Source organism: Paenibacillus sp. FSL H3-0302, assembly GCF_037982245.1.
GTDB classification, from domain to species: domain Bacteria; phylum Bacillota; class Bacilli; order Paenibacillales; family Paenibacillaceae; genus Paenibacillus_AQ; species Paenibacillus_AQ odorifer.
On sequence record NZ_CP150284.1, the window covers coordinates 3,748,642 to 3,806,312 of the forward strand.

A 57,671-nucleotide genomic window follows, 5' to 3' on the forward strand; every position below is an offset into this window, starting at 1 on the left:
CTTAATTAAGTCCTTTATATGGATGAAGCCTAAAATATGATCCTTATCACCGTCACAGACGGGATAACGTGTCCTCATGCCATCATAGGCAATCTCAAGGTTCTCCTCAGCAGAAACATGATTATTCAGACAGATCATCTCTGTCCGCGGAATCATAATCTCCCGAGCCATGGTATCCACAAATTCAAAAATATTGTCAACTAACGCCATTTCAGTATTATCTATAAAGCCGCTTTTGTTACTTTCCTGCATGATAATACGAATTTCTTCTTCCGTATGCGCCGTTCCCAGCTCTGAAGCCGGGGCTAATCGGAAAATTTGCAGTAAACCACGCGCCAGCCCATTAACGATCCATATCACTGGATACATGATTTTGTAAAATACATTCATCGGTCCTGCTGTTAGTAAAAGGACAGATTCAGCCTTGTTAACAGCAATGGTCTTAGGTGCAAGCTCACCTAATACGATATGCAAGATAGTAATGAACATAAGAGCAATAACCAAAGATACAACATTAACAGCAGTTTCTCCTAAACCTATGCTTCCTAATAAAGGCCCGATAAGATTAGCTATAGCTGGTTGACCCAGCCACCCTAATGCAAGCGAAGCCAATGTAATGCCGAGCTGACAGGCTGAGAGGTAGCCATCCAGGTTGCTGACAATGCTTTTTGCATTAAAAGCTTTTTTACTACCTTCTTCAATCAGGGTATCAATTCTACCACTTCGTACTTTCACCATTGCATATTCGACTGAAACAAAAAATCCGTTTAACAATACCAACAAAATAATAAGACCAACATGTAATATACCGGGTAAAGGGTCGCTCAATTTATACTCCTATCCACCATTTTCCGTACATGGATGGATAGGCCCACCTCCTTCGTTTTTTCAGAGTATTGGCAAAATGCTTGCCGTTTGTTCCTTTCAGTATCAATTTCCCAATGGTTTCATCTCCAGTCTAGAATCACGTTTTTGAATATATACTTTATTATATTAATATATTGGGGCAAACCGCAAGCATGCGTGTCCTTTCGAAAAAAAATGGGCGATGATTATCAAGATTATTCCATAAATTCATCACAAATAAAAAGAACTCCTAACCTTTTGGCGTTGGAGTTCTTCTCATCGAAGATGGATTAAATTTAGCGACAATTTCTCATCGTTGGAGGATTGCCAATTACACCTGGGTATTGGTAAGTAAGGGGCTCATCGAAGGTAGCATAATCAAAATAAATCATAAGTAAGACGGTGCGTTGGCCGGTCGCAGGGTCACTGATAATAATGTGGTCACGGCCTGCCGCTTCCAGCACACCCTTGTAAACTTTGGCATTCCAGTCTTTATTGTTCTCATAAGTAAAATAAAACGTACCTACTTTTCCTAAATTCAGGCGGAAAATATTCTCAATGTAGGATTGTTCGAACGTTTGTGGTGGATTCTGAACTACTACTCCCCCTGGAGTCATTGGACTGCCACTGCTTACTTGGGGTGGCATGCTGCCCATGCCTTGCATTCCAGATGACATCGGCATTCCGGAAGACATTGGCATACCTGAAGAAGAGACACTACCGATGGTATAAGTTACGGGGCGGTAAGGTTGAACGATCATTTACTGAAACCTCCTAAATGTTTATCAGAGCATAAGCTCCTTTGGACACTAATGAAACTTACATTTGGACACAATTGAAATCACACTAACTTTCTGTGAGAATTACTCATTTTATTGAGTAATTCTCTTTGCACAGTTACCATCCTAATTGCCGATAAATACAGTCGGGCAATCTTCTCCGGTCGGAGTAAAGAAGCAATGGGCTTTAAAGCGGCCTGTGTTTTGTTGGTTATACCAGGTTGCAGGACAATCACCTGCGGGTCTGAAGAACCACAAAGCATTGGTAGCTGGCCAGGTTCTTTCACCAGCAATTACACGTTTGGCTAGACGGATATCTGCTTCTCTGGCTCGCTGGTAGAAGTATCCCTTCTGCGGCGCTTCGAAACCTCCAGGACTTTGATAGACCATATCATTCACATTTCGAATGTTATTAAAGTCCAAGCAATTGCCAAGAATCCGGTTGACGCCAACATTGCCGACCATGAGCATGCCGAGATCTCCATCTTCCTCAGCTTCCGCTCTCATCAACCGCGCCAGCACCTTCACATCTTCCGAGTTCGTTTTGATGACGGCCACGCTGTCTCCTCCTTGGGGTCACTTCTTGTAGCAACCTCGTTCTTAACTGCATGCTGTATAGTATGTGCATTCGCCTAAGAGGTGACAGTTCCCGCCTATTTTTTAGAGTAGGGATCTTTCCTTTTAACCACTCAGCAAATCCCCATTATCTACACTCTAAGCTGCGTATGTCCAATTACATTTGCGCTACAGCGTCGGTGTCGGGGTCGGTGGCAGCATCAGAGTCGACGTCGATGTTAGCGTCGAATCGGTGTCGATGTTAGCAACAATTATCAACGTCAGCATCGATGTTCTTGTTAACGACAGCTTTAGCATCAGAGTCGACGTCGGTGGTAGCGTCGAACGGTGCTGGAATCGGGCTCGGTGTTAGCAACAATGTCCACGTTAGATCAATTTCCTTGTTAGCAACTGCGTCAACGTCAGCACCCGCTCAGAAGGCGCTATCGGACACAGCTGACCTTATTCGCGATATTAATCCACTTTTCGGATTCTAACGGACCCGAAAGCCCCTATTGGCCCGCAAAGCACCGATTATAAGCCTCTTTCTAATGAATAGCTGCATTGGAGTCCGAAACTAGGCTCAAAAGACTGTGAATTTGCAAATAACGTCATCTGGGTCCGCAAGGTGAGAGGGTAATGAAGATCTGACACTTAATAGATGATCGCACCTACAGTGAGCTTTGAGAGCTACGGTATCAGTGAGCTTTGAGAGCTACAGAATCAATGAGCTTGAATGGTACATAACTAAAACGAAAACAGCGATCCCCATGAGCATGAGGATCGCTGTTTTGATTTAATACAAATGACTACTCCGCAGTTGAGTATTGTGGCTGTCGTTGGAATCCATGATATCTGGTTCCTTGATAAGTAAGCATTCCTCTATCGCCTTCTGCACTCAAGCCATATTCATGGCCATCTACTTTAAATTCCATGCGACTACCGCCCTCCAGCTCGTACGTTAAATAGTAAGTTGTACTAGTACGAGTTGAGCCATTCTCTTCCTGAAGCTGCTGCTGTCGTACTTCAGTCCGTTTGCTAACGATATGCGCAGGGATTGTTAGTATGGGGGAGCCATTGTTCCTGCCCCATTGAAGCAAGCCCCTGCCTGCTGATATAGCAAGAATACCAATCATAACAACGATAAAGATCGGCATCACCGTTCCGGCAAAATCAAACATCCATGAAAGATCCGGGCCCATTCCCATGACAGTTTCCCCCTTCTTCCTCTTGTAATTCAGCCTAATTGCTGCGTTCTGAGTACTTCTGTACATGTATATGCCTCATCTAGTCCAGAAAGCATTAAATAAGTGAGACTAGATGCAAAAAAGACCACTTCGTTTTCTTAGAAATCAAGAATTCGAGTGGTCTCTATACAGAGTTTTCAGTTATTAAATTAAGCATGAACTAGGTCTAGCAATTTCTTAGTTTCGTCCGTCTGATCGTCTAACATTCCATTCTCAGCCCAGCAAGCTCTGCATTGTTCTTCAGTTTCACAAAGATGAGCGTCATCACAGTTGTAGCAAAGTTGCAAAAGGTTTCTTGTCATATAATCTGTTTCGAATGTTTTCATTGTAATCTCTCCTATTCGATGTCTGAGTTTGTGAAAATTTGAACTTGTTTTCTATGTGTTAAATATATCACAGGATTCTTTAAATGTCATGTGATTTTTTTCACATTTATAAAGAAAATTTTAAATAAGTTTTTTCCTTATATTCAATCATTCACAAACAACAATAAACCCCCACTCTGCTAACAACAAAAGAACCTACCATCAGGCAGGTTCTTATTCCTTATTACATTACACGCCAGCTGATACCACCATTCGTAGTCTGTAACAGTATCGAGCGCTTGTCCTCTTTTTTCTCAATCAAAAGCCACCCCACCTCAGTGGAAAAAAACTGCAGCTTTACAATCTCCGGATATTCCAAAAGCTTAGATCGCAGTACACTGCTCTCTTTAAGCGGTAACCAGGTCGCTCCTTGATCAATCGTATGGTAAAGGGTGTCGCCGAGTATGGTCCAACCGATCTGTGAATTCAAAAAAGTCGGAGCAATTAGACGATTAACACCAGCTTGTGCGTTCAATCCAAAGGAAGCGAATTTCCAATTAGCACCGCCGTTAGCTGTAAAATATCCATGGTAAGTGATCGTTTTTTCTTTATCCTTTTGACAGCCAACAGACATCCAACCAGTAGACTTAGTAGCATCGAAGAACTCCGGTTTGCCAGTAATTACTCGGTCACAATCTTCTAAACGTTCGTTAACTAGAAAAGCTGGCCCGAGGCTCCAGCTCTTACCGCCATCTTTTGTCATAAAGATTTTGGGAAGAGCACCTGTCTGTAGTGTCACAAATCCATGTGTACTATTGCGAAAAATCATTCCAGTGGTGACCCCGGCAAACGGTATCGAATCATTTGGGAAATTCGGATTGTATTGCTCATTCTGCATCACTTCTTCCCAAGTGGCCCCACCGTCTGTCGTTGAAAAAAGTGCCTTGTTCTCTTTATTGGAAGAAGCGTTCCATGAGGTCATCAGCCAACCCTTTCTGGGTGAGTTGAAATATACAGAGGATACTGTATTCACATCTCCTAAAGATGAGATTTTCCAGCTTTGGCCACCATCTGTGGTTCGCAGCACAATCGTTTCTGTCGAGCCAAAAGCACTTCTTATAATCCAACCATGAGATGGATCCGTGAAGAAAATCCCCTTCCCATACACAGGATTGGAGAGGAACTGCACATTTGGTGCTGGTGAAATATTAGCCCAAGTTGCTCCGTTATCCCGGGTCAAGTACAACCGGAGTTCGTTTTTGGTAACCCCCCAGGCCAGACCCTCACTTTCACTAAGCAGCTGAAAATCTGTAAGACGAGTCTGAATTTGATATTTCGGAGCGCTATCATTGTCAATATGATTGGCGTCTGGAGTAATCAGGGTTATCGTCTGACCTTCTTCAGGTGCCTCTGTCGGCTGGGGCTGCTGAGTAGGTTCCGGGGGAGGAGATGAACAAGCCGTGACCACCCACGCTAACAAAATCAGCATCAATATTAATCTTATTCCCTTCAATCCAGCAATCTTAGATGCCAATAACCTCTCTCCTCTCGGATGGATTGAATCTTATTTATGATTCAAATTACTATTACGATAGCCATATAGTGCATAGATTAGAAGTCCAACAACTGTCCAAATTAGAAAACCAATCCAAGTCTCACTTCCTAGATTATACATCAAAATACCACAAGTTGCCGCACTTAACAGCGGAATGAAAGGTACCCAAGGAACTCTGAACCCTCTTTTTAAATCCGGATGAATATATCTAAGCGCGATTACCCCTAAAGACACTACAAAAAAGGCAAACAATGTTCCTATGCTTGTCAGATTTGCCAACCGGTCCAGTGGGATGAAACCCGTTAACACAGCTATTAAGATACCTACCATCCATGTGCTTCGTACAGGTACCTGTGTTTTAGCATTAATCTTAGATAAACTTATGGGCAGCAGGCCATCACGTGAGATGGCAAATAACAGCCGAGTTTGACCGAATAACATCACGAGCAGTACCGTAGTCATTCCCGCAATGGCTCCAACAGAGATCAGACCGGCAATCATATCCTGATTTACAAAGCGAAGCGCATAAGATACAGGATCACTAACATTGAGATCAGTATATGGAACAATACCCGTTAATACGAGTGAGACAAGAACGTACAAGACAGTACAGATAGCAAGGGATGAAATAATTCCAATCGGCAAATCGCGTTGGGGTCTTTTCACCTCTTCAGCAGCGGTTGCTAGCGCATCAAAACCTATGTAGGCAAAAAACACTGTGGCCGCGCCATTGATCACGCCATGGTACCCAAAAGGGAGAAACGGAGTCCAGTTCTCTGGCTTCACATAGAAAAATCCTGTTACGATAAATAGAAGCACCACTGCTATTTTGATAAAAACCATGATTGCGTTAAAGCGTGCCGTTTCTTTGGTTCCCCGAGTCAGTAAATAGGAAATTAACAAAATGATGATTACTGCAGGCAGATTTATTATTGTACCCGCTTGTGCATTATAAGCCCCCGATAGTGCGGTTGGAAGATGTATCCCAAAGCCCTCTAATAACCCCTGAAAATACCCTGACCAACCGCTGCTTACAGCCGCTGCGGCAACTCCGTATTCCAAGACAAGATCCCAGCCTAAGATCCAAGCTAATAGTTCTCCAAAGGCTACATAACTATAAGCATAAGCACTCCCGGAAACAGGAATGGTCGAAGCAAATTCCGAATAACATAATGCCGAGAGCACACAGGCAAACGCCGCTAGTAAAAAAGAAATTATAAGACCAGGACCTGCATGTTCTGCTGCGGCAACTCCTGTCATTACAAAAATACCTGTGCCGATAATGGCTCCTACCCCAAGCATTGTTAGATCCAGGGCACCCAACGTCTTGTTTAACTGCGTCCCCTCAGAACTTGTGGGTATGTGTAGAGCCTTTTTACGAAATAAATCCATCCTTACATTCTCTCCTGTCTAGTCTTGCTAAGATAATGAAATAAAAATCACATTTTAGTATGGCCTTAATTAGGGTAATGCATTAAATAAGATCAGCTTGAAAACACTACCGTTAACGATTATGATGGACAAGATTGAAACCAAAAATTTGAAATATTAAGGAGATGGAGACATGGCCCCCCCAAAACCCAATCGGGTCGTAGTTATCGGTACTGGAGCAGTTGGTACAACTACAGCCTATACATTATTGTTACGTAGACGTATGCCCGAACTCGTACTTATTGACGTTAATCATCAGAAAGCACTTGGCGAAGCACTGGATATGAATCACGGCATGCCTTTTGTCGGTGGTGTGAAGTTATGGGCTGGTACTTATGAAGACTGCCGTGAAGCAGATATCATTATAGTCACTGCCGGTGCATCACAAAAACCGGGAGAAACCCGGATAGATCTGCTTCGTAAAAATATTTCGATTTTTAAAGATATCATTGAAAAAATTACAAAGTATAACCAACATGCCATTCTACTTATTGCAACTAACCCTGTAGATATTCTGTCTTACGCGACTTTGAAAATAAGTGGGTTTGACCGCAGACGTGTAATTGGTTCTGGTACGGTACTTGATAGTGCTCGTTTTCGTTATTTGATCGGTCTTCACAAAGAAATCGATCCTCGCAGTATTCACGGACAGATCATCGGTGAACATGGAGATTCAGAGCTTCCGGTTTGGAGTCTTGCGAATGTAGCTGGGATTGATCTTGGTTTTGACGAAGCAGAACGCGAAGAAATCTTCCAAGATACCAAGAATGCAGCCTATGAAATTATTGATGCCAAAGGCTCAACCTCTTATGCAATAGCTCTTGCACTGGACCGAATTGTAGTCTCCATTCTTCATAATGAAGGCGCCGTGTTGAATGTTTCTACTTTATTAAACAACTATAACGGGGTTTCGGATGTCTATCTCGGTGCACCTTGCGTAGTAGACCGCTCGGGTGTTCGACAGGTACTGGACCTCCCACTCAATGAAACCGAACAGGCTTTATTCCAGAAATCCGCTGAGAAGCTAAAAGCAGAAATAGCTAAGCTAGAATTGTAAGCCAATATGGCTGGAAACAGCCCTTTTTGACTACAAAAGACACAAGAAACCGTCCTTTTTATATGTGGAGCGTTGCCTCCACTATGAAAAGGACGGTTTTTAATATAACACGAATTAACTTAGCCTGCCAATGACAAAAAGATCCTTTAGCAGGCCAGGCTCACCTGAATTTCCGGATCTTTTTTATCAATTTATTTAGTGATAGGTTGCTTGTAATATTCTTTGAGAACTTGTTCGGCTTTTTTGCCATAAATATCAAAACCACGGTCAATGGAAGCCTCTTCCAAGGCATATAATTTCGTGCTCCAGTCCCACCAGAAGTAACCGGCAAACCAAGGTTCATTCCAGAATGCTTCCAGCGCTGACCGATAGAAGTTGGCTTGTTCATCTTCTGAATACGGTAAGTCTGTGTATGTAAAGTCCCATGGCATGGTGGCACATCCATGCGCACTTCGGCATCCAATCTCGATGAATACGAGAGGCTTGCCAAATCGCTCAGAAAGTGACTTAAGCCGCGGTTTCTGCCGCTCCCAACCTGCCAGCATATTCTCATAAGAATCTCCCGGCACGGAAGCTACCGGATAATAAGCGCTGGTTCCGATAAAATCCACCTCATCCAGCCACTCGATTCCTTCTTCTTTGCCATGATTAGCATTATAAATGATCGGCCCTGTATAAAGATTGGTGACCTCTTGAATCAATTGTCTCCATTCCGCAGTTCTAGACTCTGTGCCTACCATTTCGCAGCCGATACAGAACATCTCACATTCAAGCTCTTCCGCCAACTCTGCATAGTGTTTAATGAAATTTGTATAAGAACGGAACCATGCTGCCCAATAAATCTCTCCCTCTTCCGGAAATCCAATCCTAGCTCTCCAAATGCCATCCCTCGAATTCACAACCGGTTTAAGACAAACTTTAAGACCAAGCTGTTTTGCCAGTTGTACCGCATGTGCGAGATCACGATCTGTCACCGTGTAACCGTAATCATAATGAATTTCTGTTGAATGCACTGTGTCTTGCCATGTCCAAAAAGATAAGGCGATCCATTCACTTCCTGTCTCCGCCAGCTTTCTCATCGAATCTTCTGCATATTCTGTGCGGTATTCGCCTCGTTTTGATCCCCAGCCATAAGTCATTCCTTTTAGAAATACATCCTTCACGATTAGGACCTCCTATAAAAAACTCTTAATAACTGTTAGAATAAATCAATACCGTTATAATAACAAGTTATTTTTTGTTATCAATTTTCTAAGGAGGTTTCTTTCTTTTCTATCACAGCTGGATTTGCAATTTAGACATAGCCTCTTCCTTCTCACGACTGGTAATATGTGTGTATACGGTTGTAGTCTGGATCGAGGAGTGACCAAGCAGTTCCTGTACAGTGCGCAGATCTGCCCCTTTTCTCAGCAGCATGGTTGCAAAGGAATGTCGGAGCTTATGACTTGAATACGGACGTCGCTGTGCTGCTGGCACATCCCTTTGGAAACGATCAAAGGTATCTGCTGCAATTTGCTGAATGCCGCGGATCGACAACCTGCGTCCTTTTTGTGAAATGAACATCGCTTCCTCTTTACTGCGCCAAGGATTTAACCTTTCTGCTAACGCAGAGTCGAGAAAAGGCACTACATCCTCGGGAACCGGCACATTACGCCATTTACGCCCCTTCCCAAACACACGGAGGGAATGTCTTTCTACATTATAATCACTCAAATTCAGCGTGTGGACTTCCCCCACCCGAAGCCCCATATAGGACATCAACAAAAAAACTGCTAAATTGCGCTTTTTGTATTTACCATCTATAGAAGATAAAAACCGACCCAGATCACTTTCATCTAAGTAGACCGGCTCACGATTGATCTCCGTTTTGGATTTCTTAATCCCGGCTGCCGGGTTGTTCTGAAGTAATTCCAGCTCGATCAATGCCTTGAAAAAACAGTTAATCGCAGCATGCTTCCGGTTACGGGTCGCATCACTCACTCCACGTTCGCGGACAGAGGTCAAAAAAGAAATGACATGCAGCTTCTTCACCGTCTCAAGCTTTTTACCATTCAGGCTGTCTAAAAATTGTTTCACATCTACTAAATAGGATTTTTGCGTATAGGGAGTGTACCCGGCATCCTTCATCCAGATGAGAAAGGCCTCCAGCCCTTCTTCGTAGTCTTCACACCACTCATTCATGCCTTAGAGCCTCCTTGTTAACGTTGATCTATATTAGACTTCTCCATTGCTCAGCATGTTTTTGTATCGCAAGTAAGAACTCCGTCAGTACGGGCGATTTCCATTTCTTATGATGATAGGCGATCTGCGTCGCCACACGCTGTGATTCATCATTCCAATTCAACCTGGCAAGTTTTCCTTCGGAGAGTTCATTTTTTACAGTAATTAATGGAAGAAAGGCAATGCCAAGATCAGCCATCACACATTGCTTTATCGCCTCGATGCTCCAAAACTCTAACGTGGGGTCAGGAAATACACCGTAACTGTTCAAATGCCGTTCAAATAAAGTCCGGTAGGAACAGCCCGTTTCAGTATGAAGTATGGTCACTCCTTTTAAATGAAGGGGTTCTACCTCAGCAAGGTTTAATAAGGGATGATCTGGCGCTGCGATCAGCGTCATCGGCTCATGTACTAATGTTTCTATATTTAAATCTTTATCTTCCGTCTCAGGTTGCAACAAGAACGCTAAATCCAGTTCACCCGAACGGACAAAATCTGATAGTTCCCAGCAAGCTCCAGGCTTCAGAAGAATTTGAACCTTCGGATATTTAGCGCGAAACTCCTTAATAATACCTGGTAAGCGAAAAGCAGCTAGAGATTCAGGAGCCCCAATCCGTAAAGAACCCGTAAGCTCACTATCCGAGCGTAACGCGTCCTCTGCTAAAGTGTGCATTCTGGATATTTCCTGAGCGAACGGGAGCAACCGACGCCCTGCGTCGGTTAGGATAATCTTTTTACTGATCCGATCAAATAATGGCTGACCAATTTCAGACTCTAGTGCTTGGATTTGTGCAGTAATACTGGACTGTGCATAATCAAGCTTCTGTGCTGCTCTAGTAAAACTGCCCGTCTCCACTACCACTAAAAAGGTAAAAAGATGACGTGACTCCATGAATTTCCCCCTAAATGAAAATGAACCATCGGAATATCGAATGGATACTATTCAAAAATTCTGTTTTTCCAATGGATCTATTATCTGCTACTCTAGAACAAAAGACAAGGAAAGCAGGATAAAAAAACATGAAGGAATCCGGTTCAAACACTTTACAAAAAAACATTGGCATGCCTCAGGCTATTGCCCTTTACATCGGGGCTGTGTTGGGTTCTGGGGTCTTAATTGTTCCTGGTTTAGCTGCAGAAATGGCGGGTCCCGCTTCATTACTGGCGTGGGGATTTATGTCGTTGCTGATTTTGCCGATGGCCTTATCAATGGGTCTGCTCTCTGCTAAATTCCCTAACGCTGGAGGCGTGTCCCATTTTGTAACGCTTGCTTTTGGTCCAAAAGCTGGCTCACTGGTAGGTTGGTTCTTTCTGATGTCCGTTCCGATTGGCGCACCTGTTGCTGCACTGACTGGAGCTGGTTATATGACCGCCGCTATGGGCTGGGACGAATCTGCAAGAATTACTATTGCCGCTATTATGTTGGTCATTGGCCTGATTACGAACTGGATTGGTATGCAGGTAGCTGGAAAGGTACAAATAGCGGTAGTTATAGCGATTGTTGCTGTGCTGGTCTTCTCCTTTGCTACTGCACTGCCCCGTATGGAAGTCGAACACTTCACTCCCTTTATCCCACATGGATGGATGAGCATTGGCCAGGCTGCTGCAATCTTATTCTGGTGTTTTATTGGCTGGGAGGCTGTCTCACACCTATCTGAGGAGTTCAAGGACCCACAGCGTGCCGCCGTTAAAGGAGTAACTATCGCCGCTATTATAGTAGGGATTCTATATTTTCTCTCCGCACTAGCAACTGTTGGTACACAAAGCTACCTCAAAGGTGGATCAAGCACTTCACTCGTCTGGATTATTAGTCAGCCTCTTGGGCGCTGGGGAGGATTTATTGCCGGACTTACCGGTCTGTTCATCTGTACAGCCACAATTATTGCCTATGCAGGAGCTGCCTCACGTGTGGCTTATGCTTTATCCCGCCAAGGCTCTGCGCCGAAATGGATGGGTAAAATATCCAAACAGTATCATACCCCTATCGGTGGCATAGCTTTTCTTCTGCTCTGTTTTGTATCGGTGATGACGCTATATGGCAGCGGGTCCCTCTCCATCACCACTCTGATCCAGTTTCCGAATGCTACTTTTATCCTGACTTATATCGGAGGTTGTGCTGCAGGAATACGTCTGCTCAAAGGAAGTCGCTTAGGTGTGACGATAAGTTGGATTTCCTTTTTAGCAACAGCTGCTGTGTTTCCTTTTACGGGCTGGGCAATAGGCTATCCGCTACTCATTACTTTGGTATTCGTTTGGATTATCCGTAATAAGCGTAAACAGAGGATGCGTGTCACTGAAGAGATTGGTCCTAAAATGCATGAGGAACAACAAAAGGTGTTGTAAGGCTCTAACTGCGTTTGAACCTCTCCCTAAGGAATAGTTGTACTGGTGTCCGAAACCGTGCTCAATAGGCGATAAATGTGCAAATAGCGTCAAATCTCTAACTACTTCTAAACTGGCATTCGTTTCAGCAGCTGCTTAGATGGTTATGGAATGAAGAGGGTATACTAGACTATGACCAGTCAAAGGAGACGATAAATCATGCCAAACAAAACTAAGATCATTCTTGAGCCAGCTGCTCAAAAATTTGCTGATGATAATGCGAAACCTCCCTTTCTACCTGACCTTGGGCCAGAAAAGGGCCGTGAAACGGTAGATAGCGTACAATCCAGTGAGATATATAAACCTGAAGTTGATATTGAAGATCTAATGGTGCCAGGTGGACCTAACGGTGATGTTTCCATAAGAATCGTTCGTCCCCCAAGCTCCTCATCAGCGTCGCTGCCTGTTATCCTGTACATTCATGGCGCAGGCTGGGTGTTTGGGAATGCTCATACCCATGATCGCCTGATCCGTGAACTAGCTGTCGGAGCGGAGGCCGCAATTGTTTTCCCTAATTACAGCCTCTCTCCAGAAGCTAAATATCCTACAGCTATTGAAGAAATCTATGCAGTACTCCAGTGGACAGCTGAAAAAGGAAGCGAGCACGGATTAGATACTAGCAAGCTTTCTATAGCCGGAGACAGTGTTGGTGGGAATATGGCCGCTGCTATTACTCTAATGGCTAAAGAACGGAGTGGGCCGAAGATAGCGAAACAACTATTATTCTATCCGGTAACGGATGCCTCGTTTGATACTGAATCCTATCATGAGTTCGCCAAAGGCTATTTCTTGCAGCGGGACGGCATGAAATGGTTCTGGGATCAATATACTACTGACCCTGAGGAACGTAATCAAATCACGGCCTCCCCTCTTCGGGCTAGCCTAGAACAACTACGGGATTTACCAGATGCACTGGTCATTACTGGTGAAGCAGATGTGCTACGGGATGAGGGTGAAGCTTATGCCGCCAAATTGCGGGAAGCTGGCGTGAATGTTACGGCTGTCCGCTTTCAAGGCATCATTCATGATTTTGTCATGCTGAATCCTTTAGCCGAGACTCATGCTAAAAAAGGAGCTATCAAGTTAGCGACAACATGGCTTCGTGAAGGTTTCTAAACAAATCAACTATTGACATATTCCTTTACTAGGCGAATTGGTTACCACAAGAATTCTTGTGCGAAACTGATTCGCTTTTTATTGTTAACATAATATTTATTATGTTAACAAGTGTATTTTTACAATTGAGAAACAAATATCCATTCTCTGCGTCAATATATTATAAATGATGTATAAGGAGCTAAAATCGTGAAATATGTACCGTTTATCCTAAAGACCGTTATATCTTCCTCCTTGCTCGTATCTGGAGCTGGTATATACTTGTCTAGTGCTCAAGCAGCAGTAACAACTCCTGCCTCCTCTTCAACAACCGTCGACTCTATCACCACAATTAAACCCTTATGGCACGACAAGGCAGATGGTCAAGGAATTTATAGCCAACAGGCTCCTATTGCAAATAAATTATTCTATTATTCATCAGGCGGGACACTAAAGGCCGCCGATCTCACCACAGGCAAAGTTAAATGGTCCTACAAAAACGGAACAAATCCTGAGATTATAACGAATAACTCGGTTTTCTTTATCACTTATGAGGGTTATCTTGTAAAAGTTAATGCTCAAACGGGGAAATTGCTTTGGAAGGTTAAGGCTGCCAAAGATCCGATCGAGATCGGTGCTTTCGCGGAGTTAGTTAACGGAGTGATATACTTCCGGAACGAGCATGGTGGAATTGCAGCTTATCATCCGGTTACTGGTAAAAAGATCTGGGAGAATAAAGACATCCCTATGTATGTAGGAAGTATCGACGGTCTTTATAACGGGGTATTGGTAGTATCCAGTACCGTTGATAATAGACGCACACAGTTTTTCGGTCTCGATCCGGCTACAGGCAAGAAGTTATGGAGAATTCAGGGATTTTATAGCTTTGTTGCTTACCGGGATGGTGAATTATTACTCCGCGAACAAGCCAATGCTGCAAATGATGCCTCTAATGTGCCTCTTAAAGGCTATCAGTTGACCCTGGTACATGTTGATGTTAAAACTGGAAAAGCGAAGACCAATAAGAACTATAAACCGCTCGAAGATGTCAGTAGACTCGGTAATTATTTCACATCACTTCAAGGCTCGTATCTATATACAGTCGATGGAGGTTTAGACCAATGGGGTGGTCATCCACTATACCGCTTTACCTTAGGTCAAGAAACAACGAGTGAACCCAAAAGTTATCAGGAGTACGGAAATTGGGTGGCTGGACCAGTAAATAACATGGCTTTTTTCCAAAAGGGTGCACAGATCACTGGCGTTCAAATGAACGATAATCGCATTATAAGCTTCAACGGACCGGACAGTCCAGCGCTTAGTGTTCAATTGATCGGTAAGGGGATTTACACTGGCTATGAGAATGGCTACTTCTATATCATAAATGCAGAAACAGGCAAAGCGCTTGGCAAAGTAAAGACCGGAGCACAACAATACGGCACACTATTTAGTGCGAATGGTATTCTCTACATCCAGACGGAGCATGATATATTCGCGATTTCCCTGCCAAAAGAATTAAAATAGTTGTTGTTACTCCTCATCTTTTGCAGCCACTTCTCGTTTAAACTCACTGGTTCGACTCTCCAGATGAACTGACCCGCTGTTTCCAATCTGGAAGGTCGTGCCAGACCCAATCGACAGAATTTTTATATATTGTATATTAATCATTGATTCTGCGGAATCCTTTAATATCACAAATTCATCCGCTTCATTCCCTTGCTTAGTCCATACAGGGATAGGGATGTCTATGAGTGTAGTATCTTTCGGGTGATTATTAATCTCCCTTATGTTAAAAAGATAATTCTCCTTGCTTCCCAGGAATTTAGATTGAACCCGGTCTACAGATCCACAAATAAAAATAGAACTGTCGGACAGATTGTTGATATAAACATCTTGTATGCGTGAGGTGTGCATAGGTTAACTGCCTTTTTTGACTTGATCTGGCGCGCTCTGAGTATATTCTATTACGCTGTCAAACGCCGAGGAGCAATGAATGGATTGAGTATCCCCTACTAAAAATACTGATGAACCCGAGATCGAAACGACTTTCACTGCATTGACACTAATATCTCTATTGATCACCGTTATCTTCATTCGTCTCCCGCCTTCCGGTTATATTTATTTCCAAATGCCGCTCTACTGCCATAACGATATCTCGTTTGATTTGCTCTACAATAGAAGCGCATTCCTCATCAGTGTATCCACGCCCTTCTTCTGTGGCAGGGAGTTGGTTTACATACTCGTTAATCCGTCCATCCATTTGATTCAGCAGATCCTGAGTCACCATTTGGATATATTGCTCATCAATGCTTAAATTCTTCTCTTTTTCTAAACGTGAAAATTGCGAGGGAACCTCTTCTTGCACATACTTCAAAATCTGTGGGCGAATCTGATCCGATAAGGCAGTTGTACCATCCTCCCGCTCCCCTATAGGTTTACCGTTGATCATCGCTTCATCCAGATTGTTTCCCTCATTCGGTGTAATGCCTATATTTAAAGTGCCTTCCAGCTTTTCGATTTTTAATTGTTCAAAATGATAATTGATAGGTCCTATACTTGCAGATTTATTGTTCTTTATGCTGTCTACATCGCCTTGCAAATCGCGAAGCTGCTTCTCTAACTGTTGAATCTTCTCCGCTTGCAATCTTAGTGTATTAAAAACCTGCTGAGCGTAATACGGATGCATACAACCCCCTCCTATGGTTTATTGTATGCGGGGACAAAGAGCCTAATTCAGATGTGCATATAGTTCCGCCGCTGGCGGTAAGGATACAAGGGGTGAAGCCATTTTTTCCGCTGGAGTCGTTGGAGCCGATGATGGAGCTCCAGAGGTCTCATAATTATGAGACAAAGTATTAATTCGTCCCGATGTACCAATCTGAAGTACCGAGGAATTAGAGATAGTGCCGATTTTTAGATTATAGATCGATATGCATTGATATACCGTAATGTTCATTTAAACCCCACCCTTAAGGAGGTGATACTTGATCCACCACATCTGAATCCATCGTATTTGTACTGCTGGCCGCATTATTCGTTATATTCGTACCTATAGAGTCACCTATGGAGAAGGAGTTGGCACCGGCATAAATTTTAGAGTTGCTGCTCAGGATAACGGATGCCGTATTTCCTACTAAGACTGTGGAGCTGGGGCCTACGCTATTGATTTTAATATTGCCGATGATTGAAACCACCAAACCACTCCTCCTTTCGGAATGATAAGCTATTCTATGTAGATATTCGCCCAGATGTCACTGAATAAGTCAAACGCCCATACAATGGATAAAAACCGTAGGAGGCGCAGAGCTATGAGTCCCAATAAGACGAACCCTTTAGATTGGATGAATGAAGATCCCTTTTTTAAGAAAAAGTTATCCTTGAAAGCTCTTGAAGAGCAGTGGAAGTTGGATCCTAACCAAATTGACGGGTATGTCGAAAAAGTAATCCGTGAAGCAACTGCAGCGACCTCCTCTTCATTTATGAACGAAACCACAAGTTTAAGTTTTGAGCATATCGACACTCATAATCACCTGATTACCAAAATTCGTATTCCAAACGGAATTCACCCCGAAAGTATATGGGCACAAATCAATCGCACACAAATTAAATTAACAGGTTTAGGAAAAGATCATAGCGAGATTATTCAGTTGCCAGTTCCCGTCATTCCAGATCAGAGCAGAGGCACTTATAAACAAGGTTCCCTGCAATTCAGAATGCCTAAAATGTCAGCGGGAAGATTCAAAGACATCGACATCCGTTATTTATAAAATATTCCTTTAAAATCCACCTGTTTTACTCGTCCAAGTGCCCCATTCCCCCTAAAAAAACGCCTTAAAATCAAAACAGCGTATAATTTAAGTTATACGCTGTTTTTTGAGGGTGTTTTTTGCCCCTTTTTCATCCGATTTTCTATTCTTTTCGCTCTTCGAACTTTAAGTTCCTCTTGGTCATAAGATGGAGTATTAAGAGTAAAGGTGGGGGCAAATCATGTCTAAAAACAAACGCGGCAAAGCACTTTGGCGCATTCCATCCCGGGCCAGAGGAACATGTCCGATCTGTGGAAGCACACGTATTAAGCTGTTGTACTTCGGGAAAGGCATTTCAGGTGAAAAGCTTAACGTATGTAAAAAATGTGATGGGAAGCAAAAGGTATGAAAGCATTTAGCAGATAATTCACAGAACGGGTTACCAAATAAAGTGCGACCTTAACCTCGAACCTAAGCTCGACAAAAAAGCTATCGCACTTTGCTTGGTAATCCTTCACTTTCAAAAACTTTTATAGTTCAATCCGATATCGTCTTTCCTCATTCGTTAGAATGAATCCGACAGATTCATATAGCCGTAATGCAGAATCATTTTCCGTAAGCACCATCAGAGATGCCTCTTCCAGTCCGTGGGTTCTAAAATAGCTTAATGCTTGAAAAAGCATGTACTTAGCAATTCCGGATCTTCTCCATGGCTCAAGTACAAATACATTTTCGATGTAGCCACCCTTCTCTTCCTGCCAGACCATTAAGCTACCCGCAACCTTCTCCCCTTCTCGAACAACAAGTGATGTCCAGAGCGGATTTTGTTTAAATTCAGCTAACCGTTCTTTCCCTAGCGGAGTTTCCGGCCAAATCTCAGCTTCTAATTCCAAATAATGCTCGTCTTCTTCAGGCGTCTCCATATTCCAGGTTGCGAACTCAAGTTCCTTAGCCAGAGTGGGTTCAGACAAGCCATCACTTAGATTGTGCTTCATCTTAAATAAGCTATTATAATGAGAGAAGCCCTTCACTTTTTCGAAAAATTGAGTATTCAAGACTTCTGCCGAATCGTTCCCTACACATAGAGTGGTTTTGTAATCCTTTGATAACGTTTCTTTTAATTCGAGTGCTCTTAATAAGAGTGACTGATAAACTTTTTCTAATAAATCATAATCGCCTTCACGTTCTGGTATTGTTTTTAAGTTCAGGTAGATCGAATGTCTGCTATCCTTGGAACGGCCAGGTGGCACAATATTGATGATGCTCACTTGACCTTTGGCCACCATTTTACCGTCCTCGAAAGCGCAATATACATTTTCCCAATTTTCCTCTGTGCCAACCCACCAAAAAACAACATTCCCCTTTGAAGATACTGTGTTATAAAGTTCACCAAGTAATGGCATGTCACCTTGTTCAAAATGACGGATAGTAGTCAATACAAAACCCCTTTTCAAATCATTAATATGGAATATATTTATAATAACATGCAAGTCCACGCTTGATTTGGTAATGAATTTTTATAACTAACTTCTCCTTGTTGTAACATTTTTTAAGTAACCCCTGTCTTACTTATATAGGGGGACTGAAGGATGAGAAAACGATTTTTTATAGGGATTACGATATTTCTGATTACTTGTGGAGTTGCTCTTGGTGTTGGGACGATATCAAATCTTCTGAGTCCGTTTAAAAGCTTCTCAGTCATCGTAGATAATCAATCCGATGTTGATATTAGCTCTATCGAAGTAGGATTAATTCGTGCGGATTCAAAGAAATTGTATACAAGTCCAATAAAAGCAGGACAAAAGAAAAAATTCAAACCAAAATTGAGTTTAAATGGTGAAGGTGCTATATATCTTCGATATACCAACTCTAACGGACAGTCTAAAGAACAAACCGTGTGCGGTTATACCGAATATTTATCAGGTCATTCCAAAGTCACGATTACTAATGAACGCACAACCGTTGTTCAGCAATGTAATTAAATCCATTCACATCTGACCTTCAATTCTGCTTCACTCTGATGAGAGATATGTCTTCTAATAGGATAAAAAGCCGCCATTAAGGCGACTTGCTAATCAAATAAGATTTAGTTTTTTAATTTGGAAGATGGGTCGGATCCAATCCTAGAGGGAATACTTCCTCAAAGTTATCTTGCTTTTCATATAAGCTATACCAAGTCTCTGCAATAACATCAGGATCACCAGCTGTTCCTGCTTGTATCATTGTCCCTATGGAAAGATGGCCGACAAATACTCCTTTATCTATTAACTCATTGTGTAACGCAGTAGCATAATTTCGTATACCAGACATAACAATGCCGCCATTTCCTACAAAAGGCAAAGGGAACATAGCAGAAATACCAGTGGTAAAAAGAATGGCTCCTGATCCTCTATGGATCATATTGGGTAATACTTCATTAACCGAAAGAACGGCGGGCAGCAAGTAACTGTTTATTTGTTCCAACACACTTTGAGGTGTAGTTTCCAGCACATGAGTGAATTTATCCCACCCTGCATACGGACTGAACTCTAGTACATCGATTGAACCAAACTCTTTTATTATCGCTTGAAAGACTTGTTTTAGAGCTGCTAAATCTGTCACATCCGCTACAAAAGATTGTGCTTCAATATTAAGTTTCTTAAGTTCACTAATGATCATTGATAATTTCTCGGGATTGCGTGAAATGACAGCCACCCTAAATCCATTAACTCCGAATTTTTTAGCTAGAGACAATCCTAACCCAGGCCCTGCACCCACGATAACAATATTTCTCATTTTTGATGAACTCCTTTTCTATGATATATTAAAGTAACAGCTGTTGCTTTAATTGCTAATATACAGCTACTAATTTAATGTATCAATCAACAATCAACCTGCAAATGTTGCTATAGCAACAAAATTGCTAAATTGTTGGGTAGGAGTGAAGTAATGGCTACTAAAGTAAACAATATTCGGCTGACACAGACTAAACAGTCTTTAATTGACTCCTTTTTACGGTTAGTTTCCCTGAAGGATTTTGAGAAAATAACAATCGTCGATATAACAAAGGGAGCTAAAGTTAATCGAGCCACGTTCTATGCGCACTTTAATGATAAATATGAATTATTGGATTATATTATGGGTGATTCGGCATCCGCTGCTATTGTAAAACATACTGAAGGTGAAATTAAATTCGATCAAGAAGGCATCACTCAACTCGTATTATCGGTATTCGATTTCTATCAGCAACCAAACATACAATGCCGCAGCAGTTATATAGGGATGGTTGTCCCTCAATTGAAAGAGAAGATTATAAATGAGCTGAAGGTTCACTTATCTAACGCTTTAGGAGATATCTACCCAGATCACGGGAAAAGCTTTTATGTACCGATCATCGCACAAATGATCCATGAAGGTGTCTATCAATGGGTAACAGGGAATAATACTATAAATCAACAAGAAGTCGCCGAGAGAATTTCATCATTAGTCTTACGTGGGCTGCAATCGTAATTTAAAATCAGAAGATTCCTCAGACCTTTCCGCTGCCTGAACACTAAGGGGCCGAGTACGTCATTTTACAGACGAACTCGGCCCCTTGTGATACAGAATATTATCTGACCGTGCAACACATCAATCGATTACACATTCCCCGAAAGATTTAATTGCCATGACACACCAAATTGATCCGCTACCCAGCCAAATTTCGAACTGAATGGATATTCGCCTAGTGGCATGAGCACCTGTCCACCCTGGGATAATGCTGCATAGACGCGGTCAATTTCGGCTTCACTTTCACAATTCACATATAAGGATACCGCTGGAGTAAAGGTGAATCCATGCTTCACGTAGCTATCTATACACATAAAGACTTGTCCATGTAATGAAAAAGTAGCCTGCATGACACTCCCTTCAGGGCCTGCTTCATTTGTCCCATAACGTTTAATACTGATGATTTCGGAGTGATCAAATAAAGAAGTATAAAAATTCATAGCTTCTTCAGCCTTTCCTTCGAACATTAGAAATGTCATTATCTTTTGATTCAGTTCCTTCATAATCGTCCAGCTCCTTAAAGTAATTTTATACAGATCATCTCATATCATTAACGCTTTCATATACTTTCAAACGGGCATATACGGTTTCGAGAATGGGATACACAACTTGACCAGATACAGCCATCGCCAAAAGTGCACCATGCAGATGCTCAGCTTCCACTGGCAGATGTTTTAGCATATCCCTATGCATAGAGGAAGTAAATTCGGGTAGCACCGAATCCATCTTTTGCATCGTAGCAGTCACCATATCTGCTCCAACAGGCATTCCTGCACTTTGCGCTATACTCACGATCTCATTCAGAAGCTGTTCATAAATAGTACGCGCTGTAGATGAGGCTAAAATGGGTCCAACCGAGCTATCCATTAAAGTTGTAATCCCGCTTAAACTAGCTACGAATATATATTTCTGCCACACTTCGCGCTGAATATCAGAGCTTAGTATCACAGTGAAACCTGCTTTATCCAAATGACTGAGAAGTTTCTGCGTTCGTTCTGACTCCCCACCCGCCCATTCACCAAACACAATACTATGAAAAGAACTACTTTGTATGATAGCTCCATTAGAACCTAACGTTGTCTCGATATAACAAAGACCACCCAGTACCTTTTCTGCTCCAAAATGCTGCTGCAAAATACCAAAATGTTTATACCCATTAAGGAGCGGGAGAATCATAGTCTGTTCACCGACGAAAGGGGTAAGATCCATCATCACCTGAGGCAAATGATAGGCCTTCACTGCAATAATAATACAGTCAAAAGGCTCTGCCTTCTCCCCATATGTAATCGTCCGAACGGGAGTCTGAAAGTCACCATGCACACTTTTTATTGCCAGACCCTCATCTTCTAACTGCTTTTGTTTAGTAGAACGGACTAGAAAAGTTACATCTTCCCCTTTTTGAACCAGACGCCCTCCAAAATAACCACCAATAGCTCCTGCACCCACGAATAGAAAACGCATGTAAGTCTCCCCTTTTTTCACCTTATTTTTAACAAATAAAAAGACCGCTTAGCTTATCCGCTAAACAGGTCCGAATGGCAAAAAAAGAGTCAAGTATCGACCGTTCTTTTGTCTCGGTCCATACGGATCTGAGCAAAATCCAACGAGTTCACCTCCATGGCTACAAATAAATTACTATTCATAAATCTGATCCATCTAGAGCGCCATTCGATTCTATCGATACAGCCTCCCTGGAAAGTATAACAAAAGAAAACCTTAAAGCCTAGTTTTAATCCATAACTTAGAGATGTCCAGAAACCCGAAGGAACCGGTGTGCAGACCAAACAGGCTTTGATTTAGCTGAGCTTTTTTATTCATATGACAGCCATGCAGCACCCAATAATTGTCTCGTAGAATTCCCTCCGCTTGATTCAGCAGTTTCACCCGTTCATCCTTTGGAGATTCTGTGAAAGGACCTAATACCTTCGAAAACAATGAAATCTGGTCCTCTCTAAGCAAAGAAAATAAATAATTAGATTTATTATTAAAGTAGTTAATCATTCCCCATTGCCAATCATCTTCTAAAACCTCTTCAGCAAGCTGGATCTCGGCTGTTGTCTGTATATAATCTGCCTTAAATTCATTGAAAAAATATAACTCAATTTGCAAACCTACGGAGGCAGCGCGTGTTTGGAGCCATAACGCTTCTTCTCGTTCTTCTTTTTTATCCTTAGTTGCTAAAGTAATGACTTCTCCCTGATACCCGTTTTCCGCTAAAAGCGCTCGGGCATGTTCCAAAGTTGGATCTAGAAGCTCTCTCTTACTGCTCTCCCATGGCAAAAAGCTATCTGCTGGGGTGATACGATTGCCACCCAATTCTTTTATTAAAGCCGTTCGACTGTAAAGGATACGGATCACTTGGCGAAACCATAGCTGCTGATGAATTCCCTCTCTATGAAAATTAAACAGAATATATCTGCAGCCTAAGGCTGGGTAATCTATACTGTGATTGCTGATGATATCAGGTAAAAGTTCCCCATGTTCAGGATCTGGCAGCTGGTATTGGCGTTCATTAGAAGCCTCTTTTGGCAAATACCAAATCTCAACACGATCCAGGAGCGGCCGAATTCCAAAATAAAAATCAAAAGCTGCGAGCACCAAAACATCCTCATTCAGATCCAATAAACGGTAGGGACCTGTACCGCTTACTTCACTAGTGATGTCTATATCATAAGGAAGAATGGACATGTGAATACAACTGAACAGATGCAGAAAAAAGAGATTTGGACGTGACAACACAAACCGGATTCGATGATCTCCTTCAACCTCTACTCGTTCGATATCCTTATAAAGGCTAACCGCTGGGCTGTTCAAGTCGATAAGCCGTTGCAGCGTCTCTTTTACATCTCTCGAGGTCATGATTCTTCCGTGATGAAAGCGTACCCCCTTGCGGAGGTAAAAAATATAACTTGTATGCTCCTCATTAGCTTCCCACATATGGGCCAAACCAGGAAGAAAGGTATCGGTCGTTGCGTCATAAGTAACTAGTGTGCTATAGATTTGACCCAGCAAATAGGATTCAAAAGCGGTGTATACATAAGCAGGGTCCAGCACTTCCATATGCCGGTTACGGGTAATCCGCAGGACGTCCAGCCCTGAGGTTGACTCTGCTTCACTACGGAAACCCATCTGTTTATTTAACATCGTTAATAATCGTTCCTTTAAGGGTCCGGTCACCTGATCGCTGCTCATCAATTCGATAGCTTCTTTTATCTTCCCTTTACTGACTAACTCCTGAAAGCTATCCTCGAATACCTCATCAATACTTTTTAAAAAAGTAAGTTGAGAGATATGCCCCCTGCCTCTCCCCGGCTGCCATTGAATATATTCCTGCTCTTCCAGTTTCCGCAGCACGAATTTAACATTACGTGGAGTGCAAATCAGGATCGAAGCCAATAAATCTATCGTCACAGGAACAGGTTCATTCACTTTGAACGAACTAGTAACGCCTGCTGCTAAACATAAAAAATGATTACTTATCTGGTCCAAATGGTTCACTCCTTTAAAGGTGAAATGGTCAATGTAATTCTTACACTTTTCCTTCCCCCTTTTATCATTATAATTATACATAAATCAACAAGGAATATGCAGCAACAATATTAGAGCAATAAGACTAGGAGATCGTAATCATTATGAATCAGCATCTAAGGCACATTCACCCACTAGCCTGGACAATTATCATCGGCACCATGTTCGGACGTCTGGTGACCTCGATGAGCATCCCGTTCTTATCCATCTATCTAACCCAAGTTCTCGGAGCTTCCCCGACACAAACAGGGATTACGGTCGCGGTTAGCTCGCTGGCAGGCGTATTGGCCAGTTTTTATGGCGGTTATATTTCTGATATTGTTGGTCGTAAAATCGTCATGTTAATCTCGGTATTTGGCTGGGCAGCCGTCTTCTTCGGGTTCTCAGTGGCTCAACATCTATGGGTATTTTTCCTGGTGAACACCTTGAACGGCTTATGTCGATCTGTATTCGAGCCTACTTCACGGGCACTTTTGTCCGATATTACACCACCCGAGAGTAAGCTGCTTGTCTTTAATCTTAGATATGCAGCAATTAATCTTGGTGTAGTATTTGGTCCAATCATTGGGCTACAGCTTGGCTCTGCGGAATCAACTTTTCCTTTTCTAATCGCAGGAATCGTATATGTTGCATATGGAATTGTATTATTCATGCAATTTAAGGCACATCGTTCAAGCATGCCCGCCCGTACACAAGCTCAAGCACCACGTTTACTCGAAGCTTTGACAATCACCGGTAAAGACCGTGTGTTCCTACCTGTACTCCTGGGTACCATCTTTTGTGTATTAGGATACGGTCACTTCGGCTCAACAATGGCTCAATATTTAGCGATGAATACGCATTTCACCAATGGTGGGCAATTATTCTCCTATATGTTGTCACTGAATGCTATAACCGTGTTAGTAGTGCAGTATCCCATTGTACGAACGGCAAGTAAATTCCCGCCGATTGTCCCTTTAATCCTTGGGAATATCTGCGTTGCACTTAGTCTTCTCTTAGTGGGGCTTGCAGGTGGTGTGGCTCTATTAATGATCAGTGTAGTTCTGTTCACTATAGGGGAAGTCTTACTCTTTACGATGATGGATATGTTGATCGATCGGATTGCCAAACCTGAAATGAAAGGGACGTACTTTGGTACGATTGGCTTTAATAATTTAGGGAGTGTTATGGCACCTATCTTCGGCGGGGTGTTGTTAGACCATTATGGCGCTCAGAATGGCCTTGCGATCTTCGTACCGTTGGCTTTAACAACAGCTTTTGGTCTTCCTTTTCTTCTCGTAGCGCACAAAAGACTTGTTGCCAGAGAGAAATTAACACTTGGTGTTGAAACTAGAGCAATAAAAGGATAACTTATCTAATTAAATATGTCATTTACTGGATCACACTCACCTTAGTTAACATAATCATTATTATGTTAACTAACTATATGAATTAATTCATTTATCAGAAAATCGGGACCGTATCTTTGCAGAATATGCAATAGCTACGGTCTCTTTTACATAGAAAAAACGGTTAATCATATATTCCCTGCAGAAAACTCAACTGACCTTTCACATATTGCCTTAGCTCTAAGGGCTCAATGATTTCGGAATGTCCTATTATGCTCCAGATATTAGCACATGCACTTTCATAACCAAACATATTCACCTTTAAAATGAATGCATCCCCTTCTTCCCTCATTTCCATGACCTCTAGCTGAGATAAAGAAGACCTTGTTCTCTTATCGGCTCTAATCACAACAGGATAGACCTCTTCCTCTTTACAAGCTTGCTTAAAAACCTGTCCCTGCCGCTTCCAGTGCTCTTCTAATGAAAAATCCATAGGTATAGAGTACTCTTCTTCCAAAAGCTGCGTAGAGGCAATTCGCTCACATTTAAATGTGCGGATGTGCTTAGCTTCTTCACAGTAGGCTATAAGATACCATTCCTCTTTTTTCACCACAAGACCATAGGGCTGTAATTTCCTGCATGATATTTCTCCGCTAACCTTTTGGTACGCAATCTGTAGTTTCTGAGATCGCCAAACGGCTGTCCGAATAGATTCCAGACAGGGAATTTCTATTCGTTCTGTCCACCAAGGTGTGTCATCGAAATAAAAGCGTTTTTGCGCTTTCTGAATGTCAGGTTGGTAGGATGCGGGCAATGTTTTTTCTAATTTCAACAGCGTCGTTTTCAGCTTAAGACCCGATTCAGAATGGCCCCCAGAATAGATGCCCATACCTGTTAAATATAGATTGATTACATCTTCACCATGTAACTGCTTCAGGTTAACTGTGTATCCCTCCATTAAGGAGATGCCACCATTGGGCCCCGACATAGACAACAAAGGAATTCCAGCTTCAGCTAGCACATCAATATCTCTATAGATTGAACGTACAGAGGTCTCCAAGGCTTGAGCTAGTTCATTGGCCTTCATTTTCCCTCTCGATTCCACTAATAATAAAATAGCAATCAAACGATGCAAGCGCATGAGAACCTCCGAGCTTTTCTTTTTTATCTAGTATACTTCAAAATTCTTGCCATGATGTTGTCAACAATAACAGGTTATGATTAGTTCATTACATAAAGGGAGCTGAAACATATGAAAATTGCCGTATTAGGAACAGGGTTCGGAGCTTATCATGCAGAATTATTGACGAAAAATGAGCGTGTAGACAAAGTTATTGTTTATGGTAGAAATGAAGCTAAGCTGCAAAATTTAAAACAAACGTTAGGCGTTGAGATTACCACAAATATAGAGGATATCATGCTTGATACCACGATTGATGTGATCGATATCTGTCTGCCCGTGACTTTACATAGACAGTATGCCGTTGAGGCGCTTAAGCATGGAAAACATGTATTCTGTGAAACCCCCGTATGCTTTACCATTGAAGATGCCCTTGCGATGAAGGAAGCAGAACAATTGTATGGCAGACGAATTCTCGTGAACCAATTTATTAAATTTGATCCTGCGTACAAATATTTATACGAAACCACTTCTAATGAGAAATATGGAAAGCTTTTAGCCTTCACCTTAAAAAGAGAAACGTCTCCTCTCTGGGGGGATCTCGGACTTCATTCTATCTCCACAAATCTGATGATTCACGAACTTGATTTTGTAACGTGGCTGCTTGGATCGTTAGAAGAATACTTTGTGTGGGGAACCGATGGTGGACGAAGTGAACAAGCTTTAGTGCGTACCCATTTTCAGAAAACGAATGTCTCCGCAGAGATCGTTGTATCCTCACAAATGCCAACTGGTTATCCTTTTTCCGTAGGGTATGAGGCTTATTTTGAACAAGGAAAGCTAGTCTATCAAGAAAGTGACGACATGAACGGCACGGTTGAAGGATCATTAATTGAATATACCTCTGCAGGTAAACAGCAACTTTTGTTAGAACAAGCTAATCCTTTTGAAAAGAGTATTACGCATGCTCTCCAATGCTTAGAGGAGGGTTCTACATCAATAATCGAGTTAGACTATGCCTTACAAGCTATGGAATTAGCAATAAAAATAGAAAAAAAGCTTGTTTAAACATAAGGGTTGGTGTAGATATCCTTTTTCATGGTTTTTGTTTGTATGGGCGTAGAATTTGTAGAATTAGTGGATAGTAGCTAGGGAGAGGAATAGGTTTTGAGTTTTCTATTGTGAATTTTTCATATGTTGAAATTGTAGAATAAAGTAGTAAATTTAGTCCTTTTTGGTGCGCTATGCTTAGTTCTTGTTCATAAAAAGCTGTTATTTCACAGCATTTTGGAGGGATTTCATCCTTGGGATTAAGGTCGTTCAATTAGAGGATAAGTTAGCTGAACAGGCTGCCTATGATCTCGGCAGCCTGTTGTCATTGTGCTATCGTGCCCCATTAGCGTAATCTCGAGATTTATTAAATCTAACGATTAGTTTCGGAAAACTGAATAGATTGGATTGTATCAGTTAGCGGGTCAAATTGGATCGATACAAAAACTCCAAACTCGTTACCTGCTTTGCTTCTAATCCATAGTTTGAATTTCTCTTCAGACTTTTTAGGTGTTAGTTCAGTACGACCAATGTGCTTATAATCAATTATGACTGCATTGTATCGTTTTTGTGTTTCCTCTACTGCAATTTTGCCCCATTTTGCGTATTCAGGCGCAGCCTCTACTGTAACAGTGGAAAAAATAAGTATCGCCAAAAATGATATCAGTATTTTTTTCATAATAACCGCCCATCTGGAGAAGTTTTCAGTAATATCTCCCACTTTATCCAAATGTATTCTTAGACAACTTAACGCCAGCGTGCAGTCTACAACTTTATTTTTCAATTTATCAAGATCTAGATTTAGGAAAGTCAGATATAATAAAGGGTTCCACATATTAGTCATGACTAATATGTGGAACCCTTTATGCTTAACTATCGTACTCCGTTAGGATTTCTGTGAAACGAATATTTTAAATCGCATTGTTACTCATACGGCATCTTGTCCTTACCCATATATAACACACTGTTATATATGGGGTAATAGATGTAAAGTCGTTGGGTGTTCCATTCTTGTATATTTACCTGACACTCCCATATCTTTTATTGTATTGAATTCATCAACTCATAGTAATATTTAGAATCACTAGTCTTATAAAGGCTATACCAAGCGTCTAATGTTTTTGGAGAAAACACATCCAAAGCTTTCAAGATGTGTGCAGAAAATTCCAACGGAGCTATTCCAGATGCGGTGATCAGTTTTCCATCAGTTACAGCAGACTCCATTTTATAATGCTTTTCTCCTGTATAAGTGGGACAGATCATTTTAAGGTATTCCAGATCATTGCTTGTATGCCCACGTGAATTCAGCAATCCTGTCTGGGCAAGTCCCATTGTAGCACCACAAATCGCTGCAACCCATATACCTTCCCTTAAACACCTTTCAGCGATTTTTAAGAGGGGGTGGTGAATGGTTTCTGTCCATGTATCTCCACCGGGTAAAATCAATAGATCGGATCTTTCAATACTGCAATCATCCAATTTGATGTCAGGCAATATTTTCAATCCGCCCATTGTAGTTACTGGAGTCTTATCAATTCCCACGGTAACTATTTTTGATGGGGCCAGCCCCTTTTTATAATATCTTCCCGAGTTCAGTTCGGCAGTTAAGTAACCTATTTCCCAGTCTGCCATTGTGTCAAACACATAAAGATATACCGTATTATTCATTTGCAAGTTCTCCCTATTTTACAATTCATCAAGTGATACCAACCATCGGTAATCAATGATTATCATCATTATAAAATGACTTCACTGACATCCGCTGTCAGTGAAGTTTTTAAAGTTGATAATATTCCATTAACTCCGACACAACACCAACAAGTTTTTCCTTCAATTTCTGTGGTTCGATTACTTGAATGGATTTCCCGTAGGATAAGAGAAAATTAGGAACATAGGTATGAATTGATTTTTCCTCAAGTAAAAAGATTGCTTGATTTGATGTACGCTCTTTCAGATGATGCCCCAAAAACCAATGCAGGCATAAGTCATCCAACGCCTCTGACCTACCTTCGATAATTAAAGCAATTAACCCGTCCTTGCCGACTAAATCAGGTAATAGATTTCGCAAAAAAAATTCCCGAGCCAAAAAATCTTCGGAACGTTTAAATATGTTTTGAGTCCGCTTGATTTGTAAAATCCGTTCTACCCGAAAGCTGCGGATCTCATTTCTCAGGTGGCAAAATGCAACAATATACCATTTATTGTTCCAGTACACCATTCCATAGGGATCTATCACCCTAGTCTTGGGTTGATCATCACGGCGTGTGTGATAATCAATTTCTACAGAGAATTCGTTTGCTACAGCTTGCTCCAATTCCGCCAATACTGGCTGAATAGAAGGGTCTCCCCTACGGTTTATAACTTCAAATCCGGCTAAATGACGGCTGAGAACACTTTCCTGTTCCTGATTCGAATACATTTTCAATTTGGATGTCGCATTACCTAAAGCCTCACTCAAAGGGTATCCGGCTTCTTCTGCAAAAAGAGCAGCATGAAGAAGTGCTTTTTTTTCTTCAATATCAAATAGCAGAGGTGCTCTGATAAAATTATTCAGTAAGCTATACCCGCCATTATGACCAGTGTCGGATATTATAGGCACTCCACTGGCACTTAGCGCATCAATATACCGATAGACTGTCCTTATATTTATTTCTAACTTTTCGGATATTTGTTTTGCGGTCATTTTAACACCCGAATTCAGCATCCATAGGATTGCCAGCATATTATCGTTTTTTGGCATCACATATACCTCATCTTTTATTAGGATCGCTCAAAATTATTTGCTTTGCGAATCGCCTGCATCCCTTTATTCATCAATCTTGCAGCCTTTCAATCCTAACGTAGCATTCAATGTGTGTCGACTCCCGTAACTTAACAACAATCTGCAATTTTTAACATTGCTGCTCTTAGCTCAACTCAACATTCTACTTTACCACAACTTGTGATACAGTTCACCGCGCTGTTTGTAACGGTAAGTTTTTGGACCATCCTTTGCAGAATGCTCTTTCTTTGATCCGCTAGGTTCCAATTACCCTAACCGCCGTTCAGGGGACTAAAGAATATACACAGCATATACATCACCTGGAAGAATGGATATTTCCAGTTTCAATAAACTTGAGTGATGCGTATAGCCTTTACCAAGTAGACAGTTAATAACGCCTTTACACAAAAACAAACTTACCATGCGTCTGCTCATGAGCAGTAACGCACGGTAAGTTCCATCAATAATAACTCTTTATTTGGTAATATGTTGTATTTTTATGAAAATATCTTCCTTCTTCATTTATTTATGCCGTCATCAGTATTTAAGCTCAATATCCTTCCACATGGTATTCCCATCCTTGTCGAAGCCTGTCATCTCGGTAGCGCTCATCAATTCGCCTGTTTTGACATCAAAGAAAGCGCTCATTCTCAAACTGTCATTCTCACGATTAGGAGAATTCGGCGAGATACCCATAACTCTTAGCAGCAGACGTGTTTTGGAGGAGTTAGGATCAGTATTATACCCGCTGATAGTAAAATGATACCCCTTGATCCAGTCATCTGCTATAGCAGGATTTCCTGGTTTCATCCCCAGTCTCTCAACAGCTTGTTTAACTGCATCGGAAGAATCAATTTGAATATCAGATATCGCATACTGTCCTTTTACAAGTAAATTCTTATCGTGCTTTTTTACATCAGTCTTAATGGCCATTCCATTATCGATCTTGATATAAATAAAAACATTCCCTTTCTTGCTGCCAAATTCGAGATTCCAAGCATCTCTTGTTCCATCCGAACCATCGGTTCGTTCCTGGGAAACAGAAGTGTCATCCGTGCTTGTTATGTTAATAAGTAATGGCTCTTCTTCCGTCAGCTTCTTCGCCTCTGAGTACCCAAGGCGCAGTGCCTCCATCGCGGTTACGCTCTTCTTTTCATTGGTTCCCTTATTCGTTATTGTGGCAGCTGGTTTCTCTGTCTCGTTAATCATCTCACGGGTTGTTGTGGCGGCCTGTTCCTCTGATTTGTTAGAAGAGCCGTCGAAAAGAACATTTTTCATTCTGAAGAATAGAACGACCATCATCACAATCAATGTAATTGAGGCTATGCTAACATATTTTCTCTTACGCAAGGCTGCTTCTCCTTAGTTAATGAGTATAAGAAACTTTGGTTACGCCATAATTAACTGCTGAAGTAGTTTCCGTACTGTCCACACAATGACGATTAAATTTTCCAATTTTTAACACACCAAAATCATACAATAATGTTTCCTTAAATGCAATTCTTGTCGCATATTTTAAAATAACGGCTATTATTTACATTAACTCGAAACGAAATTGATCCTAGCTCACTGGTTTCAAAGGTTAAACTTGCCCCTATTTATGATACGGTTCACCGAGTCTGATCTTAAACTAAGCTGCCCGTAAGTGAATAAGTTAACATTCATTCCCTCGAATCCTTTGATAGACATCCGCATAGGAAAACTTAAGTTGTTCTCGCAACTTTTTATTTTCTTTTTCGAGCTTCTTCATCTTTCGTTTTAACGACGCAATGATGGTGTCCTTGTTGTTTTCATCGAACGCCAACAAATAATTGCATTTCTCCGCCTCATGCGTTACACTCTTTACATTGACAAATTTGCAGGTCTATAAAAAGGAGGTTAACGCGCCCATGTGCCCCCGTACCAAAGAACAAAATGAGCTCATACGCATGCAGCGCAGGGAACAAATCCTGGACTTCGCCGCGCGCACCTACTTCCTTACGGGCGGAAGCTTTGATATTCGCGATGTCGCCCGCGAGGCTGGTCTCGGTTATGGCACGGTATACCATTATTACCCCAACCGGCATTTACTAATAGAAGATGTGCTGAGCTGCGGCTTCGAGCAATGTGAGCAAGCCCTGACTCAATGGGCGAACATCAGCCGGGACACCCCTGACGACAGGCAGTTGTTAACGTATTGCAAGACGTTACTCCGGTTGTGGCAGTCAGATGCCCGCGCATATCTCGTCTACAAAATGGCGGCGGAGCATTATACAGGCTTGCCAGAAAAAGATCGACATCCTGCCAAAAGACGATTCACGGAAAGACTGTATGTTCCACTCCAATCGATCATCCAGCGCGAAGACGACAGCGTCGACCTTATGCTTGCCGTGTTGGTCGGCTGCTGCGGGCTGCACTACTATGCGAACACTTCCGAGTTGGACATCGATCGAATTGCCCAGCTCGCAATGCAAGCCATTACAAAGGAGTCCTAATACAAACATGGTTATCTTAAAAAGCAAGTATGAAATCGAAGCCATCCGCAAGGCATGCCAGGTTGTGGCCGAATGCCATCGCACAATTGCCCCGCTCATCAAACCGGGCATCACAACGAACGAGATTGAGCGCATATTCGAGGATATTATTTTGAAGCATGGCGCCAAACCATACACGAAGGGCTACAATGGCTATCAATATGCGACTTGTGCCTCCGTCAACGACGTAATTGCACATGGCTTCCCTACAAATAAGCCACTTGAGGAAGGCGATATCGTGACGATCGACACGGTAGCGGAGCTCGACGGCTGGCTCGGCGATTCAGCCTGGAGCTATGCGGTCGGGAAGATCTCACCGACGGCTGAGAAGCTGATGCGCGTCACGAAGGAGTGCCTTGACCTCGGCATCGCGCAGGCACAGCCCGGCAATCGTCTCGGAGACGTGACGAGCGCAATCCAGCGGCATGCCGAATCGAACAACTTCGGTGTCGTGCGCGACCTTCTCGCTCATGGCATCGGTCGTGACCTTCACGAGGAGCCGACCTATATGCATGTCGGCAAGCCCGGCAAAGGCCCCCGCATCAAGGAAGGCATGGTATTCACGATCGAGCCCATGATCACTGAAGGCACCTACAACATGACAATTGATCAGGACGGCTGGACCGCCCGGACGCTGGACCGCAAGCTCGCCGCCCAATACGAGCATACGATCGCCATCACCGCTGAAGGACCACAAATCCTGACCGCGCAATAGAACAATTAGAAGCCGACCAACGAGAGGGTCGACTTCTTTTTTATTTATTGAGCAGAACTTCTTTCTTCATCCGATACATGCGTTCATCCCGTTCTTTTATAGAGCTCAGCCGAAACAGGTTCGCCGACAGCGTATCGAGGTTACTCGCCTGGACGCGATCACATATTCATCTCCGTCAAACCATGACAAGATCGGAAAACTCCGACTAACTCCATTAATTCCTTATTTTCCCATCATGTACCATTCGCTTAATTCAATCTCATTATGTTTCTCATTTGTCTTTTGAAGTGTTTGAATAATTGAACCTTTTCAAATAATCACTTATTATACTCTGATCCTGATGCCACCATAACATGGAAAAATCAATTTTTTTTGCAAATCCTAGCTTTTTCGCTAACTGTATCGATCGTTCATTGCCAGCGTCACAACTATAATTCGGCAATAGATTGTGGTTCAAACAATGTTCTATAAATGCCGTACCCGTAAGTGTTGCTAACCCTTTATTCTGGTATTCATCCACGGTTACAATATCGATATCCGCATACCCTCGACCTACAAAATAAGAATTACAAACACTTGCAAATTGATCATCCTTCACTAGGCAGTATCCAAACCCTCTATCTATAAAGTTTTGTGCCGAACTCCATAGCGAGTCATAAGAAGCGTCCATTTCATTTTTGTATTTATCGAACAGAATGTCATCCATACGTTTCATTACAAATTGTTCTGGCGATGAGTTAAGGGTTTTTAGATGTTGGAATTGGGATAGCTCGAACGTAAAAGAAGAACGGTACAATAGTACAGTCTTTCCCGCTAGCCTATCGCCAATTTGAAAAAGCAAATCCGGCGTTGAAACATAAAGATCGTAGTAAATTGAATGATTTTGATCATTTAGCAAAAATTCAACCACATCGTTCATGAAGCTTTCATTGTCGCCACTGCCAGTCAAAAGATACTGTCCATATAAATTGATAATTAGACCGCAAGTAGGATTTTCTCTGCGATCAACAAACACCTTTCCAGACTGATTACGCTCAATTACGGAATATGCAAACACAGGTTCATACGCTAGATTTTTCAGCAGTGGCAGAATGTGAGCGTACTCTCCTTTAGATAACTCTATCATTTCATCTCTCCCTTCTATTTAGTTCCTCTACTTTTCACAAAACCTGATGCCTTATTACAACACAAAATATAGGAATAAATAGGATAAATAAAATAACCACTCTAATTTCATTTTCACCTAAGATTATTGCTGGTTTATCCCACCCTTTAGTTAAGCAAAAAAAATGGCTGCAGAAGCAACCACTATCAATTCCCGTTAGTTAAATGTATTCATTGAATTATCCATCCTTTTCAATTAATACAATTGCGTCACCTTAGATTTTTTCTATCGCAATACATTACGTTTCTCCTAACATTTCCTACAAACACTAATGATAGATGAAGATGACGGAGAAAACGGCGTTTTATCCCAGTCAGCATATTGATGTTCGACGCGAAAGCCGTGACGAGTTAATAAAGAATGTAGCGTATTCGGATCCGTGAACCGACAAGCAATTCGGGAAGTCGTTCGCTTATACCCCCAATCACGCATCGTGACCCAATGCATGATATGCTGGCCAGCATCGTAACATTGGGTACCTGATACCTTGACGTTATTTCCATCCTTATCAATAAATGATCCCCATTCTGTCTCCTCTTGATCGGATAAATCCGTTCCCTCCGGATTTCGGGTCTCAAATGCAAAGATTCCATGAGGTTGTAAATGTTTGTGAACGGTCGTGAGCAAATCGCTTTGATCTTGATCACTTAAAAATGCCTGAAAAGCATTACCAGTCAAATAAATCATCGAAAATCGCTTGTCCGATTCGAAGGTACGGGCATCACCTTCCATAAAAGTAACAGTCAGCCCTTTCGCCTTCAACCGCGCATACGCAATCATCGCTGAAGAGATATCTACACCGGTCATTGTTATACCGGCTTTCGAGAGGGGGATCGTTGTTAAGCCTGTACCACAAGCAAGTTCTAACACTTCCCCAGGACTCGATCTGGCAAGCTCAAGATAGAACTGATATTTGTCCATTTCACCGTCAAATTCAAGATCGTAATTTACCGGATCTTGAAATTCTTCAAGATTGCTATGTTCAATCAACACCATTCCCCCTTTCATTCCTTGTTAGAATATAATCGAAATAAATGCTAATCGACAGCCATCGCGCTTAACAGTATTATTTTACTATTTTTTTGATAACACGTTTGGTGATAAACGGTTATAATCAATTTTCATCAAACATACCAGTCCTAGTTAGTTCAACCCTGAACGTTCCATTTCATATTTTATAAAATATACTTTCACCATTGAGGAAGGGGCGACAATACTCAGCGCATAATTTGGGCATTCTTTCACGCATCCAGTCATGAACATGTACATTCTCTATCTGGAAGACGTAATACCCAATAATAGCGACCAACATTAAACCTTCCAACTGCTGTAGATCTTTCGCTTTATTTTCACACTCTCTGTAATACCCCTTTAGGAAAGTATCTCTTCGATCGGTTGGTAGCATCATAGCTCCCATGGCTACATCAAGTAAAGCATAACCTTTTCCGAAAAAGCCAAAATCGATGAAGTGCACCTTTCCTTCGGTTGTGATGATGATATTACCCATACACAAATCCCCATGAATAAGGTCCGGGCCAGCCTCCCCGCCATGGTCATCTAACCGGAAGTTGATCAATTGCAGCGTTTGTTCAATGACATTAGCATCAGAAGGCGTAAATAAATTCTTTTTCACACCCGAATGAATCACACGGATCATCCGTTCATTATAAGCTTTGCCTTGACTCGGGCGAATCTCCATACCTGAATGTTCGTACTGCCGAAAAAAAGTATGCAGTTCTGCTATTTGAGATCCCAGTTCTTTTACCAGTTCAAGATTGTTAACATCATTCATATTCATGTCTCTTCCATCCAACCAGGTGAGGACGGAGCAGTTTAGCAGTTCACCTTCGTATTCAATGATCGTAATAAGTTCACCCTCATTGTTTCTTACGGGAGTCTGTATTTCGTTGGTGCTCCAGCTTCCCAGCTTCTCAAGCATTTGCAATTCTCCAAGAATGCCGCTGTATGTATGTTGCAGACCTTTCATGTCCTCTATAAAAGGTTCATGAATGCGGAGTAAATATGATTTTCCCGTTCTGTCATTAACACGATAGGTTCTGTTCTCGTTATGCCTTAAGAAAATAATCTCAGGCTGTTGGATATCGTACCTGCCTAGTAAGTCCAAAAGCTTCTCGTTCGTCATAAGGGACTCCTTTAAAATAGAAGGATTCATTGATTCAATCTTCGTCTGAGTCATAAAAATTGAAATCTACTACATTCTAAAAATCATTCAATTCACCAATTGTACTTCTACAACATTTTCGAAATATCCTGCCTATAGCTTGACGAAGCTACCGGAATGATTTTTCTCGGCAGCTTCGTTGTGAAAGGATATTCAGCGCTCAGTTTCAATAGTCCAACCAAACTCTTTTATTTCTTAGTGATAGGCACCCATATTTCACTTTTAAAATTTGGCGATGTGATATCTTTGTGCTCATTCCATAGAATTTCAGGCCCTTTAATTAGCTCATATCCCGATGACGGAGCCCATTCCGAATATATTCGCCCCCAGATCTCTTGTAGCGCACTCGGAAAAGAGCCGACGACTGTGAATACAGCCCACATAGAGGCCGCCACTTCCAGCTGATCCAAGCCATTCCATGCGTCTTTCGTAGTGGCAACGCCAATATAATGATCGAACTCTCCTTTTTCCTCCATACGTCCTTCAGAGAAATTTGTAGAGGCGCTTATAAATCCTGAGGGCTCAACATCAGAAAATCTCTTCATCTCATCAATCATTTCCGGCGTCAACCCTTCATACATCGATGCAATCTCCGGATTAACCCCTTGGAAAATGATTGGAACCCGTTTTTTTATACCCACGATGCGAAAAGATTCTTTTTTTTCAATACGATAATTCATTTCATTTCCTCCTTTGATAGTCAGCTGAAACGACATCCGAGGGAACGCCTTAAGGGAATGTCCATGGACCCGAGCTTCCGAAGGACTAACCCCATGTATGCTATGGAAAGCCCTAGAAAAGGAATCCGGCGAATTATAACCATACTTCAGAGCAGCATCGATAATTTTGATATTACTTTGTGAAAGCTCGAGTGCTGCCAAAGTTAGACGTCGACGCCGGATGTATTCCGACAGAGTAATGCCTGCTAGGAAGGAGAACATACGAGTAAAATGATATTCCGAACAGCAGGCTATTTTCACAACCTCCTGATAATCAATGGGATTTGTTAGGTTCTCCTCAATATAGTTTATTGCTTTGTTCAGTTGTACCAGCGTATCCATGACGTTGCCTCCCCTCGTTAATTATAAGGTTATCAGAGATGGTTTTTATCTTCCCGACTTTATCTGCACGATTCTGTAGGGTTTTTTCATGTTTCGATGAACAGAGACTCAATACGAGGAAGTTACTCTCTTCTCACAAGAAGGACTACTTTTTTTTGAATGTCAAAATCATAGTAAACATAATAATAATTATGTTTACTATGATCCGAAGTGTGTTCAGAAGCTCGCTCGTCCACTCACTTTCACAACCTTTTTATAGCAAGAGCAAAACGCTCGATCGTCTCTTTTGATAACCCATTTACGTTCTTATTTTTTCCTTTTACCATCCGCAGTACAAACCGGTCTAGCAAAGTTAGCTTCTCTTCATAGATCTCATCTCCAAAAACTTCTTTCGTCACCGATTGGTCATATAACACTTCTGGAAACGCAGATTTCAATTCTTGTGAGGCCTGTTCACCTGTTGCTCCTGCACAAACAAACAATCCTACTCGTTTTTTCCCTAGTTCATTTTGATATTTTGTTGTAAAATCAGTCATTTGTTTTTGGATTTTTCCATAATAAATAGATCCTCCCAAGATGACCGTATCATATCGTTCTAGTGTCAGCTCTTTAACATGCATCAAATTAACTACTTCGGTTTCTTCGCCCAGTTGAGATTTTAATAAATAAGCCGCTTTTTCCGCACACCCATATTTCGAGGTATACATAATTATTGTCTTCATTCTAATCACTCCCTGCCGCTTGCTGGTCACTTATTATCTTAAGGGTTCACGTACATGCTTTAACAAAATAACCATACAAGCAGCAATAGCTACAGTCATCGTCGGAAAAATTACACACTCGGCTATAGACACAGCCACACCGCTATAGATCATTGCCACCAGCATTGCCGTAATTGCTAGCAGTAATGTAACTCCTTTAAAAACAACGACAGTTGCCAGTAGGTACCCAAAAGGTTGTCTACGAATGACCATAATCCCCGTTACAATTGCTAATGGGACTAAGATCGCAAGATCCAAAACTTGAATTACCAATGTACTATAGTGCTCTAGTCCTTGTGGCGGTGTTCCCCCCAGTAGTGAATTCAGTATTTTCCCTAACCAGAGCAATAAAATCATAAAAGCAATAACCATTAGGGAAAAGCCGATTCCTTTAGAAGGTAAACTGTTTTTAAAGTAAGTATGTATGGATTCTTTATCAAAGGAAAATAAGGCTAGGATGAATGCGAAAAAACTTAAAGAAAACAACAGCACATAAACTAAAAACAATGAATTGTACATCGTCAGAAAGCTGTAGGATGCGTAAGTATATAAAAAGTACCCCAGAGTACCCGTAAGGAGCATCCTCCCCTTTATCGAGCCTTTAATTGTCATGATGAGTGAACTGAGCAGTAAAGGTATGGCAAGAAATAATGTAACTCCATCCTGTGCTTTAGCTTGTGCCGCCGCAGAGACAGAATCATGGCTGTACACTCCTGACCCCTGAAGCTTTACATCCTCGCCCCATATTGACGTGAAAGTATATTTTGTTCCATCACTTATCCCATCTGAAAACAACCCAACTGCTGTTGCAAACACTGCAATAACCGAAATCAACACCGACAGCACTACGACTTTCCTTATATGTTTTATAACACCCTCCCCCTCCTCCATGAAAATATTTAGATTTCACCTGGAGGCAATAGCAACCATTGAATCCAAATGACATGAAATCAGAGCTTCGACCTGATCATTAGGCAGATCCTTTTCGACAAGCAACCGCATAATTAAACCGAACGCTGCACTCCATATCACCTGAGCTGTGAGTTCTACGAAAGCTTCTTCACGGTTTTTTTGTGCTTCAAATCTGAGCAGGCCCTGGCAGAGCATCCCAATCGCTTTACGTTCCTGTGCAGCTCCTCTAAATAGAACAGCCGTGTAACTAAGAACAGCCGGTGCATCGTTTAGCATGACATTCCGGTATTCTACACCCATAGAAAGAGACATCCTGATGAACTTCTCCAATGTTCGTTTTAAAAGTGTATCTGGAGGTAATTCCTGCTGTACCTCTTGTTGCACAGACTGAAGCTCAGAAAGCATATCCGTATATTTTTGTTGCAAATAGTTCTCGATAATCTCTTCTTTGCCTTTAAAATAATGATAAATAATTCCCGGTGAATATTCGATTTTCTCAGCGATTTTTCGGATAGACAGCTTCTCTATTCCCTCTTCGGCAATCAATAAAGCTGCATTTTGCAGGATTAGATTTCTCATTTCTTCACGCTCACGTACTTTTCGTTGTTCTTTAGTCATAAATTTGTCTCCTCATGTGTTGAACACCGTTTAATCTTTGAACACTGTTTAATATATGTTTTGGATTAGTATTATGTCAATATCCTTAGTCACATGTATTCCCCTCCTCCAATCTACATATCTGGACATAAAAAATCCGCCAGTCTATATAGACTGACGGAACCTTGAATTTGTGAAGTTAAAGGACTACAGACAGAGGGTTTTAGTAATGATAACCAACAGGATAAACAGAACCAGAATAGCTCCTGTGGAAGTGAAACCACCGTATCCTCCTGCAAATTCGCCCATTGTTGACTCCTCCTTTGTAATTGAGTACATCATAAGATATGCAATATTGCCCTCACTGACTGGGTATTTTGAACACAAAAAATAAACCAACGACCTTTTTTATGGTGAATGGTTTAATAGGTTGACATAATAAATGTTATGTTAACTATAATAGAGAGCATAAGATGCTCCCTACATCACAATTCGTATATGTTCTTAATAGCTAGCCAGTTTTATAAAAAATCACAATTTCCTGACCTTCCGTCTTGACGCTCTCTTTGTCATTCTCTACTGTCTAGCGCTCACTCGCTTAGCCCCTTTTTCAATCCATTTGCCGTTAGTAGCAAGCTCCTTAGCTAAAAGAAACCAGCAATATAACGGTTTTTATTTCTTAATCCTATTAATAGTTAATGTGTTGAAGTATTGGCTGGGGTTGCCTTGCTGTGGATTAAAGCGCTCTTGAAACTCTCCATGGGTATAGTCCCCGATCACTTTATGCCAGAAATCACGAGCAGGTGTATTCGCACGGACTTGTGAAACCTTCCATTCGCCAGGGTACATATCAAAAAGCTTATGCGCAGCCCATGTACCTACACCACTTCGGCGGTATTTTTGCATCACAAAAAACTCAGTCATATAAAACTGGCCTTCAGGATTACGCAGTAATCTGTCCACTAAAGCAAAACCAGCAATATGCCCGTCCACCTTAAACAAATATGCGAATTTATTATTTCCGCTACTCCAATAAGCTTCTAGTCCCGGATAGGCCGGAAATACCCCGTCTTGATTGACATCAAATTCTAAATAACGGGTGAAATCATATAGGTAGAACTGCATTAATCTGCTTATAGTATGCTTACGTTCTTTGGGAACCAGCTCAATTTCAAGTTTCATTATGTGCACCTCTGACATTTATGTTTACTTCACATCATAAAGCTTAGCGGCATCAGGAGCAAGGCTCGGACCTAGTTTCTCCTTCATTCGAAGTCCAATCTGGGACAAAACATGTTAAGATAGAAGGAAGAGATTTTATGCAATCTATGGAAAAAGGTGAATCACATGAGCGTTCAAAAGAACGATGACCGTAAAAAACTTGATCAAAAGCTACCCCTCATGCCCTGGTTCGTTCAGCAGTTTATTGATTATAAACGCCCTGATCTCTCCCCTTCCACACTGCTGGAGTATATCCGGGATTATGAATCTTTTTTCGGCTGGTTGCGTGCAGAGGGCTTATCTCAAGCCGGCTCAAATACCGAGATCACACTTCTAGAATTGGAAACCCTACATATGGACAGTATTGTCGGATATCGGTTGCATCTAACTACTCGCGCCGAGGGAACGAACACTCGAGTTACTGTATCCCGTAAGTTATCTGCATTACGCTCCTTATTTCATTATTTAAGTCAAATCGCCGAGGATGAGAACTTTTATCCATTGCTTAAACGCAACATTATGGCTAAGGTTGAGGTCAAACGAACACATAAGCCAAAGGATACTGCCGCTAAGTTAAAGGGTAAGATTTTGGAAGATGAGGAATTACTGGAGTTTGTGGGGTACATTTATGAAGGTTATGGACGGGATGTGGAAGGTAACAAACAGGCTTATTATTCGTTTCAATTAAATCATGAGCGCGACGCCTGTATTGCCAGCTTAATTCTGAACTCTGGCCTGCGTGTGTCTGAGGTAGTCAATCTAAACGTAGACGATTTGGATGTTAACAACAAGCTGCTATATGTCACCCGCAAAGGGAATAATGACGAAACGTTCAAGACACCTGTCTATTTTCGAGAGCAAGCTAAAGATGATCTAGCTCTTTATCTTAGTCTGCGCCAATCTCGCTACAAAACACCCAAGAGAGAAAAAGCCTTGTTTATCTCTCTCCCTAACGGGCGTCAAGAAGGCAAACGTATGACCAAACGTGCGATTCAAGAAATGATTATTAAGTACGCTAAACGCTTTGGTAAACCGTATCTTACGGTTCATAAGCTGCGTCATTCTTTTGCAACAGATTATTATCTGCAAAATGATATTTATAAAACGAAGGAACAGCTCGGGCACGCATCCACCGAAACAACTGAGATCTACGCTCATCTAACGGATAAAACGATGTCCGAGGCGATCGAGCGGCGTACCGATAATTAATCATCACCAAGGGGAGCTTATACTTCGGATGAGTAGCCGCTCTTCGCTAGTGCAGAGTTGTTATCGGTCTCAGCGGACCTTAAATGCAGGATTATCTCACATTTGGGTGGCTAACGGACCCCCAAGGTCGCTATTGGCCTGAAATACGTAAATATGAGCTCCATTCTATGAAATAGCGACGCTGAGGTCCGAAACCCCGCTTAAAAGGTGATAAATAAACAAATAAGATCATCTGAGTCCTTAAGCATCCGCGGGGGATTAATCTCGGCAGTGGTGTAGGCTAATAACTCCAACCAGCAGAGCAGCGACTCTTCCGATAGGAGAATTGCTATGATAGTGTTGCCTACCCGGGCATTTCATTCTCGCTTTTTTTCAAATTTGAGTACAACCGGCGGGCACCCCTAACCCTTTTATTGTTGCACTAAAAACCCACTTACGGTACGCAAGTGGGTTTTCTTATTCTAGTTTCTGGGGTAAAATCTCCCTTTAAACCGGTTGTAAGCGACTATTGGGTTAGCGCGAAAACTGTTTTTTGTTTATCTATTGTGAATTTTTCATATGTTGAAATGTTGGAAATAATAACGTTGTCTAAGCAATTATATGGCGATTTCTGTGCGTGCGTGGATATCAAATACCTTTTAATCCTCGATGGCCAGAGTACCCTCCACATCTAGCCCCGAATCTCTCCTGGCAGCTTGATCACTGTTACCTTATCTCCGGCAGATAGCCCCTTTTCTTCTGGGGGTACAACTATCAAACAGTCGCTATCCTTGATCGTGACCGTTACGGAAGATTCATCAATGAGTGCCGGATAAGCAAACAGGCTGCCGTCTTTAATTTCTAACCGAGCTCGCACAAATCTAGTAAAATTATTCACTCTTTTATAATCTGTGCCGAGTGTAGCGCTCCATTCCGGTAAAAAAGGCTTAGAAGCACTTTGCATCAGTGAAATCACAGGCCGTGCAAACAGTTGAAACCCAACGAAACAAGCCCCCGGATTTCCTGATAAAGCTAACAGCAGCTTCCCCCCTCTAACCGCAGCAGTAGTTACGCTTCCCGGACGCATCGTCACTTTGTTGAACAACATATTACCACTTTGTTCGCGAACCAAGTCGCCCATGATATCATAATCCCCCACAGAAACGCCACCCGTTGTAATCACAAAATCATAAGTTTCCAGCGCCATCTGTACTTTACTTCTAGCCAGCTCCAGATCATCCACAATAGCGCCTAACATTACTGGAACACCCCCTGTTTCTTTGACTAGAGCTTCTAGCATAGGGGAGTTACTATTGCGGATTTTGCCAGGCTCCAGCGGCTCATGCACTTCCAGCAGCTCTGTTCCTGTGGCAAAGATGGCTACCTTGGGACGACGATAGACTTTCACGGTATGTAATCCAAACGCTGCAAGAACAGCTATATCCCCCGCAGAGATTAACCTTCCTGTAGGCAATACAAGATCACCTTGGCTTAATTCGAAACCTTGAGGTGTGATATTGCTGTTTGCTTCTAGTTTTTTTCGAATTCCAACGTAAGTCTTTCCTTCCTCTTCACGTCTCTCCGTGACCTCCAGCATCACCACAGCATCTGCACCAACCGGTACTTGTGCACCCGTCATAATTCTTGCGGCTGTTCCCGGAGTTATATCTACCGCAGGCACTGCGCCACACGGAATATTATCCATAATTTCTAACCATACCACTTGTCCATTAACACAGTTACGGGTATCCCCCGCGATAATCGCATATCCATCCATACTAGATCGATTAAACGCAGGAAATGGGTGTGGAGCGATCACTTTTTCAGCCAAATAACGTCCACAACACTCATCCAGCGATACGTCTTCTGATTCTAGCGGATTGGCATATTTGATTATTTTGGCCTGAGCTTCTTTTACTTGCAGCGCTTCACGCTGAAATCTATTATCCTTCATAAAGACCTCCGTTCTGAAACTTCGATGTTTGCAGTAATAGGTATTATTTTAACATGAGACCTCTTGAAGTAAAATTATAAACACAAAAGGCCACCATCCATGTTTATGGGCAGCAGCCTTTTCTACAATATTTTTTCCGGTATAGTGATCCGTTACTTCTCTACTAGTCTAGGATGCTCTAATTACCTTTACATCCCCAGGGATTATTTTCTCCCCTTCATAAAGCATAAACCGTCCATGTTGCCACTCTACACGCAGTAGACGTGAATCATCTGATTGATATTGCCACACATGCTGCTCTCCACCGTTCATAAATGGAGTCTGACCTGCAACAGCAACAAAACCTTCATATTCTTCCTCCAGGAAAAATGTATAGCCATCGAGCTCAAGCGTTGCTGGAACCTCAGCAGGATTATCTAACCGCCCATCGATTGGTCTGTACAATCCATATTGCAGCTGTTCCCGCTCTTCTATATGAAGATAAGCTATCTGGCTTCCATCTCTAAGGGTCAGAACAACAGCATTACGGCCCCGATTATGTGTCCGGCCAGTAACTTCATAGGTGACAAGCGATACTTCACAAATGTCTCCGGGAGACAAATTAAGCATACTTTTTTGAACTTCCTGAGGCGCTGGCTTAGAGAAAAGGTTACCTATACGTTTCCACATACTCAACTTGATCGTTCCTCCTACATAAAGGCAGTAATAATTAAAGCACCCGTAATTTGCAGTGAACCTGATAGCAGGCCATATCCGATTTTACCAAGCTGTGTACCATGATCCAGATCCAGCTTCCCCCAATTTGCTAGTAGAAGTCGAACCGTTCTTTCTAAAATTAACAAAAGCAAAAATGATACCAACGAAATCAGCAACGCATCTAGCAAACTATTGGAAGCCGCTATCGATGAAGATAAAATGAAGGCCTGAGCTAAAAGCTTCATTACAAACCGTGTAGTCACCGCCATATTTCCAGCCTTTAACTCTTCTATATCGTTATAACGAGTAAAAAGTGAATCTATATACATCAGTACAAACAGCAACACAGCGCCGCTCACCGTCCACACGACCATGGACACCAGAATATGGAGATCCATTCTATAGCCCCCGCTTAATCATTTTGCATGCCTTTCATAAGCATAGATAAAGCGAAGAAGAAACGAATTTCTGTCTCCCCTTCGCCTGTGAACACCAGCCGTGAACCGGCTAAAGATCAAATGTTATTGCTTCTCGTATTGTTTCATCAGAGCCGCCAGTTCATCTTCAACCGCTTGATCTTTGTTCAGCTTCTCGAATTCATCATCCAGAGATTTATTGCCTGAACTCATCTCATTGCTGGCTTCAGCCTGAGCTTCTGCTTGCAGCATTTTATCTTCCATACGTTTGAGTCCTGCAGACGCTGAATCGGAACTAAATCCGCTCATTGCCTTGTTGATCTCGGTTTGAGCTTTGGCAGCATTATAACGTGCAACCAATGTCTCACGTTTGTTCTTCATTTGGGTAAGCTGTTTGCGCATCTCTTCAAGCTTGCCACGAAGGTTATCCGCAGAGGCTTTGTTCTGATCAAAGCTGGCTTTGTATTCTACCAGTTTAGCTTCAGCAGCATTTTTCTCTTCCAGAGCGCGGCGAGCAAGGTCAACATTACCCGCTTGAGCTGCTGCATGAGCCTGTTGGGTACGTTTGTTAACAAGCGCTTCTTGTTCTTCATACAGCTGTTTGAATTTCTTCTCAATGGCGATTTGCGCCGCTACAGCTTTTTCTGCATCTTCTAAATCTTCGGTCATATCACGAATGTATTGATCTGTCATTTTAATCGGGTCTTCTGCTTTGTCAATAATCGCGTTCACATTAGACATGGTTAAATCGCGCAATCTTTTAAATATAGACATGGTTTCATTCCTCCAAAAGATAATTTAATTCCTCACATGCTATCTTTTACGTAGAATTGCCACTACCGTTTCATATTTGTTGCGCTAAATATTGATTTACTTTTAAATTCACAATTTCCACGACTTCCATAATACCTTCTTTCGTGAGATTGTCGTAATGAATCCCCATCACTACTGTGACCGTCTTGTTCAGCGCTTCAGCTACTCTGATCGCAATGGGCTCGCTTATCGTGTGCTCTTTATGATGAGGAACCGCTGAAGTCAGTACTTTAACCTGCTCCCCCTCCAGATAAGCAGTACTCGTCGCACCAATATGCCGAACCCCTCCACTAATTAAGAGCAAGAGATCACGTCCGACAGCCGTCGCCTTCAGCTCAATATCCTCAGGATCAATCTGGTTAGTAGTCAATAGTATTCCCCTCACTACTTCACTTTATATAATGCCCCGTATTTCCTCTAGTGATTGAATATTTTCTTCAACCATAAATTGCTCAAGCTCTGCAACTAGCTGACTACCTGCACGCAAGTTCATGAAATTATAAGTTCCCACTTGGATAACTGCAGCACCTGCCATAATAAACTCGATGATATCCGTTGCTGAAGTGATGCCACCCATTCCGATCACGGGAATCGTTACGTTTTGTGCAACTTGATGCACCATACGCAGAGCGACAGGCTTAATCGCAGGTCCAGACAATCCAGCATATAAGTTATTGAATACACTGCTTCTACGGCGGACATCAATCTTCATTCCTGAGATAGTGTTGATGAGCGAGACAGCGTCTGCACCCTCCTCCTGACACATTTGTGCCATTTCAACGATATTTTCGGCTCCCGGCGACAGCTTTACAGCGAGGGGCAGTTTAGTTGCGCGTCTAACAGCCTGTACTACTTTTTGAGCTTCTGAAGTTTGGATCCCAAACGCAATGCCGCCCTCTTTAACATTTGGACAAGAAATATTCAATTCAATCATGTCTACTGCTGTCTTACCTGCACTCGCACGAGCATCTGCATCCCGCTGAATCATCTCAGCTCCAAGAACATAATCTTCAAGTGTGCCTCCACCCAGGTTGACCAAACGAGCGGTGTCGAGTGTTTCCCAATAAGGGCATTCTTTATCTAAAAATGCAGCTACACCCGGATTCTCGAGTCCCACACTATTCAGCATACCAGAAGCTGTCTCGTATACACGAGTGCCGGGATTCCCCGCTTTCGGATTGAGGGTTAACCCCTTGCCAGAGATTCCGCCCAGCAGAGACACATCATACAGCTTGCCATATTCACGGCCAAAACCAAACGTTCCAGAGGCCATTATAATTGGATTTTTAAAATGAACGCCAGCAATTGTTGTGTTCAACTTAGTCATGGAAAAGCACCTCCTCAGAAAGAAACACAGGTCCGTCTGCACAGGCCTTCTTTTGGCCATCACGGCAGGATACACTGCAGACCAGACAGGCTCCAATCCCACAAGCCATTCGGTTCTCTAGAGAAAGGTATACTTTCGTTCTACTGCCTGCTTCTTCAGCAGCAATGCCTTTACGTTGAGCAGCTTTAAGCATAGGGTGTGGGCCGCAGACAAAGACATGATCATATTGGCTGAAATCCACACTATCCAAAATTAAACCGCCAACATCGACTACAAGCTCACTTGCAAGTGGGCGAAACGCTTCTGTCCGGTAAGCTTCACGGCTAAAGCCCAAAAAAATATCACTCCCCGGAAGCTGCTTCGCGCAATAATAAAGCGGTGCAATTCCGATCCCACCGCCGATGAGTGCAACCTTCCCTTCGACCTGTGGAAATCCATTTCCAAAAGGGCCCTCAAGCTCTACCGAATCACCTGAACCCAGTCGTGATAATATCTCCGTACCTTCCCCAACGACGTGATACAGAAATTCAACACTATCCTCGTGTACTTCATGTATACTTAAGGGTCTGGATAGGATGGGGTAAGCTCCCCATGCCCGTAACATGTAGAATTGACCCATTGCTCCGCCACTATTCGTCTCTACCTTAAGGTGATACACACCATCTGTCAGCCGTTCGTTACTTAGAACCGTCCCCACGTTATCAAGCTCCTTCAAATTTTATCTTTATTAAGATTGCCTTAGAAGGAGCATAAAATCTGTGACAAACTTCACACCGAAAATGGTCTAGCCTCTTTTCCAAATCCCACGTTCATAAGGTTTAGGTACATCATGTACGCCACCAAGCGCTTCTTCAGCATGTAAAGCCCAATAAGGATCACTTAACATCCCACGGCCAATAGCTACAAGCTCCGCCCTTTTTTCTGCAATGATGGACTGTGCCTCAGAATAGGCTTCAAGCCGTCCTACCGCAATTACTGGCACTTGTAATCCACTGCGAATATATTCTGCCAGATCTGCTTGGTAGGCTGGGCCCGCATTAGGTCCACCATTAGAGCCAATGGGACCTTCACCACCTGAAGACACATGGAACATATCCACTCCAGCATCCTTATATCGGCGGCAAAACGCCAGGGCATAGTCAGCATCATATCCACCATCAACATATTCTTTCGCGGAAACCCTCATGATCAAGGGCATATCTACTGGCACTACTTCTCGGATTGCTGCAACTACTTGTACTCCAAAAAGTGCTGGATCTTGTCCATATTCATCCAATCTGATGTTGGTCAGAGGTGAATGAAACTGGTGAATTAAGTAGCCATGCGCACCATGAATCTCCACAGTATCAAATCCTGCCTCCACAGCTCTACGAGCGGCAGCACGAAAGGCTTCTATCATCTCAAGGATGCCTTCCTTAGAAAGCGCCTGTGGCTGCTTAGAACGAGCATCAAATGGAATTGCAGAAGGGGCAACCGGCGGTTTAGCATCGACTGCTTTACGTCCAGCATGACCTAGTTGAATGGCTATTTTTGCCCCATAGGCATGTACACTATCTGTGAGCTTACGATAAGCCTCTATATGTGTATCACTCCAAATCCCTGTATCCCGGTTCGTTATTCTACCGTCTGGATGGACTCCAGTCATCTCGACAATGATTAGACCAGTACCTCCAACAGCACGGCTTACATAATGAACAAAATGCCAATCATTAGGAATTCCATCCTCTTTATCCACCGAATACTGGCACATAGGCGGCATAACAATACGATTTTTCAGCGTTAAACCCTTCAATTCATAAGGTGCAAACAATTCTGACATCCTTGTCCCCATCCTTCCACCTGTCTATAATTGGCCCGGGAATATCCCGTTCTATTTAGTATACACGCATTAGGGTGTGCAAGAAATCTTTACCAGAGCCCTTGAAGAAACGGCATAAATTCATCCTTCAATGGAGATAACAATGAAGAATATGGTGATGATCAGGTAGTAAAGGAGGCATAGGGGGATGTATGATCAACGGAGAGTCCAGAAACTGCTAGTAGTATTAGGATCAATCATTGTCCTGCTATTTCCAACCTCTTCAGCAGAGGTTGCTTCAGCCCCAGCTCAGAGTCAGAAACCCTCACAGGATCAAATTAAAAGCACGCAAACCACTGACGAAGACAAGGCGATATCTGCGGGAACTTCTACTACAAATAATTCAACGAGCAGCAACAATAAGAACACTAAGGGCTTGTCTCTGAGTCAGCTATTACACAAATATCCCGAGACCTTTAAGACCAGCGGTCCTCGGAATAAAGTCATCGCCTTAACTTTTGATGATGTGCCTGACCCAAGGTTTACACCCCAATTGCTAGATGTTCTTAAGAAATATCATGTCAAAGCTACCTTTTTCGTGGTGGGAAGCCGAGCTGAGAAACATCCCGCTCTAGTGAAGAGGATGATTAGAGAAGGACATGCTATTGGAAATCACTCTTATGATCATCCTCAGTTTGTGAAGCTAAAGATGCATGATTTCAGATCACAGATCATTGAGACCGAGAACATTATTCAAACCTTAGCCGGATATAAACCACGCTTGATTCGTCCACCCTATGGAGATATCTCTGAGCAACAGTTGAGATGGGCAAAAAATCATGGTTATAAGCTTGTAAATTGGAATGTGGATTCGTTGGACTGGAAGGGACTTTCCAAAACTCAAGTTAGAAATAACATCTTAGCTAATGCTGGAAAAGGAGCAATTATCCTTCAGCATGGTGGAGGTGGACCGGGTAGTGATCTTCGCGGAACGATTCAGGCTTTACCTGAGGTAATCACGATTATGCGTAAACGTGGCTATTCATTCGTTACCGTTCCTCAATTGCTGCAGGTCTCTAAAAATAAATAAACAAGAAACGGAGGCAGCCGCTAAGGACTCCCTCCGTTTCTTGTTTAACCTATTTAAAACCATTTCATATCTCTATATTTTTATCTAGCTATTTAACAATGTATAATTGTACATATTGATAACCAAAATCGGCTACAAAGCTTTGGCTTCCTGGGATAAAGATATCGATCCGGTTACCTTTAATGGCACTTCCCATATCGGTTGCAGTAGCCAGAAAAGCTTCTTTAGGCAATCCTGCGTGTGAATGTCCGGTAACCAATACTTTAGTTCCCAGAGGAATTACACTTGGATCAACTGCGATGGTTCCTAGCTTGAGTGGGTTTCCGAAATAATCAACGGCACCCCAGCCTCCATTCTCACTAGCCGCTGAGGAATAAGCAGAAGCCTTAACTTGTATCGATTTCTCGTAGTTAAAGGACTTGCCCCATGCTTCAACTGTTTTTGATTCTGGAGTAACATTCAGGCTTGGTGTAAGCACTGGAGTTTCTGTCGTAGCCACAGACTCTGCTTGCATTTTACTTGGGATCGTTATTTTAAGTCCATCATAAATATTAAGAGCAGCAACGTTTGGATTAGCTTTCATTAAATCATTAACACCGACATTGTATTGCTGAGACAGAGTATAGAAAGTATTGCCTTCCTTTGCAATATGAACGCTGTCTGCAAAAGCAGGAGCGGTGTGCAGCAATGCACTAATTCCCATAACTGCAGCAAGGGTTTTAATGGTTCTGAACTTGTTCTTCATAAATGCCTCCTCTTTAGATGGGCGTAAGCGGTATGACTTCCGTATACGCTCGTGTACATTTCCTGTACTTATGTACATCTTGTGTGATGTCCTGATGTATTGTTGTCATTTGTAAAACTGACAGGACTTAATATATCACAATTTTGTAACCTATGCGTATGTAATTGTTACCATTCTGAAATAACATGTTTAAATATTGTCTTTTGTCCCTTAAGAAGTTAACGTAATTTTGATTATGTTAACTAAATAGCGACAATCACATCCTATTATATAAGATAATTAAATAATATTCTTTGAGATTTTACATAGATTTAACATTTCGTGCCTCATCCAATAGTAAAATGATAGAATATAGACATCGAAGCATATTTGGAGGTCCCATGAATACAGAAGAGATTAAAAACAATCAGAGCAGTCCAGCCACTGCTTACCTCAATAGGGATTTGAGCTGGATCGAATTTAACCGCCGCGTACTCAAGGAGGCGCAGGACCCTGATAACCCTTTAATGGAACGTGCCAGATTTCTGGCGATCGTCTCGAGCAATCTGGATGAATTCATAAGCGTTCGTGTGGCAGGAATTCAGGATCAGATCCGGGCGGGCTATACTAAAAAAGATTTCACAGGCTACACCCCTTCCGGGCTGTATAAACGCCTCATCAAACGCGTAACCAAAATCATTGCCGATCAATACCGGACGTTCCGTGATATTTCGCGGAGTTTGCATAAAGAAGGCATCGTATTTGTGGATTATGAGGATCTTACCCATGCCCAAGAGCAGTCCATAGAACAGTATTACCGGGATATCATCTATCCTGTACTTACGCCAATGGCTGTTGATCAGAGCCGGCCGTTTCCACTCGTGCACAGCCAGTTTATCTACCTAGCTGTTGTTCTTACTCGTAAGAATGGTCTTGAAGAGGAGCCTTATTTTGCTATCCTGCAAATTCCTTCGAATCTGCCAAGATGTATCCCTCTTCCCCACCGCTCTAATAGTAAGAAAAGACAATTTGTATTTATTGAAGATGTGATCCGCCATCACATTCAAACCTTATTCAGCGGTTACGAACCTGTTGCGGTTAGTGAGTTTCGTTTGACTCGTAACTCAGATCTTACGATCGATGAGGAAGGTGCAGAGGATCTGCTGGAAGAGATCGAAAAAGAGCTGCGCAAGCGTCGTCGCGGGGTGCCAGCCCGTCTGGAAGTACAAAAAGGTATCCATCCCTATGCTCTTGAGCAGCTGCAAGCGGAATTTGAGCTGGAGGACTTCGTATTTGAAATTGAAGGTCCGCTCGATCTAGGCTTTCTTCGTAATTTTGCCGGAAGCTTAAAAGGTTTTGGTTACATGAACTATCCACCTATTGAGCCGGTTTATCCTGCTGAATTTCAAGAAAATGAGGATTTCTTCGAGGTGCTGCGTGAACGGGATGTATTAGTCTACCACCCTTACGAGTCTTTTGATGCAATGACAGACTTTATCATTCAAGCTTCAGAGGATGAGCAAGTGATGGCGATTAAAATGACCTTATACCGTGTCAGTGGAAATTCTCCACTTATTACTGCACTAGCCAATGCTGCGGAGTCTGGTAAGCAAGTTACAGTGGTTGTAGAGTTAAAAGCTCGATTTGATGAGGAACGGAACATCGCTTGGGCACGCCAGCTTGAAAAATCAGGCTGTCATGTCGTTTATGGTCTGATCGGACTCAAAACGCATGCCAAAGTGACCTTGATTGTCCGCCAGGAAGGCCCTGAACTGCGCCGTTACGTGCATGTAGGCACAGGAAACTATAATGACAGTACAGCCAAGGCCTACACGGATCTCAGTCTATTCACCGCCCAAAGCGATATCGGACTGGACGCTTCTGAGCTGTTTAATCAAATGACTGGATATTCGGCTAATTTTGACTGGCATTCCTTCATTGTTGCACCGACGAATATGAGCTTATCCTTGCAAAAGCTAATGATGCGTGAAGCTGAACATGCACGGGCAGGCAGACCCGCTCGCATAATCGCCAAGATGAACTCGCTCTCTAATCAGCAAGTGATAGACGATTTATATAGCGCAGCCCAAGCCGGTGTCTCCATTGACTTAATCGTGCGAGGGGTTTGCTGCCTACGTCCGGGAATAGAGGGCTTAAGCGAAAACATTACCGTACGCAGTATTGTAGACCGTTTTCTGGAGCACTCCCGGATCTATTATTTCGAAAATGGCGGCAAACCTGAGGTGTATTTATCCAGTGCTGACTGGATGACTAGAAACCTAACCCGCCGGATTGAGCTGATGTGTCCTGTCAGAGACAGCGGCATCCGTAAACAGATCGTCAAGATTCTAGAGTTGTCTCTAAAAGATAATGTTAAAGCCAGCTTCTTGCAGGCTAATGGATATTACGAACAACCAGACGACAAAAAGGCCCCTTTCCGGAGCCAGTTTGCTGCGATGGATGTTACACGTTGGAAGGGAAGCCGAGTTTTACCTTCACCGCCCAAGCATTCTTAAATGCTTTTATCGCGTTCTCAATGTCCTCTAGGCCAATTAGCAGTGACGATGCGCCCTCTAAGTCCAGATGAAGCGTATTGCCGTGCAGATTGGCCTTCAGGCCGCTTACAATTCCAATCTCCGTGCTGTCCAACGCAATGCTAAGCTGGACAAGCGACCCGAGCTTATGAATCCACTCTTCGTCGGATGGCAGCAAAATGTCCTTATGTTGTTGGGACAATTTCTGCTTCCGGCTTTTTGTGCTGTATGAGGCAATCATAGCGCAAAGAATAAGCTGACGGTGGGTAAGTCCACGAATCGGTGAATTCATCAACCAATACAAAGTATGTCTTTTGGATTGGTAATAGTTAATATTCGTTCCCGTACGATGCAGCATGATGGACACGTAAATTAACATCTCGTGCTCTGCTCTATTCGATTCATCTTTAAATGCGTCAAACAGGCTGAGTGCCAGCTTGTTGATATGATCTAAATACCGTTTAGAAGTATGAATATCAAAGCGAATGATCGTGTTTAAGCTATATTCCAATGCACTATCACGCACTGGCTGCTCCGGCTCCAGCAGATCATGCAGCAAGCCTTCTCTGAGCCCTTCCCCGCTGATTACCGCCTCACTCGCCCCAATATACTGATACACCGTATGGAAAATAATCAACCCGGATACAATGATATCCGCCCGACTCTTAGATAATCCATCTAAATCCTTACGTTTTTCGTAAGGCATTGAAGGTAGGGTGTTCATAAAGTGCTCGATCGTCTCACTGGTCATCGTATAGCCATGGGAGTTAGGCAATGAGTATGCTCGTGTCTTCTGATCCAGCTTCCCTAAGGAACGAACCGTCCCTCCTAAACCGAATAAAGGAAGCCCAGCTTTGGCATTTAGCCAATCATGCTCAACCAGTCTGCCGAGAACAAAAGTCTGCAGCTTGTGAATCTGCTCATCGCTCCAATTCCCACCTTGGCCAAACATTAGGTTGGTATTTACTGCCCCGAACGGGAAAGAAATGCTGTGTTGATAACGCCGCTCACAAAAAAGAGTGATTTCAGTACTCCCGCCACCAATATCAATGACATAACCATCCTCTACATTAAAGGCATTAATAACACCCAAGAAGCCATAATATGCCTCCTGGTGGCCACTGATCACCTCAATCGGAATGGAAGAGGATTGTGACAAAAAGCTTATTATTTCACTTGAGTTAGCCGCATTACGAATGGCTGCCGTTGCACCCGCCCGAATGGTTTCCACTGCAAAAGCGTTGCAGATTTCCTTAAACTGCCGCAAGACCGGAACAATCGTTTCCATGTCCTTTTGTTCCAGTCTATTCTCCTTCGTAATCTTCTCACTAAGGCGAGCGGAGTACTTACACTCCTTGATGATCTTATAGCCTCCTTCGCGCGTTGTATCATAAATTACAAGACGAATGGAGTTCGAACCAATATCAATAATGCCTATCCGGCGTAGATCATCTCTCATTATGTATGTACTCCTTTTCCTGTTGATTGACTGACCATCTATTATACATGGTTTACATAAATAAATGAACTCAGCCCCCAGCGATATATTCCCACATTACCCTCAGGACCCTATAACAAAACGGCCACTGGATACTTGTCCAGGGCCGTTTTGACGAATTCTTTATAATACTTTACTTAAAAAATCCTTAGTCCGAGCATGTGTAGGATTACCAAATACTTGTTCAGGAGTACCCTGTTCAACGATGAACCCGCCATCCATAAACAGAATGCGGTCACCCACTTCACGGGCAAAGCCCATCTCATGTGTAACAATAACCATTGTCATTCCGTCTTCGGCAAGCTTTTTCATAACCTCAAGTACCTCTCCTACCATTTCCGGATCAAGCGCTGAGGTAGGCTCATCAAAAAGCATCACATGGGGCTGCATGGCTAATGCACGAGCAATCGCGATCCGCTGCTTTTGTCCACCGGACAATTGAGCTGGATAAACATCCTTTTTATCTTCAAGCCCTACAGTCTTGAGGAGCTCCATTGCGAATTTATCGGCCACAGCCTGCTGCTGTTTTCTTACTTTAATCGGTGCGAGCGTAATGTTTTGCAGAACGGTTTTGTGCGGAAAAAGGTTGAACTGCTGAAAAACCATTCCCATCTTCTCACGCGTTGCATTGATATCATGCTTCTTTGAGGTGATCGATTCCCCTTCAAAAGTGATCTCGCCACCTGTAGGCTGCTCCAATAAATTCAAGCAGCGCAGAAAGGTACTTTTTCCCGAACCACTGGGCCCGATTACAACGACAACCTCACCCTTTTTAATCTCCAAATCGATTCCTTTGAGAATCTCCAGCTTTCCGTAATGCTTCTGCAGGTTCTTAACGGCGATCATCGGTATTCAGCCTCCTTTCGAGTCTACCTAGGATCTTGGAAAGCGTAAATGTTAGAACAAAATACATAAATGCAGCAATCACGAGTGGTGTCATGCCATCATACGAAATCGTTGTAACTGTACGAGCTTGAAACATCAAATCCGTTACTCCGATAAATGAAATAATCGATGATTCCTTGATAATGGTAATGAACTCATTACCGATTGCCGGAAGAACACTTTTAAGTGCCTGAGGAAGTACAATATGACGCATGGTCATCCCTTGTTTCATTCCAAGTGAACGTGCGGCCTCCGTTTGTCCACGATCGACACCCTGAATCCCGGCACGAAAAATTTCTGCCAGATAAGCAGAACTGTTAATGGAGAGTGTAATCGCCCCGGACTGAATCGGAGTAAACTCAATCCCAAATGTCGCCAGCCCGTAATGGATGAGAAACAATTGCACAAGCATTGGAGTGCCCCGCAAAAATTCAACCCAAGCTGTGGCTAAGAAACGTAACACTCTCCATTTTGACATGCGTAGTAGAGAGACGATAATCCCAAGGATGAAGCCAAATAATACACCAAGAACAGCAAGTAGCAAGGTATATTGTAGTCCAGTCAAGAAAAGATCACGATAATCATAAGCCATTCTAAATAAAGTAATATCCAATATCTTATCCTCCTATCTCCAAAAAAATAGAAAATAGCAAAGTTCCGCTATTTTCTGTAATACACATACAATTTACTTCAGCAGACCTAAAACAATATACATTCCTTACTTCGTGCTTTCAGCAAGCTCGCTGGCAGCCGCTACATATTCATCAATCTTACCTTCTGATTCTAGACGTTTAAGTGTAGCATTTACTTTATCCAGAAGCTCTGTATTGCCTTTTTTAATCCCAATTGCGTATCCATCATCTTCTACTTCAGGCTTAGCATCGGTGATTACAAGACCCGCTAAATTCTTAACAAAAGATTTGGCTACAGGTCCTTCAATAATTGCTGTATCGATACGGTTAGATTGCAATTGCAGAACGATCTCGGAGATTTTACCAAGAGAGGTGATCTTTGCGCCTTCAATCTCTTTGGCGATTTCTTCTTGAATAGAGCCTGTCTGTACACCAATTTTGGTACCCTTCACCGCG

Annotated in this window: 59 protein-coding genes and 1 pseudogene (2 of these 60 only partly in view); 15 read left to right on the forward strand and 45 right to left on the reverse strand. The window is 42.4% G+C overall.

What is annotated here, in order from left to right:
- The 7 genes from MHH50_RS16565 to MHH50_RS16595 all read right to left on the reverse strand — a co-directional run.
- On the reverse strand, window positions 1–828 hold the 5' portion of the coding sequence (locus tag MHH50_RS16565; protein ID WP_036687555.1) for a hemolysin family protein. 489 nt of this gene lie to the left of the window's left edge; 828 of the gene's 1,317 nt are visible here — the first part of the coding sequence; its start codon is at window positions 826–828; the stop codon falls past the left edge of the window.
- Between the two features lie 314 nt (window positions 829–1,142).
- Entirely contained in the window at window positions 1,143–1,607 is a 465-nt protein-coding gene (gerQ, locus tag MHH50_RS16570) for a spore coat protein GerQ (protein WP_036687556.1), read from the reverse strand.
- 144 nt (window positions 1,608–1,751) lie between these two features.
- Window positions 1,752–2,183 carry a cell wall hydrolase gene (locus tag MHH50_RS16575; RefSeq protein ID WP_076126705.1) on the reverse strand — a complete coding sequence of 144 codons (432 nt, stop codon included), beginning with the start codon at window positions 2,181–2,183 and terminating at the stop codon, window positions 1,752–1,754.
- Between the two features lie 806 nt (window positions 2,184–2,989).
- Window positions 2,990–3,382 (reverse strand): DUF2500 domain-containing protein, encoded by a 393-nt coding sequence (locus MHH50_RS16580; protein WP_036687780.1) that lies wholly within the window; start codon window positions 3,380–3,382, stop codon window positions 2,990–2,992.
- A 194-nt stretch (window positions 3,383–3,576) separates the two neighbouring features.
- Window positions 3,577–3,753 carry a hypothetical protein gene (locus MHH50_RS16585; protein WP_169744776.1) on the reverse strand — a complete coding sequence of 59 codons (177 nt, stop codon included), beginning with the start codon at window positions 3,751–3,753 and terminating at the stop codon, window positions 3,577–3,579.
- 223 nt (window positions 3,754–3,976) lie between these two features.
- Window positions 3,977–5,266, reverse strand: coding sequence for a hypothetical protein (locus MHH50_RS16590; protein WP_081386226.1), 1,290 nt, complete (start codon window positions 5,264–5,266; stop codon window positions 3,977–3,979).
- A gap of 30 nt (window positions 5,267–5,296) precedes the next feature.
- Window positions 5,297–6,679, reverse strand: a complete 1,383-nt coding sequence (locus MHH50_RS16595) for an amino acid permease (protein WP_076302576.1) — start codon at window positions 6,677–6,679, stop codon at window positions 5,297–5,299.
- A gap of 172 nt (window positions 6,680–6,851) precedes the next feature.
- On the opposite strand from MHH50_RS16595, the gene MHH50_RS16600 reads away from it, so the two are divergent.
- Window positions 6,852–7,775: an L-lactate dehydrogenase gene (locus tag MHH50_RS16600; protein ID WP_036687562.1), complete on the forward strand. Its 924-nt coding sequence runs from the start codon at window positions 6,852–6,854 to the stop codon at window positions 7,773–7,775.
- A 191-nt stretch (window positions 7,776–7,966) separates the two neighbouring features.
- Here MHH50_RS16600 and MHH50_RS16605 read toward each other — a convergent pair whose 3' ends face one another.
- The 3 genes from MHH50_RS16605 to MHH50_RS16615 form a co-directional block, all read right to left on the reverse strand.
- Window positions 7,967–8,938, reverse strand: coding sequence for a glycosyl hydrolase family 53 (locus MHH50_RS16605; protein ID WP_254848918.1), 972 nt, complete (start codon window positions 8,936–8,938; stop codon window positions 7,967–7,969).
- A gap of 112 nt (window positions 8,939–9,050) precedes the next feature.
- Window positions 9,051–9,956 (reverse strand): tyrosine-type recombinase/integrase, encoded by a 906-nt coding sequence (locus MHH50_RS16610; protein ID WP_312149448.1) that lies wholly within the window; start codon window positions 9,954–9,956, stop codon window positions 9,051–9,053.
- Between the two features lie 28 nt (window positions 9,957–9,984).
- The gene (locus MHH50_RS16615; protein ID WP_076133707.1) at window positions 9,985–10,887 is read right to left on the reverse strand and encodes a LysR family transcriptional regulator; all 903 of its coding nucleotides are present in this window, start codon (window positions 10,885–10,887) and stop codon (window positions 9,985–9,987) included.
- A gap of 128 nt (window positions 10,888–11,015) precedes the next feature.
- Between MHH50_RS16615 and MHH50_RS16620 the strand changes: the two genes are divergently transcribed.
- From MHH50_RS16620 to MHH50_RS16630, 3 genes are all read left to right on the forward strand, one after another.
- The gene (locus MHH50_RS16620; RefSeq protein ID WP_076217746.1) at window positions 11,016–12,338 is read left to right on the forward strand and encodes an amino acid permease; all 1,323 of its coding nucleotides are present in this window, start codon (window positions 11,016–11,018) and stop codon (window positions 12,336–12,338) included.
- A gap of 198 nt (window positions 12,339–12,536) precedes the next feature.
- Window positions 12,537–13,493 (forward strand): alpha/beta hydrolase, encoded by a 957-nt coding sequence (locus MHH50_RS16625; RefSeq protein WP_076277014.1) that lies wholly within the window; start codon window positions 12,537–12,539, stop codon window positions 13,491–13,493.
- Window positions 13,494–13,682: 189 nt separating this feature from the next.
- On the forward strand, window positions 13,683–14,996 hold the full coding sequence (locus MHH50_RS16630; RefSeq protein WP_340033150.1) for a PQQ-binding-like beta-propeller repeat protein: 1,314 nt from the start codon (window positions 13,683–13,685) through the stop codon (window positions 14,994–14,996).
- Window positions 14,997–15,002: 6 nt separating this feature from the next.
- Here the strand turns inward: MHH50_RS16630 and MHH50_RS16635 are convergent, their stop codons facing one another.
- From MHH50_RS16635 to MHH50_RS16650, 4 genes are all read right to left on the reverse strand, one after another.
- Window positions 15,003–15,386, reverse strand: coding sequence for a hypothetical protein (locus tag MHH50_RS16635; protein ID WP_076126717.1), 384 nt, complete (start codon window positions 15,384–15,386; stop codon window positions 15,003–15,005).
- A 157-nt stretch (window positions 15,387–15,543) separates the two neighbouring features.
- Window positions 15,544–16,158 carry a spore germination protein GerPC gene (gerPC, locus tag MHH50_RS16640; protein ID WP_076126719.1) on the reverse strand — a complete coding sequence of 205 codons (615 nt, stop codon included), beginning with the start codon at window positions 16,156–16,158 and terminating at the stop codon, window positions 15,544–15,546.
- 42 nt (window positions 16,159–16,200) lie between these two features.
- On the reverse strand, window positions 16,201–16,428 hold the full coding sequence (locus MHH50_RS16645) for a spore germination protein GerPB (protein ID WP_076277016.1): 228 nt from the start codon (window positions 16,426–16,428) through the stop codon (window positions 16,201–16,203).
- Window positions 16,429–16,441: 13 nt separating this feature from the next.
- Window positions 16,442–16,666 (reverse strand): spore germination protein, encoded by a 225-nt coding sequence (locus MHH50_RS16650; RefSeq protein WP_036687577.1) that lies wholly within the window; start codon window positions 16,664–16,666, stop codon window positions 16,442–16,444.
- A 114-nt stretch (window positions 16,667–16,780) separates the two neighbouring features.
- On the opposite strand from MHH50_RS16650, the gene MHH50_RS16655 reads away from it, so the two are divergent.
- Window positions 16,781–17,239 carry an Hsp20/alpha crystallin family protein gene (locus tag MHH50_RS16655; RefSeq protein ID WP_076126722.1) on the forward strand — a complete coding sequence of 153 codons (459 nt, stop codon included), beginning with the start codon at window positions 16,781–16,783 and terminating at the stop codon, window positions 17,237–17,239.
- 220 nt (window positions 17,240–17,459) lie between these two features.
- A complete protein-coding gene (locus MHH50_RS16660) occupies window positions 17,460–17,627 on the forward strand; it encodes a hypothetical protein (RefSeq protein ID WP_175618918.1) in 168 nt (55 codons plus the stop codon).
- 121 nt (window positions 17,628–17,748) lie between these two features.
- Here MHH50_RS16660 and MHH50_RS16665 read toward each other — a convergent pair whose 3' ends face one another.
- Entirely contained in the window at window positions 17,749–18,621 is an 873-nt protein-coding gene (locus MHH50_RS16665) for a GNAT family N-acetyltransferase (RefSeq protein ID WP_081388298.1), read from the reverse strand.
- Window positions 18,622–18,807: 186 nt separating this feature from the next.
- Here MHH50_RS16665 and MHH50_RS16670 point away from each other — a divergent pair, with 186 nt between their 5' ends.
- The gene (locus MHH50_RS16670) at window positions 18,808–19,200 is read left to right on the forward strand and encodes a hypothetical protein (RefSeq protein WP_076184390.1); all 393 of its coding nucleotides are present in this window, start codon (window positions 18,808–18,810) and stop codon (window positions 19,198–19,200) included.
- Between the two features lie 112 nt (window positions 19,201–19,312).
- Here MHH50_RS16670 and MHH50_RS16675 read toward each other — a convergent pair whose 3' ends face one another.
- On the reverse strand, window positions 19,313–19,993 hold the full coding sequence (locus tag MHH50_RS16675; RefSeq protein WP_076184391.1) for an SDR family NAD(P)-dependent oxidoreductase: 681 nt from the start codon (window positions 19,991–19,993) through the stop codon (window positions 19,313–19,315).
- A 153-nt stretch (window positions 19,994–20,146) separates the two neighbouring features.
- Here MHH50_RS16675 and MHH50_RS16680 point away from each other — a divergent pair, with 153 nt between their 5' ends.
- Window positions 20,147–20,707 carry a TetR/AcrR family transcriptional regulator gene (locus MHH50_RS16680; RefSeq protein WP_076302580.1) on the forward strand — a complete coding sequence of 187 codons (561 nt, stop codon included), beginning with the start codon at window positions 20,147–20,149 and terminating at the stop codon, window positions 20,705–20,707.
- Between the two features lie 128 nt (window positions 20,708–20,835).
- On the opposite strand, the gene MHH50_RS16685 is transcribed toward MHH50_RS16680, so the two are convergent.
- The 3 genes from MHH50_RS16685 to MHH50_RS16695 form a co-directional block, all read right to left on the reverse strand.
- Entirely contained in the window at window positions 20,836–21,249 is a 414-nt protein-coding gene (locus tag MHH50_RS16685; protein WP_076126726.1) for a VOC family protein, read from the reverse strand.
- A gap of 34 nt (window positions 21,250–21,283) precedes the next feature.
- Entirely contained in the window at window positions 21,284–22,207 is a 924-nt protein-coding gene (locus MHH50_RS16690; protein ID WP_076308318.1) for a ketopantoate reductase family protein, read from the reverse strand.
- Between the two features lie 255 nt (window positions 22,208–22,462).
- A complete protein-coding gene (locus MHH50_RS16695; RefSeq protein ID WP_076190221.1) occupies window positions 22,463–24,235 on the reverse strand; it encodes an ABC transporter substrate-binding protein in 1,773 nt (590 codons plus the stop codon).
- Window positions 24,236–24,378: 143 nt separating this feature from the next.
- On the opposite strand from MHH50_RS16695, the gene MHH50_RS16700 reads away from it, so the two are divergent.
- Complete coding sequence (locus MHH50_RS16700; protein ID WP_076126732.1) at window positions 24,379–25,623, forward strand: MFS transporter; 1,245 nt, start codon at window positions 24,379–24,381, stop codon at window positions 25,621–25,623.
- 163 nt (window positions 25,624–25,786) lie between these two features.
- Here the strand turns inward: MHH50_RS16700 and MHH50_RS16705 are convergent, their stop codons facing one another.
- Window positions 25,787–26,743 carry a WYL domain-containing protein gene (locus tag MHH50_RS16705; RefSeq protein ID WP_076217735.1) on the reverse strand — a complete coding sequence of 319 codons (957 nt, stop codon included), beginning with the start codon at window positions 26,741–26,743 and terminating at the stop codon, window positions 25,787–25,789.
- A 111-nt stretch (window positions 26,744–26,854) separates the two neighbouring features.
- On the opposite strand from MHH50_RS16705, the gene MHH50_RS16710 reads away from it, so the two are divergent.
- Window positions 26,855–27,790 (forward strand): Gfo/Idh/MocA family oxidoreductase, encoded by a 936-nt coding sequence (locus tag MHH50_RS16710; protein WP_076279340.1) that lies wholly within the window; start codon window positions 26,855–26,857, stop codon window positions 27,788–27,790.
- Between the two features lie 355 nt (window positions 27,791–28,145).
- Here MHH50_RS16710 and MHH50_RS16715 read toward each other — a convergent pair whose 3' ends face one another.
- From MHH50_RS16715 to MHH50_RS16730, 4 genes are all read right to left on the reverse strand, one after another.
- Window positions 28,146–28,616 carry a DUF3889 domain-containing protein gene (locus tag MHH50_RS16715; protein WP_256715986.1) on the reverse strand — a complete coding sequence of 157 codons (471 nt, stop codon included), beginning with the start codon at window positions 28,614–28,616 and terminating at the stop codon, window positions 28,146–28,148.
- A 197-nt stretch (window positions 28,617–28,813) separates the two neighbouring features.
- Window positions 28,814–29,440 carry a type 1 glutamine amidotransferase family protein gene (locus MHH50_RS16720; RefSeq protein ID WP_076179951.1) on the reverse strand — a complete coding sequence of 209 codons (627 nt, stop codon included), beginning with the start codon at window positions 29,438–29,440 and terminating at the stop codon, window positions 28,814–28,816.
- A gap of 109 nt (window positions 29,441–29,549) precedes the next feature.
- Complete coding sequence (locus MHH50_RS16725) at window positions 29,550–30,512, reverse strand: YafY family protein (RefSeq protein ID WP_076279339.1); 963 nt, start codon at window positions 30,510–30,512, stop codon at window positions 29,550–29,552.
- 558 nt (window positions 30,513–31,070) lie between these two features.
- The gene (locus tag MHH50_RS16730) at window positions 31,071–31,883 is read right to left on the reverse strand and encodes a hypothetical protein (RefSeq protein WP_340033152.1); all 813 of its coding nucleotides are present in this window, start codon (window positions 31,881–31,883) and stop codon (window positions 31,071–31,073) included.
- A 539-nt stretch (window positions 31,884–32,422) separates the two neighbouring features.
- Between MHH50_RS16730 and MHH50_RS16735 the strand changes: the two genes are divergently transcribed.
- Both MHH50_RS16735 and map read left to right on the forward strand, forming a co-directional pair.
- Entirely contained in the window at window positions 32,423–33,007 is a 585-nt protein-coding gene (locus MHH50_RS16735; RefSeq protein ID WP_076279337.1) for a TetR/AcrR family transcriptional regulator, read from the forward strand.
- A 7-nt stretch (window positions 33,008–33,014) separates the two neighbouring features.
- Window positions 33,015–33,761 carry a type I methionyl aminopeptidase gene (gene map / locus MHH50_RS16740; protein ID WP_076277026.1) on the forward strand — a complete coding sequence of 249 codons (747 nt, stop codon included), beginning with the start codon at window positions 33,015–33,017 and terminating at the stop codon, window positions 33,759–33,761.
- A gap of 271 nt (window positions 33,762–34,032) precedes the next feature.
- Here map and MHH50_RS16745 read toward each other — a convergent pair whose 3' ends face one another.
- The 9 genes from MHH50_RS16745 to MHH50_RS16785 form a co-directional block, all read right to left on the reverse strand.
- A complete protein-coding gene (locus tag MHH50_RS16745) occupies window positions 34,033–34,887 on the reverse strand; it encodes a GNAT family N-acetyltransferase (protein ID WP_076220624.1) in 855 nt (284 codons plus the stop codon).
- Between the two features lie 288 nt (window positions 34,888–35,175).
- Entirely contained in the window at window positions 35,176–35,916 is a 741-nt protein-coding gene (locus MHH50_RS16750) for a class I SAM-dependent methyltransferase (protein ID WP_340033153.1), read from the reverse strand.
- Between the two features lie 178 nt (window positions 35,917–36,094).
- On the reverse strand, window positions 36,095–37,069 hold the full coding sequence (locus tag MHH50_RS16755; protein ID WP_340033154.1) for a phosphotransferase: 975 nt from the start codon (window positions 37,067–37,069) through the stop codon (window positions 36,095–36,097).
- 227 nt (window positions 37,070–37,296) lie between these two features.
- Window positions 37,297–38,169, reverse strand: coding sequence for an AraC family transcriptional regulator (locus MHH50_RS16760; protein WP_312149477.1), 873 nt, complete (start codon window positions 38,167–38,169; stop codon window positions 37,297–37,299).
- Window positions 38,170–38,411: 242 nt separating this feature from the next.
- Window positions 38,412–38,891, reverse strand: coding sequence for a flavodoxin domain-containing protein (locus MHH50_RS16765; protein ID WP_340033155.1), 480 nt, complete (start codon window positions 38,889–38,891; stop codon window positions 38,412–38,414).
- A 33-nt stretch (window positions 38,892–38,924) separates the two neighbouring features.
- Window positions 38,925–39,776, reverse strand: coding sequence for a hypothetical protein (locus tag MHH50_RS16770; protein ID WP_339187252.1), 852 nt, complete (start codon window positions 39,774–39,776; stop codon window positions 38,925–38,927).
- A gap of 60 nt (window positions 39,777–39,836) precedes the next feature.
- On the reverse strand, window positions 39,837–40,460 hold the full coding sequence (locus tag MHH50_RS16775) for a TetR/AcrR family transcriptional regulator (protein ID WP_340033156.1): 624 nt from the start codon (window positions 40,458–40,460) through the stop codon (window positions 39,837–39,839).
- A 186-nt stretch (window positions 40,461–40,646) separates the two neighbouring features.
- On the reverse strand, window positions 40,647–40,748 hold the full coding sequence (locus MHH50_RS16780) for a sporulation protein YjcZ (RefSeq protein WP_197069683.1): 102 nt from the start codon (window positions 40,746–40,748) through the stop codon (window positions 40,647–40,649).
- Window positions 40,749–41,111: 363 nt separating this feature from the next.
- Complete coding sequence (locus tag MHH50_RS16785; protein ID WP_076308323.1) at window positions 41,112–41,621, reverse strand: GNAT family N-acetyltransferase; 510 nt, start codon at window positions 41,619–41,621, stop codon at window positions 41,112–41,114.
- A gap of 165 nt (window positions 41,622–41,786) precedes the next feature.
- On the opposite strand from MHH50_RS16785, the gene xerS reads away from it, so the two are divergent.
- Window positions 41,787–42,869 carry a tyrosine recombinase XerS gene (gene xerS / locus MHH50_RS16790; RefSeq protein ID WP_076190208.1) on the forward strand — a complete coding sequence of 361 codons (1,083 nt, stop codon included), beginning with the start codon at window positions 41,787–41,789 and terminating at the stop codon, window positions 42,867–42,869.
- A 670-nt stretch (window positions 42,870–43,539) separates the two neighbouring features.
- On the opposite strand, the gene glp is transcribed toward xerS, so the two are convergent.
- From glp to MHH50_RS16830, 8 genes are all read right to left on the reverse strand, one after another.
- A complete protein-coding gene (gene glp, locus MHH50_RS16795; protein WP_076308324.1) occupies window positions 43,540–44,802 on the reverse strand; it encodes a gephyrin-like molybdotransferase Glp in 1,263 nt (420 codons plus the stop codon).
- Window positions 44,803–44,970: 168 nt separating this feature from the next.
- Entirely contained in the window at window positions 44,971–45,477 is a 507-nt protein-coding gene (locus tag MHH50_RS16800; protein ID WP_076130052.1) for a DUF4178 domain-containing protein, read from the reverse strand.
- 14 nt (window positions 45,478–45,491) lie between these two features.
- The gene (locus tag MHH50_RS16805) at window positions 45,492–45,896 is read right to left on the reverse strand and encodes a DUF350 domain-containing protein (protein WP_036687618.1); all 405 of its coding nucleotides are present in this window, start codon (window positions 45,894–45,896) and stop codon (window positions 45,492–45,494) included.
- Window positions 45,897–46,019: 123 nt separating this feature from the next.
- A complete protein-coding gene (locus MHH50_RS16810) occupies window positions 46,020–46,688 on the reverse strand; it encodes a PspA/IM30 family protein (protein ID WP_036687619.1) in 669 nt (222 codons plus the stop codon).
- Between the two features lie 70 nt (window positions 46,689–46,758).
- Complete coding sequence (locus tag MHH50_RS16815) at window positions 46,759–47,097, reverse strand: hypothetical protein (RefSeq protein WP_076218215.1); 339 nt, start codon at window positions 47,095–47,097, stop codon at window positions 46,759–46,761.
- 24 nt (window positions 47,098–47,121) lie between these two features.
- Window positions 47,122–48,054: a dihydroorotate dehydrogenase gene (locus MHH50_RS16820; RefSeq protein ID WP_076098788.1), complete on the reverse strand. Its 933-nt coding sequence runs from the start codon at window positions 48,052–48,054 to the stop codon at window positions 47,122–47,124.
- Window positions 48,047–48,751 carry a dihydroorotate dehydrogenase electron transfer subunit gene (locus MHH50_RS16825; RefSeq protein WP_076130050.1) on the reverse strand — a complete coding sequence of 235 codons (705 nt, stop codon included), beginning with the start codon at window positions 48,749–48,751 and terminating at the stop codon, window positions 48,047–48,049. Before MHH50_RS16825 ends, MHH50_RS16820 begins: the two co-directional genes overlap by 8 nt.
- Window positions 48,752–48,838: 87 nt before the next feature.
- The gene (locus MHH50_RS16830) at window positions 48,839–49,873 is read right to left on the reverse strand and encodes an NADH:flavin oxidoreductase/NADH oxidase (RefSeq protein ID WP_340033158.1); all 1,035 of its coding nucleotides are present in this window, start codon (window positions 49,871–49,873) and stop codon (window positions 48,839–48,841) included.
- A gap of 187 nt (window positions 49,874–50,060) precedes the next feature.
- On the opposite strand from MHH50_RS16830, the gene MHH50_RS16835 reads away from it, so the two are divergent.
- Complete coding sequence (locus tag MHH50_RS16835; protein ID WP_076130048.1) at window positions 50,061–50,942, forward strand: polysaccharide deacetylase family protein; 882 nt, start codon at window positions 50,061–50,063, stop codon at window positions 50,940–50,942.
- Window positions 50,943–51,030: 88 nt separating this feature from the next.
- Here MHH50_RS16835 and MHH50_RS16840 read toward each other — a convergent pair whose 3' ends face one another.
- On the reverse strand, window positions 51,031–51,687 hold the full coding sequence (locus MHH50_RS16840; protein ID WP_076130047.1) for a 3D domain-containing protein: 657 nt from the start codon (window positions 51,685–51,687) through the stop codon (window positions 51,031–51,033).
- A gap of 380 nt (window positions 51,688–52,067) precedes the next feature.
- Between MHH50_RS16840 and ppk1 the strand changes: the two genes are divergently transcribed.
- Window positions 52,068–54,182 (forward strand): polyphosphate kinase 1, encoded by a 2,115-nt coding sequence (ppk1, locus tag MHH50_RS16845; RefSeq protein WP_076130046.1) that lies wholly within the window; start codon window positions 52,068–52,070, stop codon window positions 54,180–54,182.
- Here the strand turns inward: ppk1 and MHH50_RS16850 are convergent.
- From MHH50_RS16850 to MHH50_RS16860, 3 genes and pseudogenes are all read right to left on the reverse strand, one after another.
- Complete coding sequence (locus MHH50_RS16850; protein ID WP_076130045.1) at window positions 54,130–55,659, reverse strand: Ppx/GppA phosphatase family protein; 1,530 nt, start codon at window positions 55,657–55,659, stop codon at window positions 54,130–54,132. The genes ppk1 and MHH50_RS16850 overlap by 53 nt on opposite strands.
- A 162-nt stretch (window positions 55,660–55,821) precedes the next feature.
- Window positions 55,822–56,544 carry an amino acid ABC transporter ATP-binding protein gene (locus tag MHH50_RS16855; protein ID WP_076130044.1) on the reverse strand — a complete coding sequence of 241 codons (723 nt, stop codon included), beginning with the start codon at window positions 56,542–56,544 and terminating at the stop codon, window positions 55,822–55,824.
- Window positions 56,531–57,671 (reverse strand): annotated as a pseudogene (locus MHH50_RS16860) (ABC transporter permease subunit); its annotated part runs 323 nt beyond the window's last position; the annotation flags it as partial. The pseudogene MHH50_RS16860 and the gene MHH50_RS16855, both read right to left, overlap by 14 nt.

Bases quoted from the DNA above. Each gene is read 5' to 3' on its own strand.
- MHH50_RS16765 (WP_340033155.1), bottom strand. From the start codon at position 38,891: ATGAAGACAATAATTATGTATACCTCGAAATATGGGTGTGCGGAAAAA.
- MHH50_RS16690 (WP_076308318.1), bottom strand. From the start codon at position 22,207: ATGCGTTTTCTATTCGTGGGTGCAGGAGCTATTGGTGGTTATTTTGGA.
- MHH50_RS16620 (WP_076217746.1), top strand. From the start codon at position 11,016: ATGAAGGAATCCGGTTCAAACACTTTACAAAAAAACATTGGCATGCCT.
- MHH50_RS16840 (WP_076130047.1), bottom strand. From the start codon at position 51,687: ATGAAGAACAAGTTCAGAACCATTAAAACCCTTGCTGCAGTTATGGGA.
- MHH50_RS16725 (WP_076279339.1), bottom strand. From the start codon at position 30,512: ATGCCAAAAAACGATAATATGCTGGCAATCCTATGGATGCTGAATTCG.
- MHH50_RS16585 (WP_169744776.1), bottom strand. From the start codon at position 3,753: ATGAAAACATTCGAAACAGATTATATGACAAGAAACCTTTTGCAACTT.
- MHH50_RS16850 (WP_076130045.1), bottom strand. From the start codon at position 55,659: ATGAGAGATGATCTACGCCGGATAGGCATTATTGATATTGGTTCGAAC.
- MHH50_RS16780 (WP_197069683.1), bottom strand. From the start codon at position 40,748: ATGGGCGAATTTGCAGGAGGATACGGTGGTTTCACTTCCACAGGAGCT.
- MHH50_RS16675 (WP_076184391.1), bottom strand. From the start codon at position 19,993: ATGAGAAATATTGTTATCGTGGGTGCAGGGCCTGGGTTAGGATTGTCT.
- MHH50_RS16580 (WP_036687780.1), bottom strand. From the start codon at position 3,382: ATGGGCCCGGATCTTTCATGGATGTTTGATTTTGCCGGAACGGTGATG.
- MHH50_RS16810 (WP_036687619.1), bottom strand. From the start codon at position 46,688: ATGTCTATATTTAAAAGATTGCGCGATTTAACCATGTCTAATGTGAAC.
- MHH50_RS16610 (WP_312149448.1), bottom strand. From the start codon at position 9,956: ATGAATGAGTGGTGTGAAGACTACGAAGAAGGGCTGGAGGCCTTTCTC.
- MHH50_RS16600 (WP_036687562.1), top strand. From the start codon at position 6,852: ATGGCCCCCCCAAAACCCAATCGGGTCGTAGTTATCGGTACTGGAGCA.
- MHH50_RS16655 (WP_076126722.1), top strand. From the start codon at position 16,781: ATGAGTCCCAATAAGACGAACCCTTTAGATTGGATGAATGAAGATCCC.
- gerQ (WP_036687556.1), bottom strand. From the start codon at position 1,607: ATGATCGTTCAACCTTACCGCCCCGTAACTTATACCATCGGTAGTGTC.
- MHH50_RS16820 (WP_076098788.1), bottom strand. From the start codon at position 48,054: ATGACTAAGTTGAACACAACAATTGCTGGCGTTCATTTTAAAAATCCA.
- gerPC (WP_076126719.1), bottom strand. From the start codon at position 16,158: ATGCATCCGTATTACGCTCAGCAGGTTTTTAATACACTAAGATTGCAA.
- MHH50_RS16670 (WP_076184390.1), top strand. From the start codon at position 18,808: ATGAGAAAACGATTTTTTATAGGGATTACGATATTTCTGATTACTTGT.
- MHH50_RS16615 (WP_076133707.1), bottom strand. From the start codon at position 10,887: ATGGAGTCACGTCATCTTTTTACCTTTTTAGTGGTAGTGGAGACGGGC.
- MHH50_RS16755 (WP_340033154.1), bottom strand. From the start codon at position 37,069: ATGACGAACGAGAAGCTTTTGGACTTACTAGGCAGGTACGATATCCAA.
- xerS (WP_076190208.1), top strand. From the start codon at position 41,787: ATGAGCGTTCAAAAGAACGATGACCGTAAAAAACTTGATCAAAAGCTA.
- MHH50_RS16830 (WP_340033158.1), bottom strand. From the start codon at position 49,873: ATGTCAGAATTGTTTGCACCTTATGAATTGAAGGGTTTAACGCTGAAA.
- MHH50_RS16705 (WP_076217735.1), bottom strand. From the start codon at position 26,743: ATGCGCTTGCATCGTTTGATTGCTATTTTATTATTAGTGGAATCGAGA.
- MHH50_RS16700 (WP_076126732.1), top strand. From the start codon at position 24,379: ATGAATCAGCATCTAAGGCACATTCACCCACTAGCCTGGACAATTATC.
- MHH50_RS16835 (WP_076130048.1), top strand. From the start codon at position 50,061: ATGTATGATCAACGGAGAGTCCAGAAACTGCTAGTAGTATTAGGATCA.
- MHH50_RS16785 (WP_076308323.1), bottom strand. From the start codon at position 41,621: ATGAAACTTGAAATTGAGCTGGTTCCCAAAGAACGTAAGCATACTATA.
- MHH50_RS16715 (WP_256715986.1), bottom strand. From the start codon at position 28,616: ATGACTAATATGTGGAACCCTTTATTATATCTGACTTTCCTAAATCTA.
- MHH50_RS16720 (WP_076179951.1), bottom strand. From the start codon at position 29,440: ATGAATAATACGGTATATCTTTATGTGTTTGACACAATGGCAGACTGG.
- MHH50_RS16745 (WP_076220624.1), bottom strand. From the start codon at position 34,887: ATGATAGAGTTATCTAAAGGAGAGTACGCTCACATTCTGCCACTGCTG.
- MHH50_RS16710 (WP_076279340.1), top strand. From the start codon at position 26,855: ATGAAAATTGCCGTATTAGGAACAGGGTTCGGAGCTTATCATGCAGAA.
- MHH50_RS16855 (WP_076130044.1), bottom strand. From the start codon at position 56,544: ATGATCGCCGTTAAGAACCTGCAGAAGCATTACGGAAAGCTGGAGATT.
- MHH50_RS16595 (WP_076302576.1), bottom strand. From the start codon at position 6,679: ATGGATTTATTTCGTAAAAAGGCTCTACACATACCCACAAGTTCTGAG.
- glp (WP_076308324.1), bottom strand. From the start codon at position 44,802: ATGAAGGATAATAGATTTCAGCGTGAAGCGCTGCAAGTAAAAGAAGCT.
- ppk1 (WP_076130046.1), top strand. From the start codon at position 52,068: ATGAATACAGAAGAGATTAAAAACAATCAGAGCAGTCCAGCCACTGCT.
- MHH50_RS16685 (WP_076126726.1), bottom strand. From the start codon at position 21,249: ATGAAGGAACTGAATCAAAAGATAATGACATTTCTAATGTTCGAAGGA.
- MHH50_RS16645 (WP_076277016.1), bottom strand. From the start codon at position 16,428: ATGAACATTACGGTATATCAATGCATATCGATCTATAATCTAAAAATC.
- map (WP_076277026.1), top strand. From the start codon at position 33,015: ATGGTTATCTTAAAAAGCAAGTATGAAATCGAAGCCATCCGCAAGGCA.
- MHH50_RS16735 (WP_076279337.1), top strand. From the start codon at position 32,423: ATGTGCCCCCGTACCAAAGAACAAAATGAGCTCATACGCATGCAGCGC.
- MHH50_RS16805 (WP_036687618.1), bottom strand. From the start codon at position 45,896: ATGGATCTCCATATTCTGGTGTCCATGGTCGTGTGGACGGTGAGCGGC.
- MHH50_RS16660 (WP_175618918.1), top strand. From the start codon at position 17,460: ATGTCTAAAAACAAACGCGGCAAAGCACTTTGGCGCATTCCATCCCGG.
- MHH50_RS16625 (WP_076277014.1), top strand. From the start codon at position 12,537: ATGCCAAACAAAACTAAGATCATTCTTGAGCCAGCTGCTCAAAAATTT.
- MHH50_RS16760 (WP_312149477.1), bottom strand. From the start codon at position 38,169: ATGGATACGCTGGTACAACTGAACAAAGCAATAAACTATATTGAGGAG.
- MHH50_RS16680 (WP_076302580.1), top strand. From the start codon at position 20,147: ATGGCTACTAAAGTAAACAATATTCGGCTGACACAGACTAAACAGTCT.
- MHH50_RS16775 (WP_340033156.1), bottom strand. From the start codon at position 40,460: ATGACTAAAGAACAACGAAAAGTACGTGAGCGTGAAGAAATGAGAAAT.
- MHH50_RS16635 (WP_076126717.1), bottom strand. From the start codon at position 15,386: ATGCACACCTCACGCATACAAGATGTTTATATCAACAATCTGTCCGAC.
- MHH50_RS16665 (WP_081388298.1), bottom strand. From the start codon at position 18,621: ATGCCATTACTTGGTGAACTTTATAACACAGTATCTTCAAAGGGGAAT.